Source organism: Streptomyces sp. ACA25, assembly GCF_028200735.1.
Lineage (GTDB): Bacteria > Actinomycetota > Actinomycetes > Streptomycetales > Streptomycetaceae > Streptomyces.
Genome location: NZ_JAQKPV010000008.1, coordinates 1 through 57671 on the forward strand (window position 1 = coordinate 1; position 57671 = coordinate 57671).

Annotated in this window: 38 protein-coding genes and 3 pseudogenes (1 of these 41 running past the window's edge); 11 read left to right on the forward strand and 30 right to left on the reverse strand. The window is 71.9% G+C overall.

What is annotated here, in order from left to right:
• The 14 genes and pseudogenes from PJ985_RS13910 to PJ985_RS13980 all read right to left on the reverse strand — a co-directional run.
• On the reverse strand, positions 1-1020 hold a 1020-nt coding region (locus PJ985_RS13910; RefSeq protein WP_271684051.1), incomplete at its 3' end, for a beta-ketoacyl synthase N-terminal-like domain-containing protein.
• Positions 1017-7592: pseudogene (locus tag PJ985_RS13915) on the reverse strand (SDR family NAD(P)-dependent oxidoreductase); the annotation flags it as partial. The pseudogene PJ985_RS13915 and the gene PJ985_RS13910, both read right to left, overlap by 4 nt.
• Positions 7593-7677: 85 nt before the next feature.
• Positions 7678-18507, reverse strand: a complete 10830-nt coding sequence (locus tag PJ985_RS13920; RefSeq protein ID WP_271684053.1) for a non-ribosomal peptide synthetase — start codon at positions 18505-18507, stop codon at positions 7678-7680.
• Entirely contained in the window at positions 18504-19205 is a 702-nt protein-coding gene (locus tag PJ985_RS13925; RefSeq protein WP_271684054.1) for an FMN-binding negative transcriptional regulator, read from the reverse strand. Before PJ985_RS13925 ends, PJ985_RS13920 begins: the two co-directional genes overlap by 4 nt.
• 1 nt (position 19206) lies before the next feature.
• Positions 19207-20487: a lysine N(6)-hydroxylase/L-ornithine N(5)-oxygenase family protein gene (locus tag PJ985_RS13930; RefSeq protein WP_271684055.1), complete on the reverse strand. Its 1281-nt coding sequence runs from the start codon at positions 20485-20487 to the stop codon at positions 19207-19209.
• A 5-nt stretch (positions 20488-20492) separates the two neighbouring features.
• On the reverse strand, positions 20493-21326 hold the full coding sequence (locus PJ985_RS13935; RefSeq protein ID WP_271684056.1) for a phenylalanine 4-monooxygenase: 834 nt from the start codon (positions 21324-21326) through the stop codon (positions 20493-20495).
• Between the two features lie 306 nt (positions 21327-21632).
• Positions 21633-22487: a metallophosphoesterase family protein gene (locus PJ985_RS13940; protein ID WP_271684057.1), complete on the reverse strand. Its 855-nt coding sequence runs from the start codon at positions 22485-22487 to the stop codon at positions 21633-21635.
• Between the two features lie 373 nt (positions 22488-22860).
• The gene (locus PJ985_RS13945) at positions 22861-23052 is read right to left on the reverse strand and encodes a DUF397 domain-containing protein (protein ID WP_271684058.1); all 192 of its coding nucleotides are present in this window, start codon (positions 23050-23052) and stop codon (positions 22861-22863) included.
• Positions 23049-23928: pseudogene (locus tag PJ985_RS13950) on the reverse strand (helix-turn-helix domain-containing protein). The gene PJ985_RS13945 and the pseudogene PJ985_RS13950 overlap by 4 nt, the downstream one beginning before the upstream one ends.
• 251 nt (positions 23929-24179) lie before the next feature.
• A complete protein-coding gene (rox, locus tag PJ985_RS13960; protein ID WP_271684060.1) occupies positions 24180-25607 on the reverse strand; it encodes a rifampin monooxygenase in 1428 nt (475 codons plus the stop codon).
• A 393-nt stretch (positions 25608-26000) separates the two neighbouring features.
• Complete coding sequence (locus PJ985_RS13965; RefSeq protein ID WP_271684061.1) at positions 26001-26906, reverse strand: cytochrome c biogenesis CcdA family protein; 906 nt, start codon at positions 26904-26906, stop codon at positions 26001-26003.
• The gene (locus tag PJ985_RS13970; protein ID WP_271684062.1) at positions 26903-27769 is read right to left on the reverse strand and encodes a DsbA family protein; all 867 of its coding nucleotides are present in this window, start codon (positions 27767-27769) and stop codon (positions 26903-26905) included. Before PJ985_RS13970 ends, PJ985_RS13965 begins: the two co-directional genes overlap by 4 nt.
• A gap of 68 nt (positions 27770-27837) precedes the next feature.
• A complete protein-coding gene (locus PJ985_RS13975; protein WP_271684063.1) occupies positions 27838-28359 on the reverse strand; it encodes a hypothetical protein in 522 nt (173 codons plus the stop codon).
• Between the two features lie 50 nt (positions 28360-28409).
• Positions 28410-28865: a hypothetical protein gene (locus tag PJ985_RS13980; RefSeq protein WP_271684064.1), complete on the reverse strand. Its 456-nt coding sequence runs from the start codon at positions 28863-28865 to the stop codon at positions 28410-28412.
• Between the two features lie 53 nt (positions 28866-28918).
• Here PJ985_RS13980 and PJ985_RS13985 point away from each other — a divergent pair, with 53 nt between their 5' ends.
• Positions 28919-29140 carry a hypothetical protein gene (locus PJ985_RS13985; RefSeq protein ID WP_271684065.1) on the forward strand — a complete coding sequence of 74 codons (222 nt, stop codon included), beginning with the start codon at positions 28919-28921 and terminating at the stop codon, positions 29138-29140.
• Between the two features lie 147 nt (positions 29141-29287).
• On the opposite strand, the gene PJ985_RS13990 is transcribed toward PJ985_RS13985, so the two are convergent.
• The 4 genes from PJ985_RS13990 to PJ985_RS14005 form a co-directional block, all read right to left on the reverse strand.
• Positions 29288-29872, reverse strand: coding sequence for a VanZ family protein (locus PJ985_RS13990; protein ID WP_271684066.1), 585 nt, complete (start codon positions 29870-29872; stop codon positions 29288-29290).
• A gap of 209 nt (positions 29873-30081) precedes the next feature.
• Entirely contained in the window at positions 30082-30651 is a 570-nt protein-coding gene (locus PJ985_RS13995; RefSeq protein WP_271684067.1) for a GNAT family N-acetyltransferase, read from the reverse strand.
• A gap of 142 nt (positions 30652-30793) precedes the next feature.
• The gene (locus tag PJ985_RS14000) at positions 30794-31273 is read right to left on the reverse strand and encodes a GNAT family N-acetyltransferase (RefSeq protein WP_271684068.1); all 480 of its coding nucleotides are present in this window, start codon (positions 31271-31273) and stop codon (positions 30794-30796) included.
• 240 nt (positions 31274-31513) lie between these two features.
• Positions 31514-32632 carry an AI-2E family transporter gene (locus PJ985_RS14005; protein WP_271684069.1) on the reverse strand — a complete coding sequence of 373 codons (1119 nt, stop codon included), beginning with the start codon at positions 32630-32632 and terminating at the stop codon, positions 31514-31516.
• A gap of 217 nt (positions 32633-32849) precedes the next feature.
• Between PJ985_RS14005 and PJ985_RS14010 the strand changes: the two genes are divergently transcribed.
• From PJ985_RS14010 to chrA, 9 genes are all read left to right on the forward strand, one after another.
• Positions 32850-33071: a hypothetical protein gene (locus PJ985_RS14010; protein WP_271684070.1), complete on the forward strand. Its 222-nt coding sequence runs from the start codon at positions 32850-32852 to the stop codon at positions 33069-33071.
• Between the two features lie 130 nt (positions 33072-33201).
• A complete protein-coding gene (locus tag PJ985_RS14015) occupies positions 33202-33909 on the forward strand; it encodes a Crp/Fnr family transcriptional regulator (protein ID WP_271684071.1) in 708 nt (235 codons plus the stop codon).
• Between the two features lie 94 nt (positions 33910-34003).
• Entirely contained in the window at positions 34004-34855 is an 852-nt protein-coding gene (locus PJ985_RS14020; RefSeq protein ID WP_271684072.1) for a hypothetical protein, read from the forward strand.
• Positions 34852-37263: a hypothetical protein gene (locus PJ985_RS14025; protein WP_271684073.1), complete on the forward strand. Its 2412-nt coding sequence runs from the start codon at positions 34852-34854 to the stop codon at positions 37261-37263. The genes PJ985_RS14020 and PJ985_RS14025 overlap by 4 nt, the downstream gene beginning before the upstream one ends.
• A gap of 350 nt (positions 37264-37613) precedes the next feature.
• Positions 37614-38522 carry a hypothetical protein gene (locus PJ985_RS14030; RefSeq protein ID WP_271684074.1) on the forward strand — a complete coding sequence of 303 codons (909 nt, stop codon included), beginning with the start codon at positions 37614-37616 and terminating at the stop codon, positions 38520-38522.
• A 5-nt stretch (positions 38523-38527) separates the two neighbouring features.
• Positions 38528-39046: a Pycsar system effector family protein gene (locus tag PJ985_RS14035; protein ID WP_271684075.1), complete on the forward strand. Its 519-nt coding sequence runs from the start codon at positions 38528-38530 to the stop codon at positions 39044-39046.
• An 89-nt stretch (positions 39047-39135) separates the two neighbouring features.
• Complete coding sequence (locus PJ985_RS14040) at positions 39136-40371, forward strand: arginine deiminase (RefSeq protein WP_271684076.1); 1236 nt, start codon at positions 39136-39138, stop codon at positions 40369-40371.
• Positions 40372-40493: 122 nt separating this feature from the next.
• On the forward strand, positions 40494-41516 hold the full coding sequence (argF, locus tag PJ985_RS14045) for an ornithine carbamoyltransferase (RefSeq protein WP_271684077.1): 1023 nt from the start codon (positions 40494-40496) through the stop codon (positions 41514-41516).
• A 39-nt stretch (positions 41517-41555) separates the two neighbouring features.
• Positions 41556-42800 (forward strand): chromate efflux transporter, encoded by a 1245-nt coding sequence (gene chrA / locus PJ985_RS14050; RefSeq protein ID WP_271684078.1) that lies wholly within the window; start codon positions 41556-41558, stop codon positions 42798-42800.
• Positions 42801-42860: 60 nt separating this feature from the next.
• Here the strand turns inward: chrA and mmuM are convergent, their stop codons facing one another.
• Genes mmuM through PJ985_RS14065 form a run of 3 tightly spaced genes read right to left on the reverse strand, consistent with a single transcriptional unit; the run spans position 42861 to position 44932 of the window.
• The gene (mmuM, locus tag PJ985_RS14055) at positions 42861-43778 is read right to left on the reverse strand and encodes a homocysteine S-methyltransferase (RefSeq protein WP_271684079.1); all 918 of its coding nucleotides are present in this window, start codon (positions 43776-43778) and stop codon (positions 42861-42863) included.
• Complete coding sequence (locus PJ985_RS14060) at positions 43775-44698, reverse strand: LLM class F420-dependent oxidoreductase (RefSeq protein WP_271684080.1); 924 nt, start codon at positions 44696-44698, stop codon at positions 43775-43777. Before PJ985_RS14060 ends, mmuM begins: the two co-directional genes overlap by 4 nt.
• A gap of 42 nt (positions 44699-44740) precedes the next feature.
• Positions 44741-44932: a hypothetical protein gene (locus PJ985_RS14065; protein ID WP_271684081.1), complete on the reverse strand. Its 192-nt coding sequence runs from the start codon at positions 44930-44932 to the stop codon at positions 44741-44743.
• A gap of 541 nt (positions 44933-45473) precedes the next feature.
• Between PJ985_RS14065 and PJ985_RS14070 the strand changes: the two genes are divergently transcribed.
• Entirely contained in the window at positions 45474-46316 is an 843-nt protein-coding gene (locus tag PJ985_RS14070) for a helix-turn-helix transcriptional regulator (protein WP_271684082.1), read from the forward strand.
• A 31-nt stretch (positions 46317-46347) separates the two neighbouring features.
• On the opposite strand, the gene PJ985_RS14075 is transcribed toward PJ985_RS14070, so the two are convergent.
• The 9 genes and pseudogenes from PJ985_RS14075 to PJ985_RS14110 all read right to left on the reverse strand — a co-directional run.
• Positions 46348-47076, reverse strand: coding sequence for an Atu4866 domain-containing protein (locus PJ985_RS14075; protein WP_271684083.1), 729 nt, complete (start codon positions 47074-47076; stop codon positions 46348-46350).
• 55 nt (positions 47077-47131) lie between these two features.
• Entirely contained in the window at positions 47132-48526 is a 1395-nt protein-coding gene (locus PJ985_RS14080) for an amidohydrolase family protein (protein ID WP_271684084.1), read from the reverse strand.
• A gap of 123 nt (positions 48527-48649) precedes the next feature.
• A complete protein-coding gene (locus PJ985_RS14085) occupies positions 48650-51526 on the reverse strand; it encodes an AfsR/SARP family transcriptional regulator (RefSeq protein ID WP_271684085.1) in 2877 nt (958 codons plus the stop codon).
• A gap of 183 nt (positions 51527-51709) precedes the next feature.
• Complete coding sequence (locus PJ985_RS14090; RefSeq protein ID WP_271684086.1) at positions 51710-52483, reverse strand: protein-L-isoaspartate O-methyltransferase family protein; 774 nt, start codon at positions 52481-52483, stop codon at positions 51710-51712.
• A 26-nt stretch (positions 52484-52509) separates the two neighbouring features.
• Positions 52510-52719: pseudogene (locus tag PJ985_RS23355) on the reverse strand (protein-L-isoaspartate(D-aspartate) O-methyltransferase); the annotation flags it as partial.
• A 1394-nt stretch (positions 52720-54113) separates the two neighbouring features.
• On the reverse strand, positions 54114-54986 hold the full coding sequence (locus PJ985_RS14095) for a carbohydrate ABC transporter permease (RefSeq protein ID WP_271684087.1): 873 nt from the start codon (positions 54984-54986) through the stop codon (positions 54114-54116).
• The gene (locus tag PJ985_RS14100; protein WP_271684088.1) at positions 54983-56032 is read right to left on the reverse strand and encodes a carbohydrate ABC transporter permease; all 1050 of its coding nucleotides are present in this window, start codon (positions 56030-56032) and stop codon (positions 54983-54985) included. The genes PJ985_RS14095 and PJ985_RS14100 overlap by 4 nt, the downstream gene beginning before the upstream one ends.
• Before the next feature lie 15 nt (positions 56033-56047).
• Positions 56048-57292, reverse strand: coding sequence for an extracellular solute-binding protein (locus PJ985_RS14105; RefSeq protein ID WP_271684089.1), 1245 nt, complete (start codon positions 57290-57292; stop codon positions 56048-56050).
• A gap of 52 nt (positions 57293-57344) precedes the next feature.
• A protein-coding gene (locus PJ985_RS14110; protein ID WP_271684090.1) for a LacI family DNA-binding transcriptional regulator crosses the window boundary here: on the reverse strand, positions 57345-57671 show its final stretch. It continues 741 nt past the right edge of the window; 327 of the gene's 1068 nt are visible here — the last part of the coding sequence; its start codon lies beyond the right edge, outside the window; the stop codon is at positions 57345-57347.

Sequence of the window (57671 nt, forward strand, 5' to 3'; positions counted from 1 at the left end):
CGCGTCAGCCAACGCACGACCGACAACCCGCTGCTGGGACGGTCCACTCGGAGCCGTCAGACCATGGGAAGCACCGTCCTGATTGACCGCACTGCCGCGCACCAGCGCCAGCACCCGGTGGCCGTTGCGGCGCGCGTCCGACAGCCGTTCCAGCACCAGCAGGCCGACGCCCTCGCCGAAGCCGAACCCGTCGGCAGCCTCGGCGAACGCCTTGCAGCGGCCATCGGCGGCCAGCGCACGCTGGCGGCTGTACTCGGTGAACACGGCCGGGGTGGAGAGCACGGTCGCGCCGCCCGCGAGCGCCATCGTGGACTCGCCGGACCGCAGCGACCTCACCGCGAGGTGCAGCGCCACCAGCGACGACGAGCACGCCGTGTCGATTGATACGGCGGGACCCTCCAGGCCGAGGGTGTAGGCGAGTCGGCCGGACAGCACGCTGGGCGAGGTGCCGGTGACGACATAGCCCTCCAGCTCGGTGCCCGACGCACCCGCGATGTCGGAGTAGTCCTCACTGCTGAATCCGACGAACACGCTGGTCGCGCTCCCGCGCAGGCCGTCCGGGTCGATCCCGGCGCGCTCCAGTGCCTCCCACGCGGTCTCCAGTACGAGCCGCTGCTGCGGGTCCATCGCCAGCGCCTCGCGGGGGCTGACCCGGAAGAACCCCGCGTCGAACGCGGTGGCGTCGGTGAGGAAGCCACCCTCACGGGCGTACGACGTGCCCGGCCGGTCCGGGTCCGGGTCGTAGACCGACTCCATGTCCCAGCCACGGTCGGCCGGGAACGCCGAGACCGCGTCGGTCTCGTTCGCGATCAGATCCCACAGGTCCTCGGGCGCGGTGACGCCACCGGGGTAGCGGCAGGCCATGCCGACGATCGCGACGGGCTCCCGGTCGCGGTTCTCGACCTCCCGCAGCTTGCGCCGGGCGGTCTGCAGATCTCCCGTGACCTGCTTGAGATAGCTGAGCAGCTTCGCCTCGTCGGTCTTCGGCGTGCCCCCGGGCCTGTCGGACTGCTCGGTCATGCGATCCCTCGGTCGATCAGGTCGAACAACTCATCTGCGGTGACGGCGTCCAGCGCCGCAGCGTCGGGTCCTTCGCCGGACGCGGCAGCGTCCCAACGGGCGGCCAGCTCGCGCAGGTGCGCCGCGACGCGCGTACGGTCGGCGCCGTCGGCGGGCAGCGCCGCGAGCGCTCCCTCCATCCGGGCCAGGTCGGCGATGAGCCGGTCGGCGGCGGCGCCGTCCGACCCGCTCGGCATGAGGGAGCCGAGGAGGTGGTCGGCGAGCGCCATCGGCGTCGGGTGGTCGAAGATCAGCGTGGTCGCCAGGCGCAGCCCGGTGGCCGCGCCGAGCCGGTTGCGCAGCTCGACGGCGGTCAGCGAGTCGAAACCCAACTCCTTGAACCCGCGCGCGAAGTCCACCGCGCCCGGACCGGCGTATCCGAGCACATCGGCGACGTGACCACGGACGACGTCGAGCAGCGTGTGCGCACGCTCGCTCGCGGGCAGCGCTGCGATCCGCGCGACCAGAGCGGCACCGTCGTCGACGGGCCGCGCGGCCGAAGCGACCGGCACCGCCGAGGCGCCGGTCAGGCCGCGCAGCAGACGGGGCGCCGTCCCCGCGCGCAGCGCGGCGAGGTCGAGGCGCGCGGTGACGGTCACGGCGTCCCCGGTTCGGGTGGCCGCGTCGAACAGGGCCAGGCCCTCGGCCGCCGCCATCGCGGCGATGCCGCCCCGGCCGGCCCGCGCCACGTCGGCGGCGTCGAGGTGCCCGGTCAGGCCGGTGGAGTCCGCCCACAGGCCCCACGCGAGCGAGGTCGCAGGCAGCCCTTCGGTGCGGCGTCGCTGGGCGAGTGCGTCCAGGAAGGCGTTCGCAGCGGCGTAGTTGGCCTGGGCCGGCGTGCCGAGGGTGCCCGCCACGGAGGAGAACAGTACGAACGCGGCCAGGCCCCGGTCGCGGGTCGCCTCGTGCAGATGCCATACGGCGTCGGCCTTCGGGCGCAGTACGGCGGGCAACCGGTCGGCGGTCAGCGCGGTCACCACGCCGTCGTCGAGTGCGCCTGCGGTGTGCACCACTGCGGTCAGCGGGCGCTCGGTGGGCAAGCCTGCCAGGAGCGCGTCGACGGCGGCCCGATCGGTGACGTCGCACTGAGCGAACCGAGCGGTGGCACCCAACTCGGCCAGCTCCGAGACCAGTTCGGCAGCACCTGGCGCTTCGGCACCCCGACGACTGGCCAGCAGCAAGTGCCGGGCGCCGTGCTCGGTGACCAGGTGCCGGGCCAGCAGGCCGCCCAGCACGCCCGCGCCGGTGAGCAGCACCGTGCCGTCGGCGTAGGGGGCGACAGTGAGCACGATCTTGCCGGTGTGCCGTGCCTGCGCCATGAACCGCAGCGCGGCGCGAGCATCGGCCAGCGGCCAGGTACGGGTGGGCAAGCCGCTCACTTCGCCCGCTGCGACCTGGGCGACGACCTCGCCCAGCAGGCCCTGGATGCACTCGGGACCCGCTTCCATCAGATCGAACGCGCGGTAGGTGATGCCGGGCAGGGCCGTGGGGTCACGGCGGTCGGTCTTGCCCAGCTCGATGAACCGGCCGCCCTCGGCGAGCAAGTCGAGGGAGGCGTCGGTGAACTCGCCCGCCAGCGAGTTGAGCACCACGTCCACAGCCGGGAACCGCTCGGCGAACTCGGTGGTCCGCGACGAGGCGATGTGGTCGTCGTCCAGGCCCGCGGCGCGCAGCACACCGTGCTTGGCCGGGCTCGCCGTGCCGAACACCTCCGCGCCGAGCAGGCGGGCGAGCCGGACCGCAGCCAGACCGACGCCGCCGGTGGCGGCGTGCACGAGCACGCGGTCGCCGGGCCGTACGTCCGCGAGGTCGACCAGTGCGTAGCGGGCGGTGGCGAACGCCGACGGCAGCGCTGCGGCCTCCACCCACGACCAGCCCTCGGGGACCGGCACGACGAGGCGGCGGTCCACCACGGCCAGCGGTCCGAACCCGCCCGGCACCATGCCGAGTACGCGGTCGCCCACGGCCAGGTCGGTCACGTCCGCACCGAGCTCGAGCACGGTACCCGCGGCCTCGGAGCCGATGGCGTCGACCTCGTCCGGGTACATGTCCAGCGCGCACAGCACGTCGCGGAAGTTCAGGCCCGCCGCGCGGACGGCGATGCGTATCTGGCCGGGTGCGAGCGGAGCGGAGGCGGCAGGCGCGGCGACGGCCTCGATGCCGTCGATGGTCCCGGGCCGCACCACTTCGACCCGCCACGCGTCCGCACCGGCGGGCGGGCGCAGCGTGTCGTCGGCCACCCGGGCCAGCCGCGCGACGGACAGTACCCCCTCGCGGAGTGCGGACTGCGGCTCGTCGCCCACGGTGGGCACGGCGCGCAGCGACTCGGCCGCGCCATCGGTGTCGATGAGCAGGAAGCGGTCGGGGTGCTCGGTCTGGGCGGACCGCACCAGGCCCCATACCGCGGCGGCGGCCGGGTCGGGCGCCTCTCCGGGCCCTACCGCGACGGCACCGCGCGTCACCACGGCGAGTCGGGCGGCGGCGAACCGCTCGTCGGCGAGCCACTCCCGCAGCAGGCCCAGCACCTCGGCGGTCACGCGGTGGGTGTCGGCGACCATGCCGGCACCAGCCACCACCGGCGCGAGCACCAGGTCCGGAACGGATGTGATGCCGGCGAGTGTGCGGTGCAGGGGTGCGTCGAAGCCCACGGCGTCCGAACCCACCACGGCACAGTGCACGGCGGCGACGGGCTCGGCGGCCACCCACTCCACGCGGAACAGCGAATCCCGCGTGCCCGCGGCCATCGCGGCGCGCAGCTGGTCGACCGACGCGGGCCGCAGCCGCAGCGCGGTCAGCTCCACGACGGGTATGCCCTCGGTGTCGGTCGCGGTGAGCCGTACCTCGTCATCGGTGACGCGCTCGGCGCGCACCCGCAGCACACGGGCGGCGCTCGGACGCACCGTCACCCCGGTCCACGAGAACGGCAGCAGCACCGGGGAGTTGTCGGGGTCGGCGGCCAGCACTGCTTGGGTGGCGGCGTCGAGCAGCGCCGGGTGCACGGCGAAGTCCGCCGCGTCGACGGTCTCGGGCAGCGCGACCTCGGCGAATGTCTCGTCTTCGCGGCGCCACAGCGCCCGCAGGCCGCGGAAAGCGGGGCCGTAGCCGAACCCGCGTCCGGCGAACCGGTCGTAGACCCCGTCCAGCGACACGGGTTGCGCCCCGGAGGGCGGCCACTGCCCTTCGACGGCGCCGGCCGGCTCGGCCGGGGCCAGCAGGCCCGACGCGTGCGGGGTCCAGCCACCGTCGGCGAGCGAGTGCACGGTGACCGCGCACCGCCCGGACTCATCGGCACCGCGCACGGTCACTCGCAGGGTGAGCCCGTCGGCGGGAACGCCGATCGGCGCGGCGAGTGTCAGTTCATCGATCAGGCCACAGCCCACCCGGGCTCCCGCGTGGGCCACCAGCTCCAGCACCGCCGTGCCAGGCACGACGACCGTGCCCAGCACGGCGTGGTCGGCCAGCCACGGGTGCGCTTCGGGGGTGATGCGGCCGGACAGCACGAGGCCGCCGTCATCGGGCAGTTCGACCTCGGCGCCCGCCAGCGGGTGTCCGCCCGCGACCAGGCCGACGGCGGCGAGGTCACCCGCGCCCGCCGCCCCGGGAGCGAGCCAGTAGCGCTCCCGTTGGAATGCGTACGTGGGCAGCTCGACCGGCCGCGCGCCGGCCGCGTCGAACACCGGCCGCCAGTCGACCGGCACACCTGCGGCGGCCACCTCGGCCAGTGACGTGATGAACCGCTGCTGGTCGCTCTCGTCCCGGCGCAGGGTCGCGGCGACACGCAGCTCCAGGCCCTCGGCCTCGGCGGTCTGCTGCATGGCGACGGTCAGCACGGGGTGCGGGCTCACCTCAACGAACCCGCGGTGGCCCTCGGACAGCAGACCCCGTACGGCGTCGGCGAAGCGCACCGGCTCGCGCAGGTTGCGGTACCAGTAGCGGGCGTCCAGCTCGCTCCCCTCGACCCAGTCAGCGGTCACCGTGGAGTACAGCGGAACCTCGCTGTCGCCGGCCCTGATGCCCTTCAGCTCGGCGAGCAGCCGCTCGCGGACCGCTTCCACCTGCGGGGAGTGCGACGCGTAGTCGGCGGCGACGCGGCCCGCGCGCAGGCCCTCGTCGTCGCACAGGTCGAGCAGTTCCTCCAGTGCTTCGCGGTCGCCCGCGACCACCAGCGACCGCGGGCTGTTGACCGCGGCCACACCGAGCTGTCCGGGCCAGCGCTCCAGCATCTTCTCGACGTCGGCCGCGGGCGCGGACACGAAGCCCATGCCGCAGCGGCCCGGAAGGCCGACCACGGCTTTCGCGCGCAGTGCGACGATCTTCGCCGCGTCCTCCAGGGTCAGCGCGCCCGCGACACAGGCGGCCGCGATCTCGCCCTGCGAGTGGCCGACCACGGCCGACGGCACCACGCCGTGCGCGCGCCAAACCGCGGACAGCGACACCATCAGCGCGAACAGCACCGGCTGCACCACGTCCACGCGGCTCAGCGGCGGCGCGCCCTCGGCGCCGCGCAGCACATCGATGACCGACCAGTCCAGGTACGGGGCCAGGGCGCGTTCACACTCGGCCATCCGCTCGGCGAACACCGGCTGGGTGTCCAGCAGTTCGACGCCCATGCCGAGCCACTGGCCGCCCTGCCCCGCGAACACGAACACCACGCGGCCGTCGGCCCCTGCGCTTCCGCGCACGACGGCCGGGTCGGCGCCGCCCACGGCGAGCACGTCGAGGCCGGCCAGCAATGCGGTACGGTCCCGGCCCACCACGGCCGCCCGGTGGTCGAACGCCGTGCGGTGGGCTGCCAGCGTCAGCCCCACGTCGGCGGGCGACAGCGCGGAGTCTGCGGCGGCGAAGGTACGCAGCTGGGCGGCCTGGGCGCGCAGCGCGGCCTCGGTGCGCGCGGACAGCAGCCACGGCACCGGAACTGCCGCGGTCCGCCTCGACTCGTCCTCGGCCTGGGGGGCTTCGACCGGCGGGACGTCGACCGCGGGCGCTTCCTGGACGATCACGTGGGCGTTGGTGCCGCTCACGCCGAACGACGACACACCCGCCCGACGCGGCCGGTCGGTACGCGGCCACTCCCTGGCCTCGGTCAGCAGCTCCACCGCGCCGGACACCCAGTCCACGTGCGGCGAGGGCGCGTCCACGTGCAGGGTCTTCGGCAACAGCCCGTGCCGCAGCGCCAGCACCATCTTCATGACGCCGCCGACTCCCGCCGCGGCCTGCGTGTGGCCGAGGTTGGACTTCAGCGAGCCCAGCCACAGCGGCCGGTCGCGGTCCTGTCCGTACGAGGCCAGCAGCGCCTGTGCCTCGATCGGGTCGCCCAGTTTGGTGCCGGTGCCGTGGCCCTCGACCGCGTCCACATCAGTGGGCCGCAGACCCGCGTCGGCCAGCGCCTGCCACACCACGCGCTGCTGGGCAGCGCCGCTCGGCGCGGTAAGGCCGTTGGATGCGCCGTCCTGGTTGGTCGCGGTGCCGGGCAGCAGCGCCAGTACCTCGTGTCCGTTGCGCCGCGCGTCGGAGAGGCGTTCGAGCAGCAGCACGCCGACGCCCTCGGACCAGCCCAGGCCCTCGGCTGCCTTGGCGTAGGAGCGGCTGCGGCCGTCGGGGGAGAGGCCGCCCTGCTTGGTGAAGTCGATGAACAGTTCCGGCGTCGGCATCACGGTCACGCCGCCCGCGAGGGCCATCGTGGACTCCCCCGAGCGCAGCGACCGTACCGCCTGGTGGATGGCGACCAGCGAGGAGGAGCACGCAGTGTCCACCGTGACCGCCGGCCCTTCCAGGCCCAGCACATAGGCGATCCGCCCGGACAGGACGCTGGACAGGCGACCGGTCAGCGCGTGGCCGTCGCTGCCCTCGGGGACGCCCGCGAGCAGCGATGAGTACGACTGGGCGTTGGCGCCGACGAAGACGCCGACCTTGCCGCCGCGCCACGAGCCGGGCTCGACGCCCGCACGCTCCAGCGCTTCCCACGAGGTCTCGAGCAGCAAGCGCTGCTGCGGGTCCATCAGCTGCGCCTCACGCGGGCTGATACCGAAGAACCCCGCGTCGAACAGGGCCACGTCGTCGAGGAATCCACCGTGCCGGGTGCAGCTGGCCGCCGGCCCCGCCTGGTCGGCGAGCGCGGCGAGGTCCCAACCGCGGTCCTCGGGGAACGCCGAGATCGCGTCGCGCTCCTCGGCGATGACCCGCCACAGTTCATCGGGCGTGGTCACCCCGCCCGGGTAGCGGCAGCCCATGCCGACCACCGCGATCGGATCGTCGTCGTCCGCGCGCCTCAGGGGCTCCTCGTCGTCGGCCACGGCGACGTGCTTCCCGTCGGCCGCGTCGACCAGCAGATCCGCCAGAGCCCGCGCGGTCGGGTAGTCGTAGATGGCCGTCGTCGGCAGCTTGACGCCGGTGATCCGGCTGAGCCGCAGCAGCAGTTGTACGGCGGTCAGTGAGCGCAGTCCCAGCTCGCGGATGGCGCGGTCGGGTTGTACGTCGGCGGCGGTGCCGAGGTCGAGCACCTCGGCGACCTGATCCAGTACGAGGTCCAGGACGAGTCTGCGGCGTTCGGGCTCGGGCAGGCCGCCGAGGCGGTGCGCGAGAACCGGCGACTGACCGGTCGGCGAGGTGTCCAGCGGCTCAGGCATGGGTGGTCCCCTCCAGCGGGTCCGACATCGGCAGAGCAGAGACGGGCAGGCCGGGATCGGCGAGCGCGGCGGACAGCAGAGTGGCCGTGTCCGCCAGCAGGACGTCGACCGTGGTCTGGTCGTGCACGGCGGCACGGTGCACGACGTGCCCGGTGAGGCCGCCGTCGGGGTCCTCGACCAGGTGTACTTCGAGGTTCCAGCGGGCGTACACGCGCTCGCCGGCGAACGGCTCGACGCGCACGCCGGGCAGTCGCAGTTCGCCCAGCTCCACGTTGACGAGCTGGAACACCACGTCCACCAGCGGTTCGCCCGGGTCGAGGCCCAGGCCTTCGGCGACCCGCTCCCACGGCAGTGCCTGATGGGCGTAGGCGTCGACCGCGGTCGTGTGCACCCTGCCCAGCAGGTCGGCGAACGAGGGGTCGCCGTCGAAGCCGACGCGGAGCGGTACGAAGTTGGCGAAGAACCCGACCATGCCCTCCACCTCCGCGCGGGTGCGGCCCGCCACGGGCGAGCCCACGGCGAGGTCGTGCGAGCCCGTGGCCCGGGCCAGCGTCGCGGTGAAAGCGGCGAGCAGCGTCATGTAGAGCGTGGCCCCGTGCGCGGCGCCGACCTGCCGGGCGGCGTCAACCAGTTCGGCGGGCAGTCGCCACTCGGTCAGCACGCCCGCGTTGTCGCCGGCCACCCGGGCCCGGGCGCCGGGCAGCACCAGGGGTTGCAGCCCACGCAGCCGGTCGCGCCAGTGGTCGAGTTGCTCGTCGAGTACGGCGCCGGTCAGCCAGGACCGCTGCCAGACTGCGAAGTCGCCGTACTGCAGTGGTAGTTCGGGCAGGCGCGGCGCGCGCCCCTCGCTCAGCGCCGCGTACACCTGGGACATCTCCGACCACAGCACGCCCTGCGACCACCCATCGGTGGCGATGTGATGCACCATCAGCAACAGCACATGGTCGTCGGGGGCGATCCGCAGCAGCGTCGGCCGCAGCACCGGTCCACGGACCAGGTCGAACGGCCGGGCGGCTTCGACGCCCGCGGCGGCGCGGGCGGCGGCCTCGTCCGGCACGTCCACCGGAAGCAGTTCGATCTCGGCGGGGGGCAGCACGACCGTCGCGGGCTCGTCGCCCGGCACGAACACCGTGCGCAGCACCTCGTGCCTGCGTACGACCTCGGTCAAAGCCCTGCCGAGCAGATCGATGTCCAGATTCCCGCCGAGCCGCAGGGCCAGCGGGATCGTCCAGACCGCGTCGTCGGGGTCCGCCTCGTGCAGTTGCCACAGCTGGCGCTGGGTCAGCGAGAGCGGCAGCGGCCGGTCCTTCTCCACCGGCACCAGCGGCGGCACCGCCGAGCGCGGTGCGGCGGCCACGACCTCGGCGAGCGCGCGCGGAGTGCGGTGGTGGAACAGCTCGCGCAGGGACACCTCGACACCCAGCACTTCACGGATGCGCGCGACCGTGCGGGCCGCGACCAGGGAGTGCCCGCCGAGGGCGAAGAAGTCGTCGTCGACGCCGATCCGCTCGGCCTCCAGGACCTCGCGGAAGATGCCGCACAGCGCCTCTTCCTCGCGGCTGCCGGCTACGGCGAAGCCCACGTCGAGCGTGGTGCGCAGGTCGGGCGACGGCAGTGCGCCGCGGTCGACCTTGCCGGTGGTGGTCAGCGGGAAGGCGTCGAGCACGACGAACGCCGACGGCACCATGTAGTCCGGCACGGCCTCGGCCAGGTGCGCACGCAACCGCGCCGGAAGGTTGCCGTCCGCTCCGGGCGCGGCCACGACGTAGCCGACGAGCCGCTTGACGCCCGGGGTGTCCTCGCGGGCGACAACGACGGCGCGCGTCACCTCGGGGTGGCGCAGCAGTACGGCCTCGACCTCGCCCAGCTCCACCCGGAACCCCCGGACCTTGACCTGGTGGTCGAGCCTGCCGAGGAATTCCAGGCTGCCGTCCGGCCGCCATCGTCCCAGGTCGCCCGTGCGATAGAGGCGGGATCCCGGCGGACCGAACGGGTCCGGCACGAACTTCCCCGCGGTGAGTTCCGGCTTGCCGATGTAGCCGCGAGCGAGGCCAGGACCCGCGAAGCACAGCTCGCCCGCCACGCCCACCGGCACGGGCCGCAACTCGCGGTCGAGCACATACGCGCGGGAGTTGTCGACCGGCCACCCGAGGTGCGCGGTGCCGGGCCAGTCGGCGACGTCGGCGGGCAGGGTGAAAGCGGTGACGACCTGGATCTCGGTCGAGCCGTAGTGGTTGTGGATGCGCAGCCACGGCCGGGCGGCGCAGAACTCCCGCAGTACGGCGTCGAGCGACAGCGGCTCGCCGGCCTGGGACATGTGGCGCAGCGAAGTCAGCCGCGCGCGGCCCGCGTTGGCCTCCTCGGCCAGCGCGCGGATCATCAGGTTCGGTACGAAGGCCTGCTCGATGGCCCGCTCGTCCAGCCAGCGGGCGAAGCGAGCCGGGTCGCGGCGCACCTCGTCGGCCGGGATGACCAGCGTCTCGCCGTAGAGCAGCGCGGAGAGCACCTCCTGCACCGACACGTCGAAGGTGAGGGCGGTGAACTGCGCGGTGCGCGTGCCGGGGCCGCCGGGGACGGCCTTCTTCTGCCAGGCCAGCATGTTGACCACGCACCGCGCGGGCATGGCGATGCCCTTGGGGGTGCCGGTGGAGCCGGAGGTGTAGACGACGTATGCCAGGGAGTCCGGGCCGGGCCCGTCCGCCTCGGCGGCGGGCACGGCAGGGTCGCCGTCCGGCAGGGCGTCCAGCAGTACGAGTGCGGTGTCGTCGGCGAACACACCCGCGTGGGCCCGCTCGGTGACGGCCACGGTCATCCCCGTGTCGTCCACGATGAGCCGGACTCGCTCACGGGGGTGGGTCGGGTCGATCGGCACGTACGCCGCGCCCGCCTTGAGGACGCCGACCAGGCCCACGATCATCGCGGTGCTGCGGTCCAGGCAGAGACCCACGAGATCGTCCGGCCGCACCCCGTGGGCGCGCAGCTGCCGTGCGACCCGCTCGGCGGCACGATCCAGTTCGGTGTACGTCAGGGTGTCGTCGCCGTATTCCACCGCGCGGGCGTCCGGCGTGCGGGCGGCCTGCTCGGCGAAGAGCTCGGCGAGCGACGCGTCCCGGTACGGCACTGCCGTGTTGTTCCAGCCCTCAAGCAGCTGGTAGCGGTCAGCGTCGTCCAGGAGGGACACCGCGGACAGCGGTGCGTCCGGGTCGGCGAGAGCGCCGCGGAGGACGACGGTGAGGTGGTGCAGCAGCCTGCGTACGGTTTCGGCCTCGAAGAGGGCCGTGGCGTGCAGGACCGTGCCGCGCACGCGGTCCCCGTCCTCGGTCAGGTGCACTTCCAGGTCGACGCGGGTGAACGCGTGCTCGTCGAGCAGCGGCTCCAGTCGCGCCCCGCCGAGCCGGTCGCCCTTGTCGCCGGGCGCCCTCATGAGCTGGAAGACCACCTGCACCAGCGGGTTGCGGGACAGGTCTCGCTCGGGTGCGAGCGCCTCCACGAGGTGCTCGAACGGCACGTCCTGGTGCTCCAGGGCGCCCACCGCTGACTCCCGCACCCGGCCCAGCAGTTCGCGGAACGTCGGGTCACCGGAGAGATCGGTCCGCAGCACCAGCATGTTGACGAAGAAGCCGATCAGCCGCTCCACCTCTGCGCGGGTGCGGCCCGCGACGGGCGTGCCGACGGCGACGTCCTCGGTGCCGGCGAAGCGCGCCAGCACCACGGAGAACGCGGCCAGCAGCGTCATGTAGAGCGTGGCGCCCTCGTCGTCGCCGAGCGCCCTCGCGGCGCGGACCAGATCCTCGGGCAGCTCCCACGACTGGGAAGCGCCCGCCGACGTGGCCACTGCGGGCCTCGGGTGATCCAGGGGCAGTTCCAGCGGGCGTAGCCCGGCGAGCCGGTCGCGCCAGTACTCCACATGACCGTCGAGTACGGCGCCGGTGAGGTGCGCGCGCTGCCATACAGCGAAGTCGCCGTACTGCACGGGCAGTTCGGGCAAGACGGGCTCGCGCCCTTCGAGCGCGGCGGTGTACGCCTCGGCCAGCTCACCCCAGAAGACCGCGTGCGACCAGCCGTCGGTGGCGGCGTGGTGCACGGTGATCAGGACGGCGTGGTCCTGGGGCGCGAGCCGCAGCACACGGGCGCGCAGCAGCGGGCCCCGCGCCAGGTCGAACGGAAGGGCGGCGTCCGCTGCGGCCAGCGCCTGCGCCTCGGCCTCGCCGGCCACGTCGGTGACGGCAAGAGGTATCTCGCACGTGTCCTGGACAACGGCGACCGGCGTGCCGCCGCCGCCGTCGGCAAAGACCGTACGGAGCGCCTCGTGCCGGGCCACGACGGCCGACAGCGCACCGCGGAATGCGTCGGCGTCGAACGGTCCACGGGCGCGTACGCCCATCGCCACGTTCCAGAAGCCGCTGTCCGGGGTGAGCCGGTCGAGGAACCACAACCGCTGCTGGGAGAAGGACAGCGGCAGCGCGCCGTCGCGCGGCGCGGGCCGGATCACTTCCACCTCGGTGGCGAGGTCGCCGACCGCCTCGGCCAGCCTGCGCGGTGTGCGCAGCTCGAACAGCGACTGCAGCGCGACGTCGGGACCGAAGCGGGCCCGGATCTTCGCGATCGCCCGGGTGGCCAGTAGCGAGTGGCCGCCGAGGGCGAAGAAGTCGTCGTCAACACCGACCGGTTGCACCTCGAGCACCTCGGCGAAGATCTCGCACAGTGCCTTCTCGGGCTCGGTCGTGGGCGGTACGTACCCGGCCTCGGCGACGGAGCGCGCGTCCGGCGCGGGCAGCGCCCTGCGGTCGATCTTGCCGGTGGTGGAGAGCGGGAACCTGTCCAGCGCCACGAACGCCGACGGCACCATGTAGTCCGGCACTCCGCCGGCCGCGTGGGCGCGCAGCGCGGGCAGCACGCTCTCGTCGCTGCCGGGCTCCAAGACCACGTACGTCACCAGACGCTTGTCGCCCGGGACATCCTCGCGTACGGCGACGGTCACCTGTGACACGGCGGGGTGGCGCAGAAGCACGGCCTCGATCTCGCCCAGCTCCACCCGGAACCCGCGGATCTTCACCTGTGCGTCGATCCGGCCCAGGAACTCCAGCGCGCCGCCGGGCAGCCACCGCACGACGTCGCCAGTGCGGTACATCCGCGCGCCGGACGGGCCCCACGGGTCGGGCACGAACTTCTCGGCGGTCAGCTCGGGCATGCCCACGTAGCCGCGCGCCACGCGTGGCCCGGCGATGACCAGCTCGCCCGCGACACCCAGCGGCACCGGCGTGAGATCGCTGTCCACGACGTACACACGGGTGTTGTCGATCGGCGCGCCGATCGGGACCCGGGAGCCCGTCAGCGTGAAGCCGGGCTCCATCGGGAACAGCGTGGCGAACGCGGTCGCCTCGGTCGGGCCGTACGCGTCGACAACGGTCAACTGCGGGTGGGCGGCCATCACTCGGGCCACGGTCTCGCCCGAGACGGCCTCGCCACCGGTCAGCACCTCGCGCAGGCCCTCGAAGCAGGGCAGGCACTCCTCAACGAGCAGGCTGAACAACGGCGCGGGCAGGCACATCGCTGTGACGCCGTGCTCGCGGATCAACCGGTCGAAGGTCTGCGGCTCCACGTGCTCGTCGGCGGCGATGACGACCTGCTTGCCCGCCAGCAGGAACGGCCACAGCTCGTAGGCGGAGATGTCGGTGGCCAGCGGGAAGTGCAGCAGCACCCGCTCGTGGTTCCCGTTGAGCCACCGGCGGTCGGCGGCCAGCACCACGACGTTGCCGTGGGTCACCGCCACGCCCTTGGGCTCGCCGCTGGAGCCCGACGTGTAGATCACGTACGCCGTCGAGTCGCGGGGCGGGTCGATGCCGGGGTCGGTGTCGGGCGCGTCGCCCGGATGATCCACGTCGAGCACCGTCGCACCGGCGGTGCCGGGCACGGGCCGGTCGGCGATGACGAGGCGCAGGCCGGACGTGGCCACGATCCGCTCGGTGCGGCCCGCCGGGTTGCGCGGGTCGAGCGGCACGTAGGCGCCGCCCGCCTTGAGCACGCCGAGCACAGCCGCGACCATGTTGGCCGACCGGCCGGTGGCCACTCCGACCGGCTCGTCAGGACCGACTCCCTGCGCCAGCAGGATGTGCGCGAACCGATTGGCCCGCCGGTCCAGTTCGGCGTACGTCACCCGCTCGTCGCCGCACACCAACGCCACGGCGTCGGGAGTACGGGCGGCCTGCTCGGCGTACAACCGCGGCACGGACCCGTCCGGCAGCGGCGCAGCCGTGTCGTTCCACTCGACCAGCACACGGTGCCGGTCGGCGTCATCGAGCATCGTCGCCGCGGAGATCGGCCGGTCGGGGTCAGCGAGCACCTGGCCGAGGACCACGGTGACATGGCGCATGAGCTGGCGGACGGTATCGGCGTCGAACAGGTCAGCCGCGTAGAGCACGGTCGCGGTGACGTCGTCGTCCACCTCGACGGCGTGCACTTCGAGGTCCATCCGGGTGTACGCGTGGTCGAGGTCGAAGTGCTCGACCTCGGCACCCGCCCACGACGGCCACCCCGGCGCGCCGGTGAGCAGCTGGAAAGCCACCTGCGCCAACGGGTTGCGCGAGAGGTCACGCTGCGGGCGCAGCCGCTCCACCAGGTGCTCGAACGGCACGTCCTGGTGCTCGACGGCGCCCACGGCCGACTCCCGTACGCGGCCCAGCAGTTCCCGGAAGGTCGGGTCGCCCGAGGTGTCCGTGCGCACCACGACGACGTTGACGAAGAAGCCGATCAACGCCTCGACCTCGGCGTGGGTGCGGCCGGCAGTCGGCGAACCCACGGCCACGTCATCCGTCCGTGCGTAGCGGGACAGCACGACGTTGAACGCGGCCAGCAGTGCCATGTAGAGCGTAGCGCCCTCCTGGGCGGCCACGGCGCGGGCGGCGCGGACCAGCTCGGCGGGCACGGCCCACGGCAGTGCGCCCGCCCGGCCGGTGGCGACCGCGGGGCGCGCCTTGTCCAGCGGCAGCTCCAGCGGACCAAGGTCCGCCAGCCGCTTGATCCAGTAGTCGGCGCGGCGCTCCAGCACGTCACCGGAGAGCCATGACCGCTGCCACACCGCGAAGTCGGCGTACTGCACGGGCAGGTCTGCCGGCGCGCTGCCGGAGTACGCGGCGGCCACCTCCGCCCACAGCAGCGCCTGGGACCAGCCATCGGTCGCCACGTGGTGTACGGCGACCACCAGCACGTGGTCGTCCTGACCGAGGCGCAGCAGGGTGGCGCGCAGCAGCGGACCGTGGGCGAGATCGAACCCGATCGAGAGCTCCGCCGATGCCGCCGCACGCGCCGCGTCGACGCCGTCCACCTCGATCAGGGGCAACGGGACTGGTGCGGGAGCACCGATGACCGCGACGGGGACGCCGTCCTCGACAGCGAAGGTCGTACGCAGCGCCTCGTGGCGGGCTACAACGGCCGACAGAGCCTCCGCCAGCCGCGCGGGGTCGATCCCGCCGCGCACCCGCATGGCGCCGCCCGACGTGTAGGACGCGTTGCCCGGGGCGAGTTGGTCGAGGAACCAAAGCCGCTGCTGTGCGAACGACAGCGGTAGTGGGCCCTCACGCTCCACCGCCACCAGCGGCGGCGCGTTCGTGGCCCCCGCCGCGGCGACGACAGCGGCCAGCGCGCGGGCAGTGCGGTGCTCGAACAGCTCCCGCAGCGGCACCTCGGCGCCGAGCACGCTCGCGACCCGGGCGATGACTCGGGTCGCCAGCAGCGAATGCCCACCGCGGACGAAGAAGTCGTCCTCGGCGCCGATGTCCGCGACGCCCAGCACCTCGGCGAAGATGCCGCACAGCGCGCGCTCGGTCTCGGTGCGCGGCGCGACGTGGCCCGCCCCCTCCTCTTCCTCGGGGGCGGGCAGCGCGGCACGGTCGATCTTGCCGGTTGCGGCGAGCGGCAGCGCGTCCAGCAGGACGTACGCCGACGGCACCAGGTAATCCGGCAGGGCGGCCGACGCGTACGTGCGCAACGCGGCGACGTCGCCGCCGTCGACGTTCGCGCGCGGGACGACATAGGAGACGAGCTGCCTGCCCGCCGCGCCATCACCCCGTACGACGACGGCGACGTGCGCGACGGCGGGGTGCCCGGCCAGGACGGCCTCGACCTCGCCCGGCTCCACGCGGAAGCCCCGCAGCTTCACCTGGCCGTCGGCGCGGCCCAGGAACTCCAGCACGCCGGCGGCCCGGCGGCGCACCACATCACCCGTGCGGTACATACGCGTCCCGGGCGGGCCGAACGGGTCGGGCAGGAACCGCTCGGCGGTGTCCAAGGGGCGACCCGCGTAACCACGCGCCAGGCCCGCGCCCGCCACGTACAGCTCACCGGGTACGCCGAAGGGCACCGGCCGCAGGCGGTCATCGAGAACGTAGGCGGTGGTGTTGTCGATCGGCAGGCCGATGGGCACCCGGCCGGCCGGCGAAGGATCCCCCGGCGCCATCGCGTGCACCGTGGCGAACGTCGTGGTCTCGGTGGGGCCGTAGCCGTTGAGCACCGTCAGACCGGGGTGTGCGGCACGCACGCGGGCCACGGTCCCGGGCAGCACCGTGTCACCGCCCGCGATGACCTCGCGGAGACCCGCCAGGCACTCCACGTTCTCCTCGGCCACCAGGTCGAACAGGCCCGACGTCAGCCACAGAGCAGTGACGCCGTACTCGGCGACCACCCGCGCGATCGCCCGCGGCCCGATCGCTCCTGGCGGGGCGACGACCACGCACCGGCCCGACAGCAGTGGCGACCACAGCTCGTAGGTCGAGGCGTCGAACGCGTGCGGCGAGTGCAGCAGCACGCGCTCGTGCGCCCCGTTGGCCCACCGCCGGTCCAGGGCCAGGGCGGCCACGGCGCGATGCGTCACGACGACGCCCTTCGGCGTACCGGTGGAGCCCGACGTGGACATCACGTACGCCAGGCCGTCAGGGTGCACGGCATCATCGGGCGCGGTGTCCGGGACATCGCCCAGGTCGGCCCGCAGGTCCGCCACCGGCAGGTCCTCGGCGCCCGGAACCGCCTCGTCACGGTCGGCCAGCAGCAGCGCCGCGCCCGTGGCGGCGAGGACCGCTCGGGTACGCCCGGCAGGGTTGCGGCCATCCAGCGGCAGATACGCACCACCCGCCTTGAGCACGGCCAGCACGGCGACCACCAGACGCACGGACCTCTCCGCCGCCAGTGCGACCACGTGTTCCGGTCCGACGCCGCGGTCCCGCAACACATGGGCGAGCCGGTTGGCGGCCCGGTCGAGTTCGGCGTACGTCCACGCGTCGGCGCCGTCGACCACCGCCACGGTGTCCGGCGTACGCGCGGCCTGCGCGGCGAACAGTGCGTGCAGCGTGCCGTCGGGCAGCGGCACGGTCGTGCCGTGCGCGGCCGCGAGCAGCACGGACCGCTCGTCGGCGTCCGTCATCGGCAGCCGGGACAGCGGCGCGTCCGGGGCTTCGGCCGCCGCGCGCAGCACGGTCGTCAGATGCCGGGCCAGCCCCTCGACGGTCTCGGCGTCGAACAGTGCGCGGCTGTAGTTGGCCAGGCCGCCCACCCCGCCGTCGGCGTCCTCGCCGAGGTAGATCTCCAGGTCCATCCGCGTGAAGGCGCGGTCGCCCGCGAACGGCTCGGTGGTGGTTCCGGAGAACGCCGCGGGGCCCGACGTCGGCCCTTGCACGACCTGGAACACGACCTGAGCCAGCGGGTTGCGCGACAGGTCACGCTCGGGGACCAGCTTCTCCACCAGGTACTCGAACGGCACGTCCTGGTGCGCCATCGCGTCCACCGATGCCGTGCGCACGCGGTCGACCAGTTCGCGGAACGTCGGGTCGCCCGACAGATCGGTGCGCGTCACCACGGTGTTGACGAAGAACCCGATCAGGTTCTCGACCTCGGACATCGGCCGGCCCGCGACGGGCTGTGCCACGGCGACGTCCTCAGTACGGGCGTGTCGCGCCAGGACGATACTGAAGGCGGCCAGCAGCGTCATGTGCAGGGTCGCGCCCTGCTGCTCCCCCACGGCTCGGGCAGCTGCGACCACGTCTGCGGGCAGCCGCCACATGACGACCCCGCCCTCGGCCGACGCCACTGCGGGGCGCGGCCGGTCCAGCGGCAGCTCCAGGGGCGTGAGGCCGGCCAGGGTCTCTCGCCAGAACTCCAGGCGCCGTTCCAGCTCGGCGGGGGGCAGCGTGCGACGCTGCCAGGCGGCGAAATCAACGTACTGCACGCGCAGTTCGGGCAGCACCGGTTCCCGGCCGTCGGCCAGTGCGGCGTACGCGGCAGTGAGCTCGGCCCACAGCACGCCGTGTGACCAGCCATCGGTGGCTATGTGATGCACCGTCAACAACAGTATGTGGTCGTCCTCGGCCAGCCGCAGCAGGCGGGCGCGGAACAGCGGCCCCTCACGCAGATCGAAGGGGCGTGCGGCCTCGTCGCCCGCCAGTCGCTCCGCCTCGGCCTCATCGGCGACGTCGACCACGGGCACCGGCACCGGCGCGGCGGGCTGTATGACGGCGGAGGGCACACCGGCGTCGTCGGTGAAGACGGTGCGCAGCGTCTCGTGCCGTGCCACGATCCGGCTCAGCGCACGGCCGAGCACTTCGGTGCGGAGAGGGCCGCGCACGCGTACGGCGGATCCGAAGTTGTAGAACGCGCTGCCCGGCATCAGTCGGTCGAGGAACCACAGCCGCTGCTGCGCGAATGCCAACTCCAACGGCCGGTCCCGCGGCACAGGTGTGATGCCTGCGGATCCCGCGCCCACCTTCGCCGTACGCGCCCGCAGCCTGCTCAGCGCCGAGTCCAGACCCGGTCGCCCCCCTGCTCTCCTGGTCATCCGAGTACCCCGGGCTCGTCGTCGAGGCTGACGATGCCCCGGGACCGCATCAGTGCGGCCAGACTCCGGTGTGTCCCCGACTCGCTGCCCTCGAAGTCCTCGAAGTCCTCGACGATCTTCCGTCGTATTGGCTCCGGCTTCTCCTGGCTGAGCTTGAACATCGTCTGTACCGACTCCACCTGTAGCTCGAAGCCGCCCACACCGGGCGCGATCTTGCGGAAGTACTCCACGGAGGACTCCTGGTCCCACCCCTGCCCGAACCCGGCTTCCAACCGCCGTGCGGTCTCCCGCACGATCTCCAGCACCTCTGCGGGGTCGGCGATGGGGTGCAAGGTGCCCACTATGTGCACCGCCGTGAAGTCCCATGTGGGTGCCGCCGGCGTGACCCCGTACACCGTCGGTGACACGTAGCCGTTCGGCCCCTGGAACACCACCAGCGCTCGATCGCCCTCGCGCATCGCTGTCCACTGCGCGTTACGCACGTTCATGTGGCCGACCAACGTCGAACCGACCAACGTCGAGCCGGCCGCGACGGCTTCCTCATCAGCGCCGTCGGGCCCGTGGCGGAACAACACCGGCGCGTGCGTGCCCGAGGGGGCAAGCTCCCCCGGCGTCACCACCAGAGCCAGCGGGTTGGCCTTCAGCATGGCCAGGACCGGACCGCTGCGGTCGTCGGAATACTGCGCACGCTCGTGCACGTCAGCTCCAGTTCTCCGCCGCCCGCGCCTGCGCCCGCCGGTCGCCCGCCAACGACCCGGCGATCTCGCCCGCACGGACCGCGGTCATCGAAAGCAATGTCGAGGAGATGCCGTGCGTTGCCTCTGTGGCACCCTGCACGTAGATACCGCAACGGAAGTCAGCCGTGGTACAGAGCCGGTAGTCGCGTCCGATCAGCAGCTCCCCCGTCTCGTCGCGCCGCAGCGAGCCCTCGATGCCACCGAGCAGTTCCGCCGGGTCGGGGGACGTGTACCCCGTTGCGTAGATGACCAGATCGGCGTCGAGGTCGGTGACCTCGTCCGTGGGCAGGAACCGCACGCGCACCGTCACACTGCTGTCACGCGGGTCGACGGAGTCGATCCGGGAAGTGTGCATGACCCGAAGGCGCGGCTCGCCCGTCACCTTCTGTTCGTACTGTCGGCGGTACAGCCCATCGAGTACATGCCCGTCGACCACGGCGTAGTTGGTGGCCCCGTGGTAACCCAGCAACGACTGCTTCACCGCCGGCGGAGCGTTGTAGAAGTCGTCCACCGCGGCCGGGTCGAAGACCCGGTTGGCGAAGGGGCTGGCGTCGGCGATGCTGTAGCCGTAGCGGGTGAACACCGCACACACCTCGGCCGCCGGGTAGCGGTCCATCAGGTGCCCTGCGATCTCGGCAGCGCTCTGTCCCGCACCGACCACCACGACCCGCTTGGGAGCCCGTTCGTCGACCTCGGGGAGCCTGTGCAGCAGTTGAGAGCTGTGCCAGACCCGCTCACCGGTCTCGGCACCCTCAGGCAGGCGCGGACGCAGGCCCTGTGCGATGACCAGGTTCCTGGCCCGGGCAGCCAGCCGGTCACCCGCCAGTACGTCCAGCGCGACGACCGTGCCGTCCTCCACCACCGGCCGGACCCCCGTGATCTCAGCGCTGTACTCGACCATGTGGCGCACCCGGTCGGCAGCCCAGCTGAGATAGTCGTGGAACTCGGACCGCGAGGGCGTCAACACGGCGTGATTGATGAAATCCACCAGCCGGCCCTTCTCCTGCAAGTAGGAGAGGAAGCCGAAGTTACTCACCGGATTCCGCATCGTGGCAATGTCCTTGAGGAAGGACACCTGCATCGAAGCGCCCTCCATGAGCATGCCGCGATGCCACCCAAAATTCTGCTGCTTCTCCAGGAAAAGCACCCCTGCCGATTCACCGGTCTCATGCAGTGCAGCGGCCAGTGCAAGATTCGCGGCACCGAACCCGATTCCTGCGACGTTCAGCACCTCTGGATTCATCACGGTCATTTCGCAGCCGCCAGAATCCGGTCGATGGACGCGTCATCGCAGGATTCCCAGAACCCGCCGACCACGTCCTCCAAATGCGCCAGAGAGCGGGCGCTGTAGAGGGTTTCCTGATACCGGGTGATGTCGTAGCTGGTGCCGGCCATGTTGGCAATGGTCAGCCTTCGGATCTCGGCGGAACGGAACTGGTCCAGCTCGCCGTAGGACGACACGATACTGGCACCATAAGCGCGCGGCCCGTCGGGCGCATCAAGGAGGCCGCACTCGATGGTGAACCAGAACACCTTGGAAATGAATTGCACTGCAGCTTCGGTTTCCACTCGCTGCACTGCTTCGCCGGCGAGCCTGTACAGGCTGGCGAACCGGTTGTCGGCCAAGGCGCTACCATGCCCGATAACCTCGTGCAGGACGTCCGGTTCGGCCGAGTGGAACGGCGTCGCGCCGTCGCGTATGTACTGCGTGGAATGGAAGTACCCGTCAGCCAGGGAGCCGCAGAAGCGATAAAAGGGAACCACGCCCGCAGCAGGCTGCACCCGGAACCCGGTCAGCCCGTCCAGCCGGTCAGAAACATCCTGTAACTGCGGAATTCCTTCAACGCCCACACCGAATTGTTCGGCCGCTTCGAGAAATTCGCGTGCCGCGTGTGATCGATGCCGATCCCTCAGGCGCTCGGCCACTAATCGCCAAACAGCGTGCTCCGCATCGGTGTACTCCACCTCGGGGATGACATCACCACGCACGAAAGCAGTCGCGAGAGCCGCGACCTCATCCCGGCGCCGCCGATAAGCAGAGTCATCTGCCGGTATGCTGATTAATTGCTCATGCCCATCCACAAGGAATCCCAAAGACGCCGCAGCAAAAACAGACCGCCGGGGAGATGCCTTTGAATCAATGCGAATAATTTACAGGCGCTCCCCCGCCAGCTTCCTACAACCTTGAAACTACATCACCACACTATCGCCCGCAAGTCATTTCTCGGCTTTTCCCCTGTGTCCGACCACGGCGTCCCCGCATCGCCATCCGGGCTGCCGCGCCGGCCGTCGCCGCGGTGTTCGCGGTGTGCCTCAGTCCCGGCTCACCGGTGAGCACGCAGTGGAGAGCGGAAGGGCGGCTGCCGGCTTCCTGTACGCCGGAGGCGGCTACCTGTCCGTCCCGTTGGGGCGCGGCAGGATCTGGCGCGCCAGGTCCCGGCGCAGCCCGAAGCGGCGCCATTCCCGGGGGTAGCCGAGGGAGACCTCTTCGAACGGGACGCCGTCGTAGACGGTGCTCCGGGGAATGTGCAGATGCCCGTACACCGCGGCTGCCGCGCCGAAGCGGATGTGCCAGTCGGCGGTCCGGACGGTGCCGCACCACTGCACGAACTCCTGATGGGTCATCACTTCGGTGGGTGTGCGCACCAGCGGCCAGTGATTGACCAGCACCAGCGGCAGGTCCCCCGCCACCTCCGTGAGTCGCCGCTCGCTCTCCTCGACGCGTGCCGCGCACCACTCCTGCCGGCTCGCGTACGGGTCGGGGTGGAGGAAGTACTCGTCGGTGCAGACGATGCCGGCCTCGTGCGCCGCGGCGAGCGATTCCTCCCGCGTGGTCGTCCCGGGCGCCAGGAACGTGTAGTCGTACAGCACGAACAGCGGCGCGATGCGCACCGGACCGCCCGCCCCCGTCCACACGGGGTAGGGGTCCTCGGGGGTGAGGACACCGAGCCGTCGGCACAGGGCGACCAGCGCTTCGTAGCGCTCCACACCGCGGTACGGGACCGTCTCCTGCTGGACGGTCCACAGCTCATGGTTCCCCGGGACCCAGATCACCTTCGCGAAGCGGTCGCGCAGGAGGGTGAGCACCCACTCGATGTCCGCCATGAGCTCGGCCACGTCCCCGGCGACGATCAGCCAGTCCTCCGGTGATTCCGGGTACAGCTTCTCGACGATGTCTCGGTTCTCGGCATACGCGATGTGCAGGTCACCAATGGCCCGCAGCGCTCCTCCTGTTTCCCTCACGCGATCAGCCTAGACCACCGCTGACGCCCCCACAGAGCAGCGGCTGCGCGCAGGTGTCCCAGTTGCGCGGCTCCCTGCATCAGGCCACGGTGCGGGCGGCGAGTTAGGGCTGCGTCACGACGAGCTCGCCGAGACCGTCACCGCGCTGAAGACCGGCTCTTGGCCCGGGTTCGAGGCCCTGCACCGATACGGCTCCCCGAGCTCAGTACTCCAGTTGCAGTTCGCTATCGTTGCTGGTCAGGAACCTGTCTTTGAGTGCAGTCGACTGACGGGCCGTCATATTCGGTCAGTTCGTGACCTTCGGGTGCGACGGTGGTAGTGGCAGTGCCGTCCGCTTCTCCGGCACCCCGGCGGCGGACGGCACATCGGACGTTCAGTGCCTCGACGCGAACCCCACGAACGACGCCCATCCTGCACGGCCGACCGTGAAGGCCGGGCGGGTCAGGTCCTTGGAGTCCCGCACGTGAACGGTCTGTTCCGCAGTCGCGACCTCCACGCAGCTGTCGCCCTGGCTGCCGCTGTAGCTGGACTTGAACCAGGCGAGTTCCGTCACACCGCTGCTCATAGCTCTCCTCGCAGTCGCTCCAGCAGGTCCCGGGATTCGGTCGGACTCAGGGCCTGCGAGCGCAGTGTTTCATAGCGCTGGCAGAGCAGACTCATCTCTTTCGGGTCAGAGATCACCGTCCGTTCTGCTGCCCCTCGGAGTACCCGAGCCGCCGCCCCTCCCCTGTTTCAACAACCTGCACCGGCCCGTCCAGGCATGCATGGAGCCTGGCGTGCAGCGGAACGATTTGGAGCGTGACATTGCGCGGGGCGGTGCGCTCCAGGACGTGGTCAATCAGCTCGTGCATCGCCTCCGCATCGCCGAAGCGCCGCCGGAACACGTGCTCCTCGATGATGAAGCTGAACGGCACGGTGGGACGCTCCCGCATATCGCCTGCCGTGCCATCCGGGCGGTGAGCTGCGTTTCCAGCTCGTCGTCGGTCCGCAGCGGGATAGTGCCGTCGAACACCGCCCGCGCGTAGGCCTCCGACTGCAACAGTCCCGGCACCAGCCTGCACTCGTACGTGCACAGGCTCACCGCCTCCCGTTCCAGCCGTGCCCACCGCCGGAACCACGCGGCGAGGCCCGCCTCGCCACGGGTGAGATGACGGGCGGCCTTCTGTAGCGCACTGGTGTTGCCGAGCGCTTCCTCCGCGCGCTCCACGAACGCCTCGTCCGGCATGCGACGCCCCAACTCCACCTACTCAACGGTATGTTTGGAGAACCGCACGTGGGTGCCGAGCTCCGTGCGGCTGAGTCCCGCGTGCTCGCGCAGCGCCTGGACGACCGCCCCGAACGTCCGCAGGCTGTCCGACGGATGCGGCTCCCGCTCCCAGTCCCCTACCGGGACCGACCGCACGCCGACACTTCCGGCTCCACCCACTTCGACGATGTCCATCCGCCGCCCCTTCTCCGTGCCGCACCGCGACGAGCTCTTGCGCACTCGCGTTGAACCCACCCAGAGTGACGGCAGATCGTGCGTACTGTCCACTCTTTGTGTACGTACGCTGACTTTGCGTACGTGGTCCTGCGCTCGCATCCGCACGCACCCGCGCGTCACGCCGGCGTCATGAGTCACGCACAGTACGAGCCGTCAGCCGCTGCGACCTTGCGGGGACTCTGCTGGCACTTCGAGCCACGGCTACGCCCTCAGCTCGCGGTGGCAGCTCCGAACCACCTGGGCAGCCGGCTGAGCAGCTCCTGCTGATCGTCACCGACCCACGCCACGTGGCCGTCCGGCCGCAGCAGCGCCGCGGGCACGTCCAGTTCCTCGGCGGCGTCGATGACGTGATCGACCCGATCCGCCCAGCCCGCCGCCGACAGCCGGCCGGTGCGGTCGAGCAGCAGCCCACGGCCGCCGTGCATCAGCTCGTAGAGACGCCCCTGCTTCAGCTCCGTGTCCCGCATCCGCCTGCCGAGCAGTTCATGCCCCTCGCCGAAGTCGTAGCGGATCCCGAGCCCGGAGATCTTCTCGATCAGGTGCAGGTTCACCTCCTCGAAGTCCATCAGTTCCGACACCAGCCGGCGCACGGCCCGGGCACCCGGCTCGGCGGACAGCAGCTCGATCTGCGCGCGGGTGTTGTCCAGCACGTCGGCGGCCACCGGGTGGCGCTCGGTGTGGTAGCTGTCGAGCAGCCCGTCCGGTGCCCAGCCGGCGACTTCGGCGGCCAGTTTCCAGCCGAGGTTGAACGCGTCCTGGATGCCGAGGTTGAGGCCCATCCCGCCGGTCGGCGGGTGGATGTGCGCCGCGTCGCCGGCCAGCAGCACCCGGCCGGTGCGGTAGCGCTCGGCGAGCCGGGTGGCGTCGCCGAACCGGGAGATCCAGCGCGGTGAGTGCACACCCAAGTCGGTGCCCGCGAACGCCCTTACCTGCTGCCTGAGTTCCTCCAAGGCCGGTGGGACCGCGCGGTCCTCGGCCACCCCTTCGGCGGGCACGACGAGGCGGTACACCCCGTCGCCCAGAGGCATGGCGCCGAACCGGAACTGGGTCTTGCGGACCTCGGCCACCACGGCGGCCAGCTCCTCCGGCGGCACGGCCACCTCCACCTCGCCCAGCAGCGTCTCGACCCTGGTGGGCTCGCCGGGGAAGCCGACGCCGAGCAGCTTGCGGACCGTGCTGCGGCCACCGTCGCAGCCGACGAGGTAGCGCGAGCGCAGTCGCGTGCCGTCGGCCAGCTCGGCGGTCACCCCGTCCCCGTCCTGGCTCAGCCCGACCAGTTCGCAGCCGCGCCGGATCTCGGCACCGAGCTCGTTGGCACGCTCGGCCAGCAGGCGCTCGGTGACGCTCTGCGGGATGCCGAGGACGTACGCATGCGTGGTGTCCAGCCGGGCAGGCCAGGGTTTGTCGATGCCGGCGAAAAATCCGCCGACGGCGAATCGCTGACCGAGCGCGAGGAACCGATCCGCGAGACCGCGCTGGTCCATCACCTCGACGCTCCGCACATGCAGGCCGAGCGCCCGGGACTGCCCGGTCGGCGCCGCATCCCTCTCCAGCACGAGCGTGCGCACGCCGTGCAGCCGCAACTCACCGGCCAGCATCAAGCCGACCGGTCCGCCGCCTGCCACGATCACGTCCATCGTGAAACCCCCGTATCCCACACGCTGGTATTTCGGCCGACTGCTCCGCGCAGTCCGGCGGCGCGCGCACCCGCACTTCTGTGCCGGTGCGCGCACCTGCCCTCGCGAGTGCCACCGGCGGACGGTTCGGCGTCCCGCGAGTTCCGCATGCCGACACGAGCACACGTACTTCGCGAATGCCGAATTCCCGCAGTTTCTGGCCTCGGCGGATGATTCTGCACCACGGCCGGGGTCTTGCCGCAAGGCCCCCGGTGCGCTATATGTTGAGAGTGGCAAGGAGTCGGCAGACCTCCTTGCCTTTGTCTTTTCCTCTGCCTTTTTCTGGGTGCGGTGAAGGACACCTCTGTCCACGGTGAAGGAACACGCGCCTTCCGGAGCGGCCGTGCGCTCGCCTCAGGTCCGGGAACCGGCGTCCTCCCTGCCGTGTTCCGGGCGCGCCGCCTCCGGCTGCGACGCCTCCTCGTTCCGGCGGACCCGGCGCGCCCGGTCGGCGCGCAGCCGCAGGGCCAGCGCCACGGCCAGGACAGCGGCCAGCGCCAGCAGCAGACCGGTGTCGGAGACGGCGGAACCCACCGAGTGGGCCCACTGCTCCAGTCGCACCTCCCGGTCCGCGCCGAGCAGTCCGGGGAGGGCGGCGGTACCGCTGAAGCGCAGGAACACGACGCCGATCAGGATGAAGAACACCCCGGACAGCAGCGAGACGGTGTGCAGTCGCAGGCGGCCCACGGTGAACGCCCGGCCCCGCAGCCAGCGGCGCCGCCCCAGGTCGTAGCGGTCCCACACCAGGGCGAGCAGGAACAACGGCCCCGCCATGCCCAGCGCGTAGACGGCCAGCAACGCTCCCCCGCGCACGGGGGAACCGCCCATCGCCGAGATGGTGAGCACGGAGCCGAGGATCGGCCCGGCGCAGAAGCCGGCCAGCCCGTAGACCGCGCCGAGCGCCACCACGGACGGGACGGACGACGGACGGAGGCCGGCCGCAGCGCGCTGCATCCGCCGCGAACCGAATCCGAGCCCGAGGATCTGGGCGACGCCCAGCGCGATGACCGTCCATCCGCCGACGGTGATCAGCACGTCCCGGTTCCCGTGGAAGAACCGGCTGGCCAGGGAACCGGCCACGCCCAGCGGGACCAGGGTGAGACACAGCCCCGCCCAGAAGGCGACGGTCCGGGCCAGCAGCCTGCTCGGGGACCCGAAGGAGTACGCGAAGAACGCCGGCAGCAGCAGGGCGCTGCACGGGCTGAACAGGGTCAGCAGACCGCCGAGGAAAGCGGCCGCGTACCCGATGTCGGGGGTCACCGGCCGGCTGCCGGGCGGGCGTCCTCGACAATGTCGGCGAACACGTCGGTGGGCTGGGCGCCGAGTACCGGAGTGCCGTTGATGAGGAAGGCCGGGGTGCTGGAGACACCGAGCCGGTACCCCTCCTCGACGTCGGTTTCGACGGCGGCCAGCGCCTCGTCGCTGTTCATGTCCGCGCGGAACCGGCGGATGTCGGTGACCCCGGCCTCCCGGGCCATGTCCTCCAGTTTGTCCGGCGCGTAGGCACCGCTGTTGCGCGGCCGGTCCTCGCCGAAGGCCACGTCGTGGAACTCCCAGAACAGCTCCTGCTGCCCGGCCGCCCAGCTCGCCAGGGCGGCGCTCTCCGACTCCTCGCCGAAGATCGGGAACTGCCGCATTTCGATGCGCAGCACGCCCTCGTCCACGTACCGCCGGACGAGCTCCGGCTTGGTGTCCCGGGCGAAGGTGCCGCAGAACGGGCACTGGAAGTCGGAGTACTCGATCAGGACGACCGGGGCGTCAGCCTCGCCGAGTGCGTAGGGGTCGTCGGCGTCCCGCCGGGCGAGGGCGAGCAGCCGCTCGTCGGGGGCGTCGTCGGTCTCCCTCACCTCGGCGGTGTCGTCGCCGTCGGCCGGCTCACCGGCCGCGGACGGTTCCCCGGCGGTTGACCGGTCGCCGCTCTCGCCGCTCTCGCCGCTCTCGCCGCCGAAGACGGAGAAGGCCGCCAGGAGCAGCACGACGGCGAGCGCCCCGATGATCACGGTGAGGGGAAGGCGCTTTTCGGCGCGGGACGGAGCGGCACCGGCGGGGCCGGAAGGCCCGGGGGAACCGGTGCGGGAAGGCCGGGAGGAACAGGAGGAATCAGAGGAATGGGTGCTGTGCATGGCGTGCTCCACACCGCGCACGCGGCGCGGTAGACGTCGGGGCGGAGAAGGCTCGGAAGGGTGCCCGGTCAGACGGGGCAGGCGGCTTCGGCCCGCAGGCGGCGGACTGTCGCCCAGCCGATCAAGGCGAGGGACGCGAGCGCGACGACCGGCTGCACCGGAGCCCAGAGGGTGAGTGCGCCGGAGGTGCCGAGCGCGAGGACGATCAGCTTGTTGCAGACCGGGCAGCCCACGGCGAAGAAGGCCAGCAGGCCGCCTGCCCCGCCGAGCCGGACACTCCTGCGGGCGTCGTCGGCGCCGCCGGCCTCGCCGGGGACCGCCTCATCGGCCTCGGTGGAGCCGGCCTTCGCGTGGCGGTCGGAACCGGAGGGAATGCGGACGTAGCTGGCCAGCAGCACCCCGGCGAGCAGCGAGGTGGCGGCCAGAACGGGGATGTTCCACCACTCGACGGGCGTCATCCGGTCGAAGAGCGGCGAGGGCACCACCGCGGTGGGCACGCCGATGAGCAGGGCGGTGAGCACCGCGCCGGACAGTGCCACCAGGTGACGTCGGCGCGGCCAGCCGCGGAGTACGCGAAGCAGAGAAGACAAGGGGGATCCTTCGGACGAGCGGAAACGGGCTGCGAGGTGCGCAGCGTTTCCTATATCCGCAGGACCGAGAGCGTGGCGAGGTCGGGCGGCCTCGCGGGGATGCCATGTGCCGGGAGGTGGGAGCGGTCCACCAGGACCTCCGCCGGTGGGGCGGGTGCCGGGATGACGGCGGCGGGCGGCGCCGGCTCGACATGGTGGCGCGGGGTGAGCATCGGGTCGGGAGCGCGCTCCGACTCCGAGCAGCGGGATGGGCGGTCCCCGTCCACGTCCCGGACATCCGGCTGCTGCGCCACCGGGACCGACGTCGCGACCGGGGCAGCGGCCGAGGCGGCGGACAGCGGCGCCTCGGTGTGCGTGGCGTTCGGGCCCGTGGCCCCCTCGCCGGCTCCGGCGTCCACGGCGGACGCGGTTCCCGCGGTGCCCATGACGGTGCAGGCGAGCATCAGTAGCAGCGCGCAGAGGCCCATGAGTCCGTGCGCGCCGGAACCGCTCCGTCCGACCGTCATGGCCCACAGCCTACGTCCGGCCCCCGGCGCTCATCCGCAGGGATACCGGAGACGTGCCACGCGCATCCCGACGCCGGCGCCCGTTTGTTCCGCTCGGATGGACGAAAGGCGCGTGCTGGCTCGGCTGCCGGCGCACCGGCCTGGACGTGCAGTGGATCGGCCCGGCCCGCTTCAACGGGTCACAAGGAATCATCGACACCAAGCTGTTCGCCTGCGCGGACTGCATCGAGCGCATGCACAACCAGGCAATCTCGGAGCTGTCCACCCAGCATTGAGCCGGCCGGCCCTCGCTCCAGCCACTTCCCGGGACACCACCACGCAGCGCAGCTTCGGGAGCGGGTAGCGTCCACAGCAGGTGAACCCTCGCAGCTGCCCCTGACAACCCCGCCGAAGCTGCCGCGGACGACACCAGGAGTTCGCATTCAGTAGCAGGAATGCGCGGAATCCCGGGCCAATAAGGGCCACCTGCGCATTCTGGACACCGCACATGCAGACATCAGGTAAATCCCTGCCCCGAGTGCGGCGCCGAAGAAGTTCAGGAGGAGGTCATCAATATCCGCCACCCTTCCTGCGGATTGCAGCCATTGAGTAACCTCAATCAATACACTGAGACCCATACATGCGAGCAGGCTCTGCGCCGCGGACACGCGCACGAATGAAGCCCGAACAAGGATTGGCAGGGGCACAAACATGAGGGCGTTTGCCGTCAGTTGCCTGATGTACATATCCCTCTCGCCGCTCCCCAGAAGATGGTCCTCCAAGAACAAGGTGTGGAACGGAATCAACCAGACTCCAGTCCCCCCGGCGCCCAGCGACTGGCTGACAGACAGAGTCGCAACGCCGATCACCATTACCCAGACGGCAAGAAAGAACCGGGACACCCACGGAACCACCGCCGGTTCTCGGACACGGAAAAACATGATCAATAGCGTGCAGAGGAATATCGCCATCAGCGACATGGCCACCGTAACTGGTGACACATAAAGAACAACCTGCCACACACGCATGCCTCACTCTAGAATCGCCAAGGGCACGTATCCGTCACCGGTCGATGAAGCTCCAACCGAAGGGCATCACAACGTTACTGCCGAACGGTGTCCGAAGAGCTACCGCAGGCCTAGCATCGACCGCACCGACAGCGCCGCCGACGGCAGGGGCCAACGCAGAGATCCCTCTCTCAGCCATCCAACCTGTGCTCAGGGACGTGTCACCCCGTTCACGCTTCCCTCGAAAAGCGGCGGCAGACGTGCACCCGGGCGAACTGTTTCCGCAGCACCTGCTCATCACGCAGGCTGCCGTGCGCAAAGACGGCGACGGGCCGCAGACGGGCCCTGCGCTCGCCTATGGCCCGGTCCGGCTCGGCTTCATCGGTGGAGCAGTCCGCGAAGACATGGAGGTAGTGCTCGCTCTCGGCGAAGCCCATGGCCCGGTACCACCGCAGCGTCTCCGGTTCGTCCCTGGTCCAGGCGTCCAGCGTCGAGGCCCCGAGGGCACGAAGGCGGGCGCCGGCTTCGACCAGCAGGGCACGGCCGATCCCGTGGCGCTGGTGATCGGGGTGGACCGCGACGGTGTCGATGGTCGCCACCTCGCTGTCGACGCTGACGTCCATGATCCCGCAGACCAACCCGTCCTGCCCGACCGCGACGAGCTCGACGCCCGGAGCGTCGATGGCCGGTTTGGCCCTCTTCACGTCGTCGAAGTAGGCAGTATCCAGGAAGGAGAGCACCCGGCAGCGCAGCCAGGAGGATTCGTCGGCGGGCGTGTACTCACGTATGACATAGCTCAACGTCGTGTTCCTTCGCATGCACGGTGGCCTGATGGGGGCGGCGGCCCGTCACCGCATCGAGAATGCACAGCAGGCATCCGGTGCCCCGTCCCGCCTCCGGGTGCGCGCCGTCCCGCACGGCACCTGTCGAGAATGTCGTGGTTCACGCGTCAAGCCGGAAGACCAGCTCCCGTACGTCCTCACCGCGGCCGTTCGCGTACGACACTTCCTCGTCGAGGAGGACGAACCCATGCCGCTGGAGAACCTTCTGGGACGCAACGTTGTCGAAGGCCGTCCGGCCGAACAGCGGGCGGTCCGTGACCTCGCCGAGGATCGCGGCCAGGGCCTCGCTCGCGATGCCGCGACCCCAGTGCTCCTTGCCGATCCAGTAGGTGACCTCCAGGTCGCCCTCCTGCTCGTACACCACGACGTGGCCCGCGACCGCACCGTCGACGAGGATCGTCCGCTTGGTCCACGCCTCGTTCGCAAGGATCTTGCGCCACTTCTTCCCGAAGGCTTCCTCGTCTGTCGGATTCTTGGCGGTGAAGGCGGCCGTACAGCGTGCAGCGGTGTCGAGTTGATGCCGGAAGAAGACGGGGATGTCGGTTTCCTCCGCGTCACGCAGTAGTACCTCGTCGGCCACGCAATCACCTTCCAGGCCCATGGGGGCGGTCCGGTCAGCGGTATGACTCCAGGATGCCACGCCGGTACATATCAAGGGTGGCGCGCGGTGGCCCAGGGGGGTGGGCGCATTTCCACGTGCGAGAGGGCCGTTTCGACGTGGAAACGCGCCACGCGCGAGGTGGAAACGTGCCCGGCTCGCCCCCGGAGCTCCATGGACGCGGTCCGGCCCGGAGATCCGGTGGCAGTGGTGCGTGCGGCGTCACCCTTCCTTCTGCGCGGCCTGCTCCCCGTCCGGTGCCCGGTCGTCGTCGTCCTCCTCCCCTGAGTCCTCCCCCTGCCCGCCGCCCTGCCCTCGCACTTCGCGGAGGATGGCGACGACGGCGGCGGTGAGCGGCACGGCGACCAGGACGCCGACGATTCCGGCCAGCCCGCCGCCGGCCGTGATGGCGATCAGCACCAGAGCCGGGTGGAGCTTCACCGTGCGGCTCTGCACGATCGGTTCCAGCAGGTTGCCCTCCAGCTGCTGAACCGCGACGATCAGCACCAGCACCCACAGGGCGATCATCGGTCCGCGGTCCGCGAAGGCGACCAGTACCGCGACGGCGCCGGACAGCAGGGCGCCGACGAACGGCACGTAGCCGCCGATGAAGATCAGCACGGCCAGCCCGATCGCACCGGGCACGCCCAGCACGAACAGGCCGATCAGGATGAGCACCGCGTCGATCAGCGAGACCAGCGTGATGCCGCGCATGAAACCGGACATGGCCCGGAACCCGATCCGCCCCAGGTTCTCCAGCTGCTCCCCGTACGGCGCCGGCGCCGCGCCGCGGAGCAGCCCCGGCAGCCGATGGCCGTCGCGCAGCAGGAAGAAGGTCAGCACCAGGGCGAGCAGGCCGCCGATGACGATCTGCACCGTCAGGGTGACTCCGGTGACCAGCCCTTGAGCGATCTGACCGCTCATCGCCTCGCCTGCCTGGCGCAGCGCGTCCACCGCCTGTCCGAGCAGGTCGCCCGGCAGGCCGAACTGTTCGGCGAGCTGGCCGGCCGCGTCCTGCGCTCCTTCGGCGATGTCGGGTCCGTGCTCGGTGAGTGCGGTGACGATGACGTATCCGGCGACGAGGATGCTGAAGGCGAGCACCGCCGTGGTGAGGGCGGCGGCCAGCCAGGCCGGCAGGTGCAGGCGTTGCAACAGCCGGCAGAGCGGGTACAGCAGCGCCATTCCCAGCGTGGCGATCAGTACGGGCACCACCACGACCTGCAGCAGGGTCGCCAGGAAGGTGAGCACTCCCAGCAGGGCCAGGATCAGCAGCAGTGCGGCGCTCCAGCCCGCGGCGCGCAGCAGGCCCTTCGGCGGCAGGGGCAGGCCGGGTTGTTCCATCCGGGGAGCCTTTCAGTTGTGACGCCGTTCCTCGGGAAGCGACGCACGCGGGAGGCGGGCCCGTTCGGGTACCACTTTCCGGCCGTGGCCACACGGGCCGGGCGGTGTTTCCGTTGGGCCGTACGCCGGACGGCCATCCGGACGGACCGGACGGCACCCCCGCCGGGCGCGGTCCAGGTCCCGGCCGGGGTCAGGTCCGGGTCCTACGCTGGGGGGCATGGACCAGCGGCGTCGGCGGGTGGGCTACTTCACCCTGATGGGAGTGTGTCTCGCGCTGTTCGTCGGCGCGTGGGCCGTGGTGCGGCACTGGTCCGTGCCGGCCGCTGTGGCGATGTGTGTCGCCGCGGTGTTCGCGCTGATCGCGGCCCGCTTCGTGGGGCATCTGCGCGACCCCGGCCACTGGTGGTCGAGGGGCGGGGAGCCGCCGGCCGGGCGGTGAGCGGGGGCGACCGCGCATTCTTCGCAACCCGGCTCGGAACAGGTTGAGTTGACCGGTCTCCGGGCAGTGTCTAGGGTTCTGCCTCCGCCGGGTGCCCATGGGGGGCGGTACGGGTGAAGGGTCGGTGCGCATGAGTCTTTTCGGGCAGGATCTTCCCTTTCTCGACGCTCTGGCGCCCCAGGATCTGCGGGACCTCCTCGCTGCGGGCACCACCCGTCGCTACCGGCCGGGCGAGACGATGCTGCGGGAACGCGACAGCACCACCTTCGTGCTGGCGCTCCGCAGCGGCTGGTCGGTGGTCTCCGTCGACACCGAGCGCGGTGCCCGTCTCATCCTGGCGCTGCGCGGGCCGGGAGAGGTGGTCGGGGATCTCGCGGCGGTGGACCAGGGGCCGCGCAGTGCTTCGGTGACCGCGCTGAGCACCGTGGACGCCGTCGTTCTGCCGGGTGAGCGCTTCCGCCGCTTCCTGGCCGCCCGGCCCGCCGCCACCGCGCTGATCATGCGCCAGCTCACGTCCCGGCTGCGCAGCGCGGACGGCGAGCGCCGGGCGCTCGCTTCCGAGACGGTGCTGCAACGGCTGGCCGCGCGGCTGGTCGAGCTCGTGGAACGGGCCGGGCGCCCCACCGCGCAGGGCACGGTGGTCGATCTGCCGCTGCCGCAGCACGATCTGGCCTCGGCGATCGGTGCCACCCGGGAGGCGGTGGCCAAGGCTCTGCGGCCGCTGCGGGAGCAGGGTCTGGTGGAGACGGGCAACCGGCGGCTGGTGATCACCGACGCCGAGCCGCTGCGGCTGCTGGCCGCGGGGCGGGCGGCTCCGCCCGTCGGCCGGAGCAGCTGAAGATTTCGGCTGCCGTTGTGTAAAGCGCTACATACGCCAGGGCGCGCCAGGGTCACTCTGGGGCTGTCAGCCGTCACCGGCCCCGGGAGCCCGTATGAGCAGCAGTACGCAGCAAGCCGTCTACCGGCTGGTCGTCTTCGGCGACGTGAAGGACTCTGCCCAGCGGAACCACCGCGCCAAACAGCGGATGCGCGAGATCATGTACGCCGTCTTTCACGAGGCGCTGGACGCGGTGCGGGTCGGCCCGGGACAGGCACACGTGGAGGACCGCGGGGACGGCATTCTGCTGGCGCTTCATCCGACGGTGCCGCCCGCGCTGATGGCGGGCGTGTGGCTGGAAGAAGTACGGCAGGGGCTGATCGAGCGGAACGAGGGGCTCACGGAACCGGTGCGGATGCGCCTGTCCATGCATCAGGGTCCGGTGTCCGACGACGGCAGGGGGCTGTACGGGCGGGCCGTGGACCTGGCGGGCCGGTTGTGCGACTGTCCGACGGCCCGTCATGTGCTGGATGCCTCCGGCGCGGACCTTGCCGTGGTGGTGTCCGATGCCTTTCACACGGCGGTCATCGCCGAGTGCGCCGGTGAGCGCTTCGTCGAGCCCGCGCGGTACCGCCCGCACCGGGTGACGGCCAAGGAGACCGACGAGAGGGCCTGGTTCTGCGTGCCGGGCCTGCCGGAGCCGCCCTTGCCCGAGGAGGGCGGCGGGGTACCGGGCCCGGACGGGACGGGGACCTCCGCCACCTCGGGACCCTCCGCCACCTCGGGACCCCCGGGACCCGCTGCGGAAACGGTTCCCCGGCCCGCGGAGTCGAGGTCGGCGGCGGGTGACTACGTCGAGGTCCACGGCGGGGACGTGGTCAACAACAAGGTGGACACGCTCCAGGGCGGGCTGCACATCCGCATGGGTGAGGGCAGGCGCAGGGGCACCGAAGAGGACCGGACGTGAGCGAGAAGGGGCCGGGCGGAGCGCCTGCTGCCGGTCCGCCACCGGCGCGCCCCGGCGGCCTCCAGGGCGCGGCGCCTGCCGGGCCGGGCCCTGGGCAGGCCGGCGGCCCGGCCGGGGCCGCGCCGGACGGCGGGGGTGCGGGCGCGGAGGGCGAGGGGGGCGGGGCGCACGGCGCCGGCCCGGCCGGAAGTGCGGAGGGGTCCCGTTTCGCTGCGGCTCGCTCCGGGCCGGGCGCTGCGGAGGACGCGGCGTACGCGGTGCGTCAGTCCCGGGCCAACTACGCGTCCGTCCAGGGCGACTACGCCTCCGTTCAGGGGGATTACGCGCGCGTGGACAGCGAGCGGGTGGGCTCGGTGCACTTCGGTGATGTCCACCAGTACAGCCGGCCGGCCGGTCCGGGGCTGGTCTCGGGGACGCTGCCGCGGGCGGAACTGCGGCAGTTGCGGCGGATCTTCGCGCCGCCTCCGCAGTACCGGGAACTGCTGGACCACTTGCGGGAGCTGCGGGTGCTGGCGCTGTGCGGGGACCCGGGGACGGGCCGTGGCTGTGCGGCGGCCTCGCTGCTCGATGAGGTGGCCCGGGTGACCGTGGCCCGGCTGGACGCGCGTACGGAGATCGAAACGATCACCGAAGAGTCCCTCGAGCGGGAGCGCGGGTACTTCCTGGAGCTCGCCGAGAGTGAGGCTGTCGGCGGGCTCCGGCCGGAAGGGCCGGGTGAGAAGGAGGGGGGCCGGTGGCCGGCGGCCCGGACGCGGCCCGCGGAGCTGCACCTGGACCGGCTGCACGCGCTGCTGAAGGAACGCGGCTCCTTCCTGGTGCTGGTGGTGGACGCCGGGGACTTCGCCGAGGAGCTGCTGCGGGGCCGGTACGGAAGGCTGTACCTGCCGCCGCCCACGCAGAGCCTGCTGGAGCGGCACCTGACCGAGCTGCTGGGCCACGACGGGGCCGAGCAACAGGCCCGGGCGGTGGCGACGTCGGCCCGGGCGGACGTCCGGGAGGCGCTGGGGCTGGAGCAGTTGCGTCCCCACGAGGCGGTCACGCTGGCACATCTGCTGTCCCGGCACACGGCGGAGGAGCTCTCGGACGAGGAACTGCTGCAGGAGTGCCGGCAGTTCAGTCACCGGCAGGCCGCATCCTGGTTCAGCGGCGCGGGGCAGGCCGTCGGCCGGCGGTCGGCGTCGGCCGCGCTGCGGCCGCCGGCTTTCCGGGTGGCGCTCGCCGTGTACAACGGGGAGCCGTACAACGTCGCCGCGGAGGCCGCGGAGACGCTGGCCTGGGAGCTGTCGACGACGCAGGATCCGGAGAAGGTGCCGGGACGGCCGCTGTTCACGGACAATCTGCAGGCCCGGCTGACCGCCTCACGGGCCGAGTTGGGGCACCGGGAGCTCGTCCTGGGCAACGGCTCGCTGCGGCTGCGGACGGTACGTCTGCAGGGCTCGGCGCTGAGCGGCGCGGTGCTTTCCCAAGTGTGGCAGCAGCACCACAACGCCCGTGGCCCGCTGTGCCGGTGGCTGCGGGGGCAGTGCGACGACCCGCGCGGGACGGTCTGGGTGCCCGCGGCGACAGCCGTGGCGGCCCTGTGCCGGATGGACTACCCCTACGTCCTGACCCACCTGCTCACTCCCCTGGCCCGCTCGGAGTCCGGCATGCAGCGGCAGGCGGCGGCCACCGCGGTGGCCGAGGCCGCGCGCACGCCGGTGCTGCAGCCGGTCATGCAGTCGCTGGTGGAGGAGTGGGGAGAGAGCGAGGACGCGTGGCTGCGGGACACCGCGGCACAGGCGCACGGGTTCGGGACCGTGGAGGGTTCGGTCCCCGGCTCGCTCAACGCCCTGGGGCGGCTGACCACCGCGGCGGGCCGGCCCACGGAGAGCTGGCCCGCGGAGCTGGCGCAGGTGTCGGGGAGCGTGGCCCGGCTGGCCGCGGGCACCGGCACGCCCGCCGTACTGCGGCGCATCGGGCAGTGGACGGGGGACCACCGGCTCATCAGACGCAATCTGGCGCTGCTGAGCATTTACCGGCTCCTCACGAACCCGACCTGGACGCTGTGGGGTCTGGAGGAACAGCCGCACCTCGCGCCGTACCGCTACTGGCCGCTCGCGGGCGCGCTGATGGGCTCGCGGCCGGAGCTGATGCGTCCGCTGGCGGACCTGGTGTGGCAGGGCCTCGACACCGCGCGGGTCCGGCAGGTCATGGCCGACGGCCTCGGTGCGTGGATGCGGCAGTCGGACGGGGACAGCGGCCGGATGGACGTGCTCTGCGCGTTCCTGCCGCTGCTGGTCAGCGGAGAGGAGGACGGCCGACGGATCGAGCACGTGGTCCGGGGGCTGGAGCGCGACCCGGACGAGCCGGTCTCGGCGGAGACCGTCGCCCGGCTGAAGGCCGCCGTGGCACCGCAGCGGGTGGGCTGACCGCCGCAGGGGCGGCACCGGACAACAGAAGAGCCGCAGGAAAGGAATGCGAGATGAACAACCACTACCCGGGGCCGCAGGCTCCGCCTCCGCACCAAGTACCGCCGTATCAGCCGCCGTATCAGGCACCGCATCAGGCACCGCATCAGGCACCGCATCAGGCACCGCATCAGGCACCGCCTGCGTATCAGCCGCCGCCCCCGCTGCCGGGACCGGCCCCGGTCCCGGCCTCCCGCCCGGCGCCGGTTCCTGCCCCCCGCCCGGCGCCCGCGCAGGAGCTGGCCGGGCCGTTCCTGCGGGAGTACGCCCCGAAGTGGCCGTTCCAGCACCCGAGCGCCCAGGTGGCATCGGTGCTGTACTACCGCGGCCGGAAGCCGCATGTGGTCCTTCCCGAGGGACAGGAGGGCATCTGGCTGCGCCGGCTGCTGCGGTGGCCGTACAGCGCTCTCGAGATCCAGCTGGGGTCGCACACGCTGTCGTTCTCGATGCGGCTTCCCGCGGCGGACAGCGTGTCGTTCTTCCCGGCCCGGATCAAGGTGACCTGGCGGGTGCGGGACCCGCTGCTGGTGGCCGGGCAGCAGGTGTCGGACGTGGCGGCACTGCTGGCGAGCCAGTGGGAGGAGCAGCTGAAGGAGGTGTCGCGCCGGTTCAGCATCGCCGAGTCCGATTATGTCGACGCGGCGGCCCGGCAGGCGCTGAGGGAGGCAGATCTCGGGGCGCGCTACGGGATCGAGCTCGAGGTGTATGTGGACATCATCCCGGACGAGCTGACGATCGGACACGCCAAGCAGCGTATCGAGGCGCAGCACAGCCAGGCGCTGGAGCGGCTGCACCAGCAGCTGAGGCTGATGGAGAACGCGAACGAGCGGGAGATCGTCAAGGAGTGGGCCGAGCACTTCCAGGGGGCCCTCGGCCAGGGCGACACCGCGGTGATGGCGGAGCTGATGGCCCGCAACCGGAACGACATCCCGGCCATCCGGAACATGCTCGCGGACGAGCAGCGTACGGCCCGGCAGGACGGCATGGAGCTGATGACCCGGCTGATCGACGGTGGTCTGCTGGAGCGCTGGGAGCTGGGTGACCAGGCGAAGGTGGTGGTGGATTTCCTGCAGCAGGGCACCCAACGGGCCATCGGCAGTGCGACCGGCGACGTGGAGCGGCAGCGCACAGGCGAGGTGGAGCGGCCCGAGCCGGTGCGTCCGCTGTTCTGGGAGTCCACCGACGGCGAGGACGACGGAGCGCCGTCGGGGTCCGGGTGAGTGCGGTGGCGGAGGGCCGGCGGGTGATCATCGAGCAGCTGTCGGGGACGCTGCGGGAGGAGATGGGCCGGGCCGACATCAAGGCGTCCATCCTGCTGTCCGGGTCGGTGGCGGTGCTGCTGCTGGGTGCCGGCCGGCTGGACGGCCTGCGGCCGTCCGCGGCCGGTGGCCCGGCGCTGGCCGCGCTGCTGGTGGTGGGCCTTCTCTGGGTGACGGGTATCGCGCTGCTCATCGCGGCGGTGCTCCCCCGGACCCGCCCGTCGGGGCGGGTCCGGAGGGCTGTGCTGACCCCGGGTGACGCGTTGTTCTCCGCCGCGCTGGCGGGCGCCACCGCGCGCCAGCAGCTGAGCCGTGCGGTGGACCGGGCGGGTCTCGATCCGGCGGAGTGGCAGCTGTGGGAGATTTCGTCGCTCGGCCACATCCTCGCGGTGAAGTACCGGTGTCTGCGGGCCGCTGTCAGCTGTCTCGCGCTCAGCGGTGCCGCCGCCGTGGCCCTCATGGTGGTGCACGCGGGTCGCGGCTGAGCCGCCGGGCGCCGGGCCGTGCCGCCCCGTTCCGGCCGGTGAGTGCCGATCACCGGCGGGACGGGCCGCCGTCCGACAGGATGGGAGGCATGTCTTTTCGTGTGAACTCCGAGGCCGGGCGCTTGCGCCGTGTCATCCTGCACCGCCCGGGTCTGGAGCTGAAGCGGCTCACCCCCAGCAACATGGACGATCTGCTGTTCGACGATGTGCTGTGGGTGCGCCGTGCCCAGCAGGAGCACGACATCTTCGCGGGGGTGCTGCGGGAGCGGGGGGTGGAGGTCCACATGTTCGACCAGCTGCTCGCCGAGAGTCTGGACATCCCGGCGGCGCGGGCCCTGGTGCTGGACCGGGTCTTCGACGAGAACGCGTACGGTCCGCTGGCCACCGGCACGCTGCGGGAGGTGTTCGACCGGCTGCCGACGGCGGAGCTGGCCGAGGCGCTGATCGGCGGGATGACCAAGCGTGAGTATCTGGAGCGGTACCCCGAGCCGACGTCCGTGCGCTTCCATGTGATGGCGCAGGACGACTTTCTGCTCCACCCGCTGCCCAACCATCTGTTCACCCGGGACACTTCCGCCTGGGTCTACGACGGGGTGTCCATCAACGCCATGCGCTGGCCGGCCCGGCAGCGCGAGACGGTGCACTTCGAGGCGATCTACCGGCACCACCCGCTGTTCACCGGCCCGGCGGCGGGGCCGTTCCACACCTGGTCGGAGGGGCAGGGGGTGTATCCGTCGACCATCGAGGGCGGTGATGTGCTGGTGCTGGGCAACGGCGCGGTGCTCATCGGGATGAGTGAGCGCACCGCTCCGCAGGCGGTGGAGCTGCTGGCCCGGGGGCTGTTCGCGGCCGGCTCGGCGCGCACCATCGTGGCGCTCGACATGCCGAAGCGCCGGGCGTTCATGCACCTGGACACGGTGCTCACGATGATCGACGCGGAGACCTTCACCCAGTACGCCGGGCTCGGGATGCTGCCTTCCTACACGATTGAGCCCGGCGGGGCCGAGGGGGAGCTGAAGGTCACCGACCATCCGCCGGAGCACATGCACCGGGCCATGGCCGACGCCCTGGGGCTGGACCGGATCCGGGTGCTGACCGCCACCCAGGACGTGCACTCCGCGGAGCGTGAGCAGTGGGACGACGGCTGCAATGTGCTGGCCGTGGAGCCGGGGGTGGTCCTCACCTATGAGCGGAACGTCACCACCAACACGCATCTGCGCAGGAGCGGCGTCGAGGTGCTGGAGATTCCGGGGAGCGAGCTCGGCCGGGGCCGGGGCGGGCCGCGCTGCATGAGCTGCCCCGTGGAGCGGGACGCCATCGGCTGAGCACCGGCCGCCGGAGCGTCCTGACCGACCCCACCCCTGCATAGGAATACCTTCATTCGTATACACTTCCAGCTTCACCGGTGTCGCAGTCACCGCAACCGCTACCGCAGGAGGAGTCCTCCATGGCGACAGACCTCACGGGCCGCCACGTCCTCAAGGTGCTGGACTTCACGCCCGCAGAGATCGGGCAGCTGACCGACCTCGCCGCCGGGCTGAAGGCCGCCAAGCGGGCGGGGACCGAGGAGCGGCGCCTGGTGGGCCGCAACATCGCCCTGATCTTCGAGAAGACGTCCACCCGCACCCGGTGCGCCTTCGAGGTCGCCGCCGCCGACCAGGGGGCGTCCACCACCTATCTCGACCCGGCCGGCTCACAGATCGGACACAAGGAGTCCCCCAAGGACACCGCCCGGGTGCTGGGCCGGATGTTCGACGCCATCCAGTACCGGGGAAGCGACCAGCAGGTGGTCGAGGAGCTGGCCGCCCACGCGGGCGTCCCGGTGTACAACGGGCTCACCGACGACTGGCACCCCACCCAGATGCTGGCCGACGTGCTCACCATGACCGAGCACTGCGACAAACCGCTGAACCGCGTCGCCTTCACCTATATCGGCGACGCCCGCAACAACATGGGCAACTCCTACCTGGCCACCGGCGCGCTGCTCGGCATGGACGTGCGCATCGTCGCCCCCAAGGAGCTGTGGCCGCACTCCCCGGTGACCAGGGCCGCACAGGACCTCGCCGCGCAGACCGGGGCCCGCCTCAGCCTCACCGAGGACATCGCGGAGGGGGTACGCGGAGCGGACTTCCTCGCCACCGACGTCTGGGTCTCCCTGGGGGAGCCCAAGGAGGTCTGGGACGAGCGGATCGGGCTGCTGGCCCCCTACGCGGTGACCATGGACGTGCTGCGGGCCACCGGGAACGACCGGGTGAAGTTCCTCCACTGCCTGCCCGCCTTCCACGACCTCAACACAACGGTGGGGCGGGACATCCACGCCCGGCACGGCCTGGAGTCCCTGGAAGTCAGCGACGAGGTCTTCGAGTCGGAGCACTCCATCGTCTTCGACCAGTCCGAGAACCGCCTGCACACCATCAAGGCGGTGCTGGTCGCCACCCTCGCCGGAGGCGGCGCCGGCGCCGCCGGATAGGGTCGGCCGCGCCCCGTCCACCGCCCCAGGAGCGACCGCGTGCAGCACGACACCCCGGTCAGCCTCGGCACCGTCGCACGGCAGTGGGGACGCATCGGCCTGCTGGGCTTCGGCGGCCCGCCCGCGCACCTCTCGCTGTTCCGCGAGCTGTGCGTGGAGCGCAACCAGTGGATCGACGGCCGGAAGTTCGAGGACGACATCGCCGCGACCAACCTGCTGCCCGGGCCCGCCTCCACCCAGCTGGCGATCCTCACGGCCTGGCGGCTGCGCGGCACCCCGGGGGCGATCCTCGGCGGCGTGTGCTTCATCCTCCCCGGCCTGGTGCTCATCCTGGCCCTGGCCGTCCTTTTCCTCGCCGGTGACCCGCCGCTCTGGGTGGGCGGTGCAGCCGCCGGAGCGGGCGCCGCGGTGGCAGCGGTAGCCGTGCACGCCGCCGTGCAGCTGGCACCCGGCAGCTGGCAGCGGGCCGCCGGGCGGGGGGCCCGGGTCCGCTGGACCGGCTACCTCCTGGCCGGCGGCGCGGCCAGCGTGCTGCTCGGCCCCTGGCTGGTCCTGGTGCTGCTGGCCGCGGGCACCGTGGAGGCCGCGGTGCACGGGGTACGCCGCGCGCTGCCGGACGCCGTGCCGCCGGACGCCCCGCCCACGGGGACCGCCCCGCCGCCCGCCGGGGCCGAGACCGCCCGCCCGGAGAAGCCGGGCAGCCGCCGGCTGTGGCTGCTGCTGGCCGCCCTCCCGGCCGGCGCCGCGGCCGCCGCCCTGTCCGGCCTGACCTGGGTGGCCTTCAAGGTCGGCGCCCTGTCCTACGGCGGCGGGTTCGTGATCATCCCGCTGATGCACTCCGACGCGGTGGACCGGTACGGCTGGATGACCGACGGGCAGTTCCTCAACGCCGTGGCCCTGGGACAGGTCACCCCCGGTCCGGTGGTGCAGACGGTCGCCGTGGTGGGCTACGCCGCGGCCGGGATCGCCGGCGGGCTGCTCGCCACCGCGGTCGCCTTCGGGCCGTCCTTCCTGCTGGTCGTCCTCGGCGCCCGGCACTTCGAGCGGATCCGGACGGTGCCGAGCGTGCAGGCCTTCTTCCACGGCGCGGGCCCGGCCGTCATCGGTGCCATCGCGGGCTCCGCGATCCCGCTGGCCCTCGCACTCCAGCACCCCTGGCAGTTCGGCATCCTGGCACTGGCCGGCGCCTGGCTCCTGCTGCTGCGCCGGGGGGTGGTCAGCGCACTGCTGGGCGCCGGCCTGCTCGGGGTGCCGGCGGCGCTGACCGGCTTCCCCGTGAGCTGAGCAGCGGCGGGCCCCGCTCCCGCCCCGCCCGGCGGCCCGGGCCCTCCCCTGCCCGGCCGGCTACCCGCCGGGCGCGGAGGCGCGCAGCCGTGCCGCGAGGGCGGCGATACGGTCCGGTCCGACCCGGCAGCACCCACCGACCAGCCGCGCGCCGGCCGCCACCCACTCACCGGCCGCGGCGGCGTCGAAGGTCACCGGGCCGCGCCGGCGACGGCCGGCCGCGTCCCAGGTCTCCCCGCTGTTCGGGTACAACACCGCGGGCTTGCCGGTGGCGGCCACCGCGTGCCGCACCGCCGCCAGGACGTCCTCGGGGGCGCAGCAGTTGACGCCGGCGGCCAGCACCTGGTCGTTTCCGGCGGCCACCGCGAAGGCGTCCGTGAGCGGCTGCCCGGCGCGGGTCCGCTCCCCCGCGACGGTGTACGACAGCCACACCGGCAGCCCGGTGCCCCGGGCGGCCCGCAGCATCGCCTCCGCCTCGTCCGCGTCGGGCACCGTCTCCAGGGCCAGCAGGTCGGGGCCCGCTGCGGCCAGAGCCTCGATCCGGGGCCGGTGGAAGCGCTCCAGGGACGCGACGCTCAGCCCGTACCGGCCGCGGTACTCGCTGCCGTCGGCGAGCACCGCGCCGTACGGGCCGACCGAGGCCGCCACCCGTACCGTCCGCTCCCCCGCCACCGGAAATTCTTCCGCTGCCGCGCGCGCCGCGTTCCGGGCCAGCGTGACGCTGCGGCCCAGCAGCCGGGCGGCCTCCGCCCGGCTGATCCCGCGCCGGGCGAAGCCCTCGAAGGACGCCTGGTAGCTGCTGGTGACGAGCACCTGCGCCCCCGCCCGCACATACGCGATGTGGGCGGCCTCGATCTGCTGGGGGCCGTCGGCGAGCAGCCGGGCCGACCACAGCCCGTCGCGGAGGTCGCAGCCCTGGTCCTCCAGTTGGTTGGACAGCCCGCCGTCCAGGATCAGCGGGAACCCCGGGAGTCTCATGCCAGCTGGGACTGCACCTCGGAGGAGATCAGCTCGAGGTGGTCCAGGTCGTGCAGGTCGAGGATCTGCAGGTAGATCCTCGACGCCCCGATCTCCGCGAACCGGCCGATGCGGTCCACGACCTCGGCCGGGGAGCCGGCCAGGCCGTCGCGCCGGAGGTCGGCGACGTCACGGCCGATGGCCGCCGCACGGCGGGCGACCTCGGCCTCGTCGCGGCCGACGCAGGCGACCAGCGCGTTGGAGTACACCAGGTCCTCCGGGTCCCGGCCGGCCTCGCGGGCCGCCGCCCGCACCCGGTCGAACTGCGCCGCGCTGTCCTCGACCGAGGCGAAGGGGATGTTGAACTCGTCGGCGTAGCGGGCGGCGAGCCGGGGAGTGCGCTGGTGGCCGAGGCCGCCGAGCAGCACCGGCACCTTCTCCTGTACCGGCTTGGGCAGGGCCGGCGAGTCCGTCAGCCGGTAGTGCGCCCCGTCGAAGGAGAAGGTCTCCCCGGGCGGGGTGCTCCACAGGCCGGTGACGATGGCCAGCTGCTCCTCCAGGCGGGGGAACTTCTGCTGCGGGAACGGGATGCCGTAGGCCGTGTGCTCGGCCTCGAACCACCCCGCGCCCAGGCCGAGTTCGATGCGGCCCCCGGACATGGCGTCCACCTGGGCGGCCTGGATGGCGAGCACGCCCGGCAGCCGGAAGGTCGCGGCCGTCATGAGGGTGCCGAGCCGGATCCGGCTGGTCTCCCGGGCCAGCCCGGCCAGGGTGATCCAGGCGTCGGTGGGGCCGGGCGACGGGTCGCCGTCCCCCATCCGCAGATAATGGTCCGAGCGAAAGAAGGCATCGAAGCCGAGCTCCTCGGTGGCCCGGGCGACGCTCAGCAGGGTGTCATAGTCGGCGCCCTGCTGCGGTTCGGTGAAGATGCGAAGATCCATGCGGTCCATTGTGCGGCGTCCCCGCCGCCCCCCGCCCGCCGGTCAGGGCGCGGGCATGGGGGTGAGCAGCGCGGTCTCGCCGGGTGAGATGTCCGGCCACAGCACGAGGGAGCCGGAGGGGGCCTGGCCGGTGCCCGCCCCCGAGTACGCGCCGGCGAGCTGCCCGCTCAGCCCTCCCAGGCTCCGGGACACCTCTTCCATCTGCTCGAACGCCCCGTTGATGACGCTCTCCACGTGCCGGGCAGGAACGGTGCCGCCGTCACCCGGCAGTGGCCGGAAGGCCCGCGGGAACCGAGGACCGGGCACCGGGCTCGGCCCGGTGCCCGGATCTCCTGTGCTCCCCCGAGGCACGACCTGCGGCAGCCGGCCCGGAGCAGGACTTCCGGACCGGCGTGACGACCCCCCGTCACCGCTGGTGAGTCCGACTCTAGGCGGGGCCGGTAGCAGCCGCGTAGCAGCCCGGTAGCGGCGGAACCATCCGCGGAGAGACGCGCCCGGCCCCGGCCGGAGCGCGGACCGGGAACAACGCAGGTCGGCCCAGGTACCGCCCCTCCCGGCACGCGCGTGGCACGCGACTCGGTGGCCGGCTCCGGAAAGCGGATATCTCTTCGGCACCGGCGGCTACGACTCCCTCGCCGAAGGCATGCCCTTCCCGGAACTCAACGCGCTGTTCTCCGGTCCCCACTGACGCCGGGCGGGGCGGCGGCCCCGCCTGCCGCCACCGCCCTGTCCGGTGTCTCTGACCGCCGCCGACCACAAGCCCTAACCTGAAGGGGTGAGCACCAACGATCTGGGAGCCTTCCTGCGCGCCCACCGTGCCCGCCTGCGGCCCGGGGATGTCGGGCTGGCCTCCTACGGCGCGCGCCGGGTGGCAGGGCTGCGACGGGAGGAGGTCGCCGTCCTGGCCGGCATGAACAGCGACTACTACGCCCGCCTCGAACAGGGCCGCGAGCGCAGCCCTTCCCCGCAAATCCTCGAAGCCATCAGCAGCGCGCTGCGGATGGATGACGACGCGCGGGAACACATGTTCCGGCTGGCAGGCACCCTCCCGGCGGGAGAGCGACCGCGGCCGAGGGAGACGGTCAGCCCTGTGCTGCGGCAACTGCTGGACGGATACCCGAACGCCCCGGCGTTCGTCCTGAACCCGGCCACCGACGTCCTGGCCTCGAACGCCGTGGCCGGCGCACTGTTCTCCCCGTTCGAGAAGGTCGACAACCTGGCCCGCATGACCTTCCTCGACCCCGCTGCCCGGACCTTCTTCAGGCAGTGGGACCGGGCGGCCGAGGCGGTCGTCGCCGAACTGCGCCACGCCACGGGCCTCGACCCGCACTATCGGCGTGTGCACGACCTGGCCGGCTCCCTGGCCGGGGTGAGCGAGGAGTTCGCCGCCCTGTGGTCCTCGCACACCGTTCACCGGAAGACCCGGGAGGGCAAAGAGCTGCTGCACCCCGATGTCGGGGCGCTCGCACTCACCTTCCAGACCCTCGACGTCCGCGGAGCGCCGGGCCAGCAATTGGTGATCTACCAGGCCGAACCGGGAAGCCCCAGCGCTCAGGCGCTCACCCTGCTGGGCAGCCTGCACGCCACCCACCGCCAGGAGTCCGCCACGGACCGGTAGCACCCCGCGGTCGCTCCGCACGGCGGCGCGGTCAGCGGCGGGTGAAGCGGTAGCCGGCATGGTGCAGGATGCCGTCCCGGAACTCGCCGTAGGCCCAGAAGCCCAGGTCGTCGAGGTAGTCGATGCGGTTGCCGTCGATCCAGTAGCGGCCCCGGTAGGCGCTGGGGCGGTCCCCGCGCGCCTCGTCGTAGCGGCCGTCGGGCAGCAGTTCCTGGCGCACGAAGTCGTGTCCGTCGACCCACAGACCCACGAAGGGGTTGCCCTGGTCCGGTACGGGAGCGGGCGCCCCGTGGGGAGCAGCCGGTGGGGAGGTCCCCGGGTCGAGAGGAAGGCCGTTCCAGAGGCGGACCTGTCCGGCGGTGACGAGGACATCGAGATGGGTGCCGCGGGCCGGTACCGCGCCGGTGGGGGTCTCGGGGGCGTCGGCCAGGCGCAGGACAGCGATGTCGGCGGCCTCACCGGGGGTGAGGGTCGCGCCCGGGCCGGCTGCGGCGAATCCGGGGGCGGCGGGCAGGACAAGAGTTCCCGCACAGTCGATGACGATCATGTTGTCGTCGCCGGCCGCGGTCAGCAGACCGGGACCGACACCCACGATCACCGCTCCGCCGATGAGAACGTCGGCTTCCTGCCAGTCGCCGAGCCGCTGGTCACAGGTGATGACGGTGCCGCCGGTCAGCAGCAGCGGCCGGCCTTCGGGGGCACGCAGATCACGTAGGACGCCGTCGTCGCGGCGCGGGCGCACCCAAGGGGTGGTGTCCATGGTTTTTTTCTCCCTGCTTCGTTCGGTCCGTCTCGCGTGGCGAGAGCGAAAAGCCTCAGGGGGTGGGAGTGTGAAGTACGTGGTCGCGGGACGCGTGGACCTCGTCGCGCAGGAGAGGCAGGTCGACGTCGAGGACCTGGCCGTTCCACTTGCGGGGTGCGCCATTGATGAGGACGGCGCTGATGTTGCGGGCGTCGGAGCCCAGCACGACGGTGCCGATCGGGTCGTTGAGCGGCATGTTGTTGAGGTCCTCGGCCAGGATGACCAGCAGGTCGGCTTTCTTGCCCGGGGTCAGTGAGCCGGTGACGCCGGCCAGGCCGTTGGTGCGGGCGCCCTGGAGAGTGGCGAAGTCGAGGACATCGTGGGTGGTGATGCGTGCGGGTTCCTGGTCGGTGCCGTGGACGGTGTTGACCGCACGCATCCGCTGGATGGCGTGCAGGGCCCGCATCTGCGTGAACATGTCGCTGGCCAGCGCCACCTCGACGTCAATGCTCAGGCCGGGGCGGACACCCACCGCCAGGGCCTCGTCGATCGCGGGGATCGCCGTGTCCAGACCGATCTGGGCGTCCGAGGTCGGGGCCAGCGCGATGGTCGTACCGCTCTCCCCGACCGCCTTCCACGCCGCCGGGGTCAGGCCGGTGGCATGGATGAGCGTGACGTCCGGGCCGAGGATGCCGTCCTTCTCCCAGTTCAGGATGGCCCGGGAGGAGGTGGCCCCGAGGACGGCGTCGACGCTCACACCGATGCCCAGGTCCCTCGCGATGCGGGCCGGCGCGGGCCCGTAGGCGAGGGCGGGCCCGGCGATTTCGTCGGTCGCCAGCGCTGCCAGACGCAGGGTCAGCAGCTGGTCCTCGCCGGCAAAGTACGTCTCCCTGAGGCGGGTCAGGTCAGCGGGCCACTGCTTGTCCCAGTCACCGAAGTGCGGGCCCATGGAGGCGTGCACACCGCGAATGCCGGTGTCGAGGAGAGCCTGGACAGCGGCGTCGGAGTGTTCGGCGGTGCGGGAGTTGTGGGAGAAGTCGAGCATGCAGGTGATGCCGCAGTCGATCGCCGTCAGGGCGGCCAGCTTGGTGCCGACGTACATGTCGTGCGGCCGGTAGACCGTGGCGTAGCCGGCGAGGGTGGACATCACGTAGGCACCGAGGTCGTCGACGTCCGGCATGATCCGGCGCAGCTGGGTCTCCCAGGCGTGCCGGTGCGTGTCGACGAAGCCGGGAGTGAGGACGGTGCCGGCGGCGTCGACGACCACCGCACCGTCCCGGTTCAGGTCAGCGCCGATCGCGGTGATCGTGTCGCCCTCGACGAGCAGATCAGCGGCGTGCAGGACACCGAGGTCGGGGTCCATGGTGACGAGGGTCGCGCCGGTGAACAGGATGCGCCGCTTCGGGTCGGCGGATCGCCGCTGAAGCTGTTCGAGCACGGCAGGGTCGGTGGTGTCGCAGATGGCCACGGAAAGGTCCTGTCCGTCATGCCAGGCAGTGGGCCTGTGCGGGGTGGGTGATGACCCCAGCGTCGGCCCGTCCGACGGCGCCAACCAGGCCGCCGCTTGCCCAGGTACACCGCACCCTGGCTCTCAGGCCTCGGTGCGCGGGCGGGGAACGGCAGTCAGGTCGTCGGCCTGCACCCGCAGGTGCAGGTGCTCCCGGGCGTTGAGTGCCTCGATCACGGCCTGGGCCTGCATCTCCTCGGCCCGCGCGCGCTCCTCCCGCCCGAGGCCGCGCAGCGCGGCGGCCAGCCAGGTGCGCTGCTGGGCCACCGAGTACGGGTCGAACGGCTGCTCTGCGGCGTGGCCGAGTCCGCGGTCCGCCCAGCCGGCCGCCTTCTCGAACTCCCCGGTCCGCAGGTGGTACTCGGCCAGCAGGCCGGCGGCGAGCGTCCGGGTGTAGGGCAGGCTGGCCTCGGCGTAGCTCGCCGTCAGCAGCCGGTGGGCCTCCTCCTGATGGCCGAGATGCACATGGCAGCGTGCCAGGTTGTTCTGGAGACTGATCCGCAGCTCCTCCATCCCGGAAGGGGCGGTCCGCAGGAGAAGGTCCAGCGCACGTTCCGCGAGCTCGACAGCCTCGGTCAGCCGGCCGGACGACCCCAGGCACGGAATCAGGTTGTTCATCGCGGTGACGGCCTCGAGGTCCTCACCCAGGGAACGGAACAGCGCGACGCTGCGCTGGAGCAGCTGGGCTCCCACCGCCTGCTCCCCCCGCTGGCCGCACACCTTGCCCAGCTGTCCGAGGACCACGGCCTGGCCGTGCACATCGCTGCGGCGCTCCGCCACTTGCAGCGCGAGGTCGCACAGCTGCTGCTGGGCACCCCAGCTGAGGCGCATCCCGAAGTAGGACTCCATGGCCCGCGCGGACTCCAGCGCGAAGGAGGAGAGCGGACCGCCGCCCAGCTCGTCGCCCTCGTCGTACTCCGGGGCCGCCAGCCGGCCGGCGAGGGCCAGCACGTCCTCCAGGGCCTCGTCGGCCCACGGCAGTGACTCGTCGGCGCTGGTGAAGAGCCGGCCCTGCGGGAAGCGTCCCGCTCCGGCCCGGTAGCGCGCCCGGAAGGACTCGGGGAGCGCCAGCGGCGTGTTGACCCGGTGGAGAGAGCCGAGGTACCAGCCCGCCAGACCGGCCAGGTGGTTCCGGGTCCGGCTGTCGGACAGCTGGGCGGCCTCGTGCACCGCCGCTGCCCGCACCAGGTCGTGCAGGGTGTGGACACCGGGGCGGGGGCTCGCGGTGATCTGGGCGTCGGTGAGGCGCTCCAGCGCCTCGGCCGCCTCCTGCCGCGTGCAGCCCGTGACGGCTGCCGCGGAAGCCGGGCTGTAGGACCGGACTGCGGCGATGCCCAGCAGCGGAAAGACCGCTGCCGCCCGGCGGTCGGCCGGATCCCCGCTCCGCTTCAGCTGGTCGATGCTCACCAGCAGGCTGGCCCGGACGTCGAGATCGGCGGTCGCCAGCTCCGCGATCCGGCCGCGTTCGTCCCGGAGGACGGCGGTCCAGTCGCTGACGTTCCAGCGAGGCCGCGCGGCCATCCGGGTGGCGATGATGCGCAGCGCGAGCGGCAGGTGACCGCAGAGCGTGACCAGCTCTTCCCAGTCCTGGTGCGCGCCGTGTTCCGCGGAGCCCCCGGCCACGTTGCGGACCAGAGCGACCGCGTCCGAGGTCGTGAGCGTGGACAGGTGCAGGTGACGCCCGCCCTCCATCCGGGTGAGCGCGGAGCGGCTGGTGATCAGGGCCGCGCATCCCGGCTCGCTGGGGATGAGGGGGCCGGCCTGCGCCTCGTCCAGCGCGTTGTCCAGCAGCACCAGCATGCGCCGGGAGCGGAGCGCCCGGTGGTAGAGCGCGGCGGCGGCCTCCGTCTCCTGCGGGATTTCCGTCCGGCTGCCGAGCGCGGGCAGCAGACGATGGAGGGCCTCGGTCACCGTCAGCGGGCCGTCGTCCGGATCCGCTCCGCGCAGGTCCAGGTAGAGCAGACCGTCCGGGAAACGGTGCGCCGCCTCCCGCGCGGCGCGCACCGCGAGCGCCGACTTCCCGACGCCCCCGGGGCCGTCGATCAGGCAGACCGCGGGGGCCTGCGCCGAGCAGCTCAGCCACTCCCGCAGCCGGGCAAGCTCAACTCCCCGGGCCACGAAGGTGGCGATGCCGGGCGGGAAGTCCGGGCTGGCCGGCGGACCCGCCGCGGCAGTCGTGGCCGGGTGCTTGTTCTGCGACTGGGGCGGATCCGCGGGCGGGGAGGCCGGCCGGGGGTCACCTCGCAGGACGGCCTGGTGCAGCTCCCGCAGCTCGTGGCCCGGTTCGATGCCCAGCTCGTCCACGAGCCGTCGGCGCGTCTCCCGGTAGGCGTTCAGCGCCTCGGCCGTCCGGCCTCCCCGGTGGAGGGCGAGCATCAGCTGTCCGGTGAAGCGCTCCCGCAGGGGGTGCGCGCGGGCCGCCGCCGAGAGCTCGTCGACCACTGCGGCGTCCTCGCCGAGCCGCAGCTTGAGCGCGAACCGCTCCTCCTGCGCCGCCAGATAGAGCTCCTCCAGGCGCGGTTGCTCGAGCGTCCGCAGCATGCAGTCACTGAGGTCGGCCAGGGGAGTCCCGCGCCACAGCGACATCGCCGCGTCCAGCAGCGCCACCGCCTCCCCGGGCGCCGCCCGGGACAGCTCCCGGGCCCGGGCCAGCTCCCGCTGGAACCGGCCGACATCGGTCTCCGCACGGTCCAGGGCCAGCTGGTACCCGCCCGATTCGGTCCGCAGCCGGTCCCCGCCGATGACCTTGCGCAGGCGCATCACATAGTTCCGCAGCGTGGCGCGGGCGCTGGGCGGCGGGGCGGTCCCCCACAGCTGCTCGGACAGCTCGTCCACGGACAGCACCTGGCCAGGGCGCAGGGCGAGCGCGGCGAGCGTCGCGCGCAGCATGGGCGCGGTCACCGGCACCGGTGAGCCGTCATCGACCCGAACCTGGAGCGGACCCAACAGCCGGATGTCCAAAAGGAAGCTCCTGCCCGACGTTGACGCCGACAGCGTCCGGTCGGAAATCTTCGCACGCATACTCGCTCGACTCAAACGTGATGGACCGTGCGGAACCGGTGCATTGCCGCCAGGTGCAGGGGTGTTGACGGACCGTCCTCCGGGCGGCTTGCCCGGGGGCGGTACCGGGGCGGCGGCCCGGGTTCAGCCGACCGGCCAGCTGTGGTCCGGGGTGTCCAGCCAGGCCCGGGTGGACTCGGGAGTGACGGTGAGCCCGAGGCGCTGGTATCCGGGTGCGCCGTGGGCGGTCCACCAGGTGTGCGCGGCCGTCAGCTCGTCCCACAGCCGGCGCCGTCCGACCTGCCGGACTCGAACGGCGGAGTCGCCGGTGCGGTGGGTGGCGGAAGCCCAGGCGCTGCCGTCCAGGTCGTACAGCCAGAGGGTGGTTCCGTCCTCGTGTCTCTGCACGGCGTGGGTGGCCCGGGGGATGCGCAGCCCGGCGACGAAGGGGAAGGGATGCCAGGTCCCCTCCGGCGGCAGCGGACCGGGCGCGGTGCTGTCCGTGACCGGGGCGCCCGGGCCGGTCCGCATGATGGGCCGGGCCAGGCGCTGGGCGCGGACCTTCATGAACTCCAGCGGTCGCAGGAAGGCGCCCGCAGCGGTGCCGTCGCCGGTGACGGTGAGCCGGACCAGCGCGTCGCGGTTGCTGTAGTGGGTGCCCCACGGAGCCACGATGAGCCCTCCGGGCGTCACCTGCGCGGGCCAGGCGGACGGGATCTTCCGCAGCCCGACGGTGGCGAGTATCCGGTCGAACGGTGCCGCGTCCGGGACCCCTCGCATGCCGTCGCCGGTGACGACCCGCGGTGACTGCCCGGCGGCCCGCAGGGCCCGCCGCGCTGCCTCCGCCACCCCGGGGTCGACTTCGACGCTCGTGACGTGCTGCCGCCGAGCCGGTGGGCCAGCAGGCCGGCGTTCCATCCGGTGCCGGTACCGATCTCCAGCACCCGCGTCCCCGCCGTCACGTCCAGCGCGTCCAGCATGGCGACCACCACGGACGGCATGGACGCCGAACTGGTCGGCAGGCTGCCCGGCGCGGTGCCGGTGTGCCGGCCGTCGTCCCACTGGGAGATGACCGGAACGTCAGCGGCGGCTGCCGCCTGCCAGCGGTCCGGGTCCCGTCCGCGCTCGACGGGCGTGCTCGTGCCGTCCGTCATGTCGTGGACCCAGATCAACTCCGGCAGGAACAGCGCGCGCGGCAACGCCGCGAAAGCTCCCTGCCAGTCGGTGCCCGCGGCCGGGCCGGGGGGCCGTTCCCCGAGGGCTCGGCCCGCGGGCAGGGTCACTTCCCGTCTTCCTTGCGGTGGTCGCCGTCCCCGTCGGGCGGACCACCGTCCGGCGACGGGGGGTCCTCGGGTGGGGTCCAGGGTGTCCCCGGAGACCCGCCCCCGCTGCCGGCGCCCCCGTCATGATTCCCGTCGTGCATCGCCACCACGCCTCCCCGCAGATCGCCCGGCTTGCGCCGTAACCCGATGATCCCGACACCACTCGGTGAGGGGAAGGAGAGAAGGTGCGACTACCACCCCCGCAAACAGTTTCGACGGCGAGACGATGTCTTCCGCGCGACCGCGTCGACCGCCGGCGTACGTGCGCAGGCAGCGGGCCGCTCTGCCGTCAGGCTTCCTGCTCGCCGCGCTTCACGGCCGAGACGAACGACGACCAGCCGTCAGCGGCGAACGCGAAACGGCGGCCACTGTCACACCAAGTACGGTCAGCAGAGAACCAATCCGCGATGTGATACCAGACGGCCGGAGGTCCTCGTCCTGGGCAATCAATTGAGGTGTTACCCCATCCCCCAGGAATGGACGTACCACGACCAGCCAGCCGAAGATCGGCATCGCCCACCAAGGAGTACCCTGGGTGATGTGATCAACGACTGGGGATGTCCCTGATAACCGCAACGCCCACTCTGCACCACCCAGATGGCCCAGGCGGGAAGTCGCAACGGCTATCCGGTTGGCAGGTCGGGATCCGTGAACTGAAGCTCGCTCAACATGCAAGATCGCTCCCCTCATCCCCGGAATCTCCCACGCGCACATCACCATAGGCCGATACCAGCACCCAAAGTAGTCGCGCCTCGGGCGTACTTGGACACACTTGGGTAGGGACCCGCGAGAGCTCCTGCACCGGCACCCTTCGCCGCTCGCAGCGCCTCGATAGCGCGAATGTACGTACCTGGTGCAGAGCTCCTGATGCGCGGAGCAGCATGTCGTCCGCGACGCATGTAACACCCCCACTGGTACCCGCGATAAGACGTACTTCGCCGCTGCACTTTCTGCTCCACGGCCCAGCCGGGACCCACTGGCCCTGCGACAGCCCCCCAACGCCTGCGCAGCACGACACCTGGCCGCTCGAGCGCCGCTTCCAAAGCCTCAGCCGGAACTGCTCATTGCGCCGGCCTCTTCGGCACCGATCGGTATCCGCACTGACGCATGAACTCGGCTGCGAACTTCCAGCCCTCTCGGAGGACCGACTCGCTACCGGGTCCTGAGGGCTGCCACCGTCGCTGAGTTGAGTGCGGACGCGGGGTGGGCGCCAGGTCCCGCGCCGTTCACTTCACGCCTCCTTCGTTGGCGCCGCGGATGAAGTACCGCTGGAAGCAGAAGAACAGCACCGCCACCGGGATGGTGGACAGCAGCGCCGCGGTGAGTTTGAGGGGGTACTGCGTGCCGCTGCCCAGCCCGCCGGAGACGAAGCGTGCCAGCCCTGTGGTCAGGGTCTCGTACTGGCTGGACTGGGTGGACACGAGGAAGTGGGTGAACTCGTTCCACGAACCCTGGAAGGAGAGGATGGTGAGGGTGATCAGGGCCGGCCGGGCCATGGGGAGGACCACGGACCAGTAGATGCGGATGACGCCGGCGCCGTCGATGCGCGCGGCCTCCTCCATTTCGCAGGGGATGGACTCGAAGAACTGCTTCATGATGAAAATGCCCGCGGCATCCACGAGTAGGGGCACCACCATCCCGGCGTAGGTGTCGAACATGCCCAGGGAACTGAGCACCAGGAAGCGCGGGATGAGCAGGACGACTCCGGGTACCGCCAGCACGGCCAGGACCAGCCCGAAGAGCACGTTCCGGCCGCGGAAGCGCAGCCTGGCCAGGGCGTAGCCGGCCATGGAGTTGAAGAGCACACGCCCGGTCGTGACCAGCACCGCGACCAGGGTGCTGTTCCCCAGCCAGCGCAGGAACGGCACCGAGTCGTCGTCGCTCAGCCCGGCCAGCCGCTCGTAGGCGGCCGTGCTGGGCGGAGAGGGCATCAGCGTCAGCGGGTTCATCGCCGCGTCGGGGTCGGTCTTGAAGCTGGTGACCAACTGGAGCAGGAACGGCAGCGCGTACAGCAGTGCCAGCCCGCCGACCAGTGCGTAGCCGAGGCCCCGTGCGACCCGTGGCAGCCGGGGCAGAACCGGCCGGGAGGTTTCGCTCATCGGGGCCTCCTGGGTGCGGGGTCCCGCTCCCGCAGCAGCCAGCGCTGCAGGGCGGTCAGGGACAGGATGAGCAGCAACAGGAGGACGGCCATGGCGGCGCCCTGTCCGAACTCGGCGTTGTCGAAGCCGGCGGAGTAGGAGAGGAAGGCGGGGGTGAGGGTGGTGTTGCCGGGGGCTCCCTGGCCCATCACGTACACCTGGTCGAAAACCTGCCAGGTCGAGATCAGTCCCAGGGTCAGGACCAGGAAGAGCACCGGCCGCAGCGCGGGGAGTATCACGTGCCACAGCATCCGGCGCCGGTTGACACCGTCGAGTGCGGCGGCTTCCTCCAGTTCCCGGGAGACGTCCTGCAGCGCAGCCAGGAAGATCAGCATGAACGTGCCCGAGGTGGTCCAGACCGCGAGGATGATCAGGGTGCACATCGCCACCGACGGGCCGGCCAGCCATTCGTGCCAGCTCAGTCCGAGCAGCGAGTGCTCGGCGAGCAGGCCGCTGGGACGCTCGGGGTCGACCACTCCGAGCGCGCCCAGCAGCAGGGAGCCGACACCGCGGGAGTCGGCGAACCAGTTGGGGCCGTCCACCGACAACCAGCCCAGCAGCCTGTTGACGGCCCCGTTGCCCTGGAAGAGGAAGAGGAAGACCGTGGCGACCGCGATGGAGCTGGTGACCGACGGGAAGTAGAAGGTGGTGCGCAGCAGCCCGCGCCCGCGCAGCAGCCGCTGGTTGACGATCAGCGCCAGTGTGAGTGCCAGCGCGGTCTGGAGCGGCACGGTGAGCAGGACGTAGAAGAGGTTGTTGCGCAGGGAGGTCGCGAACACGGTCCGGTCGAGGCCGTCCTCGGTGAGCAGCCGCCGGTAGTTGTCCAGTCCGACGAAGTCCGCCTGGCCGCTGAGAGGACTGGACTGGCCGTCCCAGTCAAGCAGGCTGACCCACAGGGCCGTCAGGATCGGGAGCAGCAGGAACACGCCGAGGACGAGGACCATGGGGCTGACGAACAGCCAGCCCCATGCTCCCTCGCGTGCCCGGGCGGTGGTGGTCCGGAGCATGGGGGGAAGTCCGCCTCAGCGCCCGCGCGCAAGTACCGGTGTGCCGTTGCGCTGGAGATCGGCCAGGATCTTGGCCGGTTCCGCGGTGCGAAGCGCCTGGAGATCGGTGTTGAACTGCCGGGCGACCTTCTCGAAGCCGGGCACGGTCACCGGGCCCTGCGCGTACTCCAGGCCCTCGGCCCAGGCCGCGCTGCCCGGGTGACGGTCGGTGTACTCCTCCAGTGCGGCGGTCCGCGAGGGCATGACCCCGAAGGCGTCGGCGAAGGCGAGCTGCTGCTCCACCGAGGTGAGGTGGGTGACGAGATCCAGGGCCGCCGCCTGGTGAGGGCTGTCGGCGGCGATGCCCCAGCAGGTGCTGAACGCCAGGGTGCCGGGGCCGGCCGGTCCGGCCGGGAGCGGCACCACCCGGTGCGGGACGTCGGGGTAGTCGGCCTTCATCGCGCCGTCGATCCAGTTGCCCTCGATGGTCATCGCGGCGCGGCCGGTGCCGAAGGCCTCGCCGCCCCAGCCCGCGTCGACGTCCTTGGCGAACGCCGCGACCCCCTCGTCCAGCAGGTCCTGCACGAACTCCAGGGCCCGGAGGTTCTCCGGGGAGTCGGCGGTCATCTCGCCCTGGGCCGGATCGGTGATCCAGCCCCCTGACTGCTTCATGAACGCGCCGATGCGCTGGTACTCGTCGGCGAGGACCAGCCCGGTGGTGCCGTCCCCGGTGAGCGTCGAGGCCACCTCGCGCAGTTCGTCCCAGGTGGTCGGATGGTCCTCGTCGGTGAGCCCGGCGGCCTCCCACACGTCGGTGTTGATGACCAGCCCGAGGGTGGAGACGTCCTTGGGCACGCAGACCAGCTCGTCCTCGTAGGTGAAGGAGGCGAGCAGCCCTTCGCTGAAGTCACCGGCGTCGGGGTGGTCCTCGCCGTAGGCGAGCAGCGAGCCGCCGCGCGCGTAGTTGGCGAACTGGTCGGAGCCGACGTAGAAGACGTCCGGGGGCTTGTTGCCGGCGAAGGCCTGGCCGAGCTGCTGGTCCATGTCCTTGGCGACCTCCACGGTCACCTCGTGCCCGGAGCTGTCCTCGAATGCGGCGGCGGCGGCGCGGACCGCGCGCGTCTCCGCGTCCCCGGAGGTGGCTATCAGCACGGTGAGGTGCTGCTGCGCCGCGTCGCTCTGCTCGGACCCGCCGGACGTGCCGGAGGACGAGGAGCAGGCGGTGAGAGCGAGGGACAGCGCCAGAGCACAGCCCAGGGGTGGGGAGAGGCGTCGCGTCATGACTACTCCGTGAGGTGGGAGGGGCAGAGGGAAAGGGCGGGCAGGGGTGCGGTCACACCAGGAGGGGGCAGGTGCTGCCGCGCGGCACCAGGGCGGGGGCGAGCAGCCGACGCTCGGCGGGCCGTTCCGGCTCACGCATCCGGGACACCAGCATCCGCACGCACTCCTTGCCGATCTTCTCCAGCGGCTGAGCCACCGAAGTGAGGCGTGGGGAGAGGACGGTGGCGAACGAGGCGTCGTCGAAACCGCTGACGGCCACGTCCCTTCCCGGTTCCATGCCGCAGGCGCGCAGCGCCTCATAGCAGCCCAGGGCGAGGAGGTCGCTTGCCGCCACGACCGCCGTCACCTGCGAATCACGGTCGAAGAGCGGAGCCACCGC

What these genes read in the sequence shown, in the direction of transcription:
- PJ985_RS13920 (WP_271684053.1), bottom strand. Translation starts at nt 18,507, where the DNA reads ATGACCAGGAGAGCAGGGGGGCGACCGGGTCTGGACTCGGCGCTGAGC.
- PJ985_RS13930 (WP_271684055.1), bottom strand. Translation starts at nt 20,487, where the DNA reads ATGAATCCAGAGGTGCTGAACGTCGCAGGAATCGGGTTCGGTGCCGCG.
- PJ985_RS13945 (WP_271684058.1), bottom strand. Translation starts at nt 23,052, where the DNA reads ATGAGCAGCGGTGTGACGGAACTCGCCTGGTTCAAGTCCAGCTACAGC.
- rox (WP_271684060.1), bottom strand. Translation starts at nt 25,607, where the DNA reads ATGGACGTGATCGTGGCAGGCGGCGGACCGGTCGGCTTGATGCTGGCC.
- PJ985_RS13970 (WP_271684062.1), bottom strand. Translation starts at nt 27,769, where the DNA reads ATGCACAGCACCCATTCCTCTGATTCCTCCTGTTCCTCCCGGCCTTCC.
- PJ985_RS13980 (WP_271684064.1), bottom strand. Translation starts at nt 28,865, where the DNA reads ATGACGGTCGGACGGAGCGGTTCCGGCGCGCACGGACTCATGGGCCTC.
- PJ985_RS13990 (WP_271684066.1), bottom strand. Translation starts at nt 29,872, where the DNA reads ATGCGTGTGTGGCAGGTTGTTCTTTATGTGTCACCAGTTACGGTGGCC.
- PJ985_RS14005 (WP_271684069.1), bottom strand. Translation starts at nt 32,632, where the DNA reads ATGGAACAACCCGGCCTGCCCCTGCCGCCGAAGGGCCTGCTGCGCGCC.
- PJ985_RS14010 (WP_271684070.1), top strand. Translation starts at nt 32,850, where the DNA reads ATGGACCAGCGGCGTCGGCGGGTGGGCTACTTCACCCTGATGGGAGTG.
- PJ985_RS14015 (WP_271684071.1), top strand. Translation starts at nt 33,202, where the DNA reads ATGAGTCTTTTCGGGCAGGATCTTCCCTTTCTCGACGCTCTGGCGCCC.
- PJ985_RS14020 (WP_271684072.1), top strand. Translation starts at nt 34,004, where the DNA reads ATGAGCAGCAGTACGCAGCAAGCCGTCTACCGGCTGGTCGTCTTCGGC.
- PJ985_RS14040 (WP_271684076.1), top strand. Translation starts at nt 39,136, where the DNA reads ATGTCTTTTCGTGTGAACTCCGAGGCCGGGCGCTTGCGCCGTGTCATC.
- argF (WP_271684077.1), top strand. Translation starts at nt 40,494, where the DNA reads ATGGCGACAGACCTCACGGGCCGCCACGTCCTCAAGGTGCTGGACTTC.
- mmuM (WP_271684079.1), bottom strand. Translation starts at nt 43,778, where the DNA reads ATGAGACTCCCGGGGTTCCCGCTGATCCTGGACGGCGGGCTGTCCAAC.
- PJ985_RS14060 (WP_271684080.1), bottom strand. Translation starts at nt 44,698, where the DNA reads ATGGATCTTCGCATCTTCACCGAACCGCAGCAGGGCGCCGACTATGAC.
- PJ985_RS14075 (WP_271684083.1), bottom strand. Translation starts at nt 47,076, where the DNA reads ATGGACACCACCCCTTGGGTGCGCCCGCGCCGCGACGACGGCGTCCTA.
- PJ985_RS14090 (WP_271684086.1), bottom strand. Translation starts at nt 52,483, where the DNA reads ATGGAACGCCGGCCTGCTGGCCCACCGGCTCGGCGGCAGCACGTCACG.
- PJ985_RS14095 (WP_271684087.1), bottom strand. Translation starts at nt 54,986, where the DNA reads ATGAGCGAAACCTCCCGGCCGGTTCTGCCCCGGCTGCCACGGGTCGCA.
- PJ985_RS14100 (WP_271684088.1), bottom strand. Translation starts at nt 56,032, where the DNA reads ATGCTCCGGACCACCACCGCCCGGGCACGCGAGGGAGCATGGGGCTGG.
- PJ985_RS14105 (WP_271684089.1), bottom strand. Translation starts at nt 57,292, where the DNA reads ATGACGCGACGCCTCTCCCCACCCCTGGGCTGTGCTCTGGCGCTGTCC.